The sequence below is a fragment of the Nitrospirota bacterium genome, from assembly GCA_016214845.1.
Classification (GTDB): domain Bacteria; phylum Nitrospirota; class Thermodesulfovibrionia; order UBA6902; family UBA6902; genus SURF-23.
Window position 1 is genome coordinate 1 of sequence record JACRMS010000035.1, and the last position, 57,671, is coordinate 57,671.

At 46.2% G+C, this 57,671-nt stretch carries 58 protein-coding genes (1 of these 58 running past the window's edge); 20 read left to right on the plus strand and 38 right to left on the minus strand.

Annotated elements, in window-relative coordinates; translation table 11 throughout:
- The 4 genes from HZB61_12740 to HZB61_12755 form a co-directional block, all read left to right on the plus strand.
- The coding region (locus HZB61_12740; protein ID MBI5057472.1) for a hypothetical protein at positions 1-259 on the plus strand (259 nt) is incomplete at its 5' end.
- A 21-nt stretch (positions 260-280) separates the two neighbouring features.
- Positions 281-1,783 (plus strand): carboxypeptidase regulatory-like domain-containing protein, encoded by a 1,503-nt coding sequence (locus tag HZB61_12745; protein ID MBI5057473.1) that lies wholly within the window; start codon positions 281-283, stop codon positions 1,781-1,783.
- 295 nt (positions 1,784-2,078) lie between these two features.
- The gene (locus tag HZB61_12750) at positions 2,079-3,005 is read left to right on the plus strand and encodes an ankyrin repeat domain-containing protein (protein ID MBI5057474.1); all 927 of its coding nucleotides are present in this window, start codon (positions 2,079-2,081) and stop codon (positions 3,003-3,005) included.
- A gap of 81 nt (positions 3,006-3,086) precedes the next feature.
- Positions 3,087-3,869 carry a hypothetical protein gene (locus tag HZB61_12755; GenBank protein MBI5057475.1) on the plus strand — a complete coding sequence of 261 codons (783 nt, stop codon included), beginning with the start codon at positions 3,087-3,089 and terminating at the stop codon, positions 3,867-3,869.
- A gap of 27 nt (positions 3,870-3,896) precedes the next feature.
- Here the strand turns inward: HZB61_12755 and HZB61_12760 are convergent, their stop codons facing one another.
- The 18 genes from HZB61_12760 to HZB61_12845 all read right to left on the minus strand — a co-directional run bounded on the left by HZB61_12760 (position 3,897) and on the right by HZB61_12845 (position 23,801).
- Positions 3,897-5,276, minus strand: a complete 1,380-nt coding sequence (locus HZB61_12760) for a NapC/NirT family cytochrome c (GenBank protein ID MBI5057476.1) — start codon at positions 5,274-5,276, stop codon at positions 3,897-3,899.
- 43 nt (positions 5,277-5,319) lie between these two features.
- The gene (locus tag HZB61_12765) at positions 5,320-5,970 is read right to left on the minus strand and encodes a molecular chaperone TorD family protein (protein MBI5057477.1); all 651 of its coding nucleotides are present in this window, start codon (positions 5,968-5,970) and stop codon (positions 5,320-5,322) included.
- A gap of 122 nt (positions 5,971-6,092) precedes the next feature.
- Complete coding sequence (locus HZB61_12770) at positions 6,093-8,576, minus strand: molybdopterin-dependent oxidoreductase (protein ID MBI5057478.1); 2,484 nt, start codon at positions 8,574-8,576, stop codon at positions 6,093-6,095.
- Between the two features lie 99 nt (positions 8,577-8,675).
- Positions 8,676-9,536 carry a 4Fe-4S dicluster domain-containing protein gene (locus HZB61_12775; GenBank protein ID MBI5057479.1) on the minus strand — a complete coding sequence of 287 codons (861 nt, stop codon included), beginning with the start codon at positions 9,534-9,536 and terminating at the stop codon, positions 8,676-8,678.
- A 122-nt stretch (positions 9,537-9,658) separates the two neighbouring features.
- Positions 9,659-11,209: a hypothetical protein gene (locus HZB61_12780; protein ID MBI5057480.1), complete on the minus strand. Its 1,551-nt coding sequence runs from the start codon at positions 11,207-11,209 to the stop codon at positions 9,659-9,661.
- Positions 11,210-11,251: 42 nt separating this feature from the next.
- Positions 11,252-12,667 carry a hypothetical protein gene (locus tag HZB61_12785; protein ID MBI5057481.1) on the minus strand — a complete coding sequence of 472 codons (1,416 nt, stop codon included), beginning with the start codon at positions 12,665-12,667 and terminating at the stop codon, positions 11,252-11,254.
- 23 nt (positions 12,668-12,690) lie between these two features.
- Positions 12,691-13,890 (minus strand): polysulfide reductase NrfD, encoded by a 1,200-nt coding sequence (gene nrfD / locus HZB61_12790; protein MBI5057482.1) that lies wholly within the window; start codon positions 13,888-13,890, stop codon positions 12,691-12,693.
- A complete protein-coding gene (locus HZB61_12795) occupies positions 13,887-14,780 on the minus strand; it encodes a 4Fe-4S dicluster domain-containing protein (protein ID MBI5057483.1) in 894 nt (297 codons plus the stop codon). Before HZB61_12795 ends, nrfD begins: the two co-directional genes overlap by 4 nt.
- Before the next feature lie 44 nt (positions 14,781-14,824).
- The gene (locus tag HZB61_12800; GenBank protein ID MBI5057484.1) at positions 14,825-15,592 is read right to left on the minus strand and encodes a slipin family protein; all 768 of its coding nucleotides are present in this window, start codon (positions 15,590-15,592) and stop codon (positions 14,825-14,827) included.
- A 377-nt stretch (positions 15,593-15,969) separates the two neighbouring features.
- A complete protein-coding gene (locus tag HZB61_12805; GenBank protein ID MBI5057485.1) occupies positions 15,970-17,391 on the minus strand; it encodes a sigma-54-dependent Fis family transcriptional regulator in 1,422 nt (473 codons plus the stop codon).
- Positions 17,388-18,812 carry a HAMP domain-containing protein gene (locus HZB61_12810; protein ID MBI5057486.1) on the minus strand — a complete coding sequence of 475 codons (1,425 nt, stop codon included), beginning with the start codon at positions 18,810-18,812 and terminating at the stop codon, positions 17,388-17,390. Before HZB61_12810 ends, HZB61_12805 begins: the two co-directional genes overlap by 4 nt.
- Positions 18,809-19,687, minus strand: a complete 879-nt coding sequence (gene phnD / locus HZB61_12815) for a phosphate/phosphite/phosphonate ABC transporter substrate-binding protein (protein ID MBI5057487.1) — start codon at positions 19,685-19,687, stop codon at positions 18,809-18,811. Before phnD ends, HZB61_12810 begins: the two co-directional genes overlap by 4 nt.
- Before the next feature lie 263 nt (positions 19,688-19,950).
- Complete coding sequence (locus HZB61_12820) at positions 19,951-20,304, minus strand: hypothetical protein (protein ID MBI5057488.1); 354 nt, start codon at positions 20,302-20,304, stop codon at positions 19,951-19,953.
- 55 nt (positions 20,305-20,359) lie between these two features.
- Entirely contained in the window at positions 20,360-20,560 is a 201-nt protein-coding gene (locus HZB61_12825; GenBank protein ID MBI5057489.1) for a cold shock domain-containing protein, read from the minus strand.
- Positions 20,561-20,785: 225 nt separating this feature from the next.
- Entirely contained in the window at positions 20,786-21,745 is a 960-nt protein-coding gene (locus tag HZB61_12830; protein ID MBI5057490.1) for a pyruvate ferredoxin oxidoreductase, read from the minus strand.
- A 10-nt stretch (positions 21,746-21,755) separates the two neighbouring features.
- The gene (gene porA, locus HZB61_12835; GenBank protein ID MBI5057491.1) at positions 21,756-22,934 is read right to left on the minus strand and encodes a pyruvate ferredoxin oxidoreductase; all 1,179 of its coding nucleotides are present in this window, start codon (positions 22,932-22,934) and stop codon (positions 21,756-21,758) included.
- Between the two features lies 1 nt (position 22,935).
- Positions 22,936-23,229, minus strand: a complete 294-nt coding sequence (locus tag HZB61_12840; GenBank protein MBI5057492.1) for a 4Fe-4S binding protein — start codon at positions 23,227-23,229, stop codon at positions 22,936-22,938.
- Positions 23,226-23,801: a 2-oxoacid:acceptor oxidoreductase family protein gene (locus HZB61_12845; protein MBI5057493.1), complete on the minus strand. Its 576-nt coding sequence runs from the start codon at positions 23,799-23,801 to the stop codon at positions 23,226-23,228. The genes HZB61_12840 and HZB61_12845 overlap by 4 nt, the downstream gene beginning before the upstream one ends.
- Before the next feature lie 171 nt (positions 23,802-23,972).
- Here HZB61_12845 and bamA point away from each other — a divergent pair, with 171 nt between their 5' ends.
- The 8 genes from bamA (at position 23,973) to HZB61_12885 (ending at position 32,227) form a co-directional block, all read left to right on the plus strand.
- Positions 23,973-26,276, plus strand: a complete 2,304-nt coding sequence (bamA, locus tag HZB61_12850) for an outer membrane protein assembly factor BamA (GenBank protein ID MBI5057494.1) — start codon at positions 23,973-23,975, stop codon at positions 26,274-26,276.
- A gap of 103 nt (positions 26,277-26,379) precedes the next feature.
- A complete protein-coding gene (locus tag HZB61_12855; protein ID MBI5057495.1) occupies positions 26,380-26,913 on the plus strand; it encodes an OmpH family outer membrane protein in 534 nt (177 codons plus the stop codon).
- Positions 26,914-27,006: 93 nt separating this feature from the next.
- Positions 27,007-28,014, plus strand: a complete 1,008-nt coding sequence (gene lpxD / locus HZB61_12860; GenBank protein ID MBI5057496.1) for a UDP-3-O-(3-hydroxymyristoyl)glucosamine N-acyltransferase — start codon at positions 27,007-27,009, stop codon at positions 28,012-28,014.
- 98 nt (positions 28,015-28,112) lie between these two features.
- Positions 28,113-28,553 carry a 3-hydroxyacyl-ACP dehydratase FabZ gene (fabZ, locus tag HZB61_12865; protein ID MBI5057497.1) on the plus strand — a complete coding sequence of 147 codons (441 nt, stop codon included), beginning with the start codon at positions 28,113-28,115 and terminating at the stop codon, positions 28,551-28,553.
- A complete protein-coding gene (lpxA, locus tag HZB61_12870; protein MBI5057498.1) occupies positions 28,546-29,325 on the plus strand; it encodes an acyl-ACP--UDP-N-acetylglucosamine O-acyltransferase in 780 nt (259 codons plus the stop codon). The genes fabZ and lpxA overlap by 8 nt, the downstream gene beginning before the upstream one ends.
- Positions 29,316-30,182 (plus strand): UDP-2,3-diacylglucosamine diphosphatase LpxI, encoded by an 867-nt coding sequence (gene lpxI / locus HZB61_12875; protein MBI5057499.1) that lies wholly within the window; start codon positions 29,316-29,318, stop codon positions 30,180-30,182. The genes lpxA and lpxI overlap by 10 nt, the downstream gene beginning before the upstream one ends.
- Positions 30,175-31,095, plus strand: coding sequence for a Gfo/Idh/MocA family oxidoreductase (locus HZB61_12880; GenBank protein MBI5057500.1), 921 nt, complete (start codon positions 30,175-30,177; stop codon positions 31,093-31,095). Before lpxI ends, HZB61_12880 begins: the two co-directional genes overlap by 8 nt.
- A 7-nt stretch (positions 31,096-31,102) precedes the next feature.
- The gene (locus HZB61_12885) at positions 31,103-32,227 is read left to right on the plus strand and encodes a DegT/DnrJ/EryC1/StrS family aminotransferase (GenBank protein MBI5057501.1); all 1,125 of its coding nucleotides are present in this window, start codon (positions 31,103-31,105) and stop codon (positions 32,225-32,227) included.
- Positions 32,228-32,257: 30 nt separating this feature from the next.
- Here the strand turns inward: HZB61_12885 and HZB61_12890 are convergent, their stop codons facing one another.
- Positions 32,258-33,361: a hypothetical protein gene (locus HZB61_12890; GenBank protein ID MBI5057502.1), complete on the minus strand. Its 1,104-nt coding sequence runs from the start codon at positions 33,359-33,361 to the stop codon at positions 32,258-32,260.
- A 130-nt stretch (positions 33,362-33,491) separates the two neighbouring features.
- On the opposite strand from HZB61_12890, the gene HZB61_12895 reads away from it, so the two are divergent.
- The gene (locus HZB61_12895; protein MBI5057503.1) at positions 33,492-34,619 is read left to right on the plus strand and encodes a hypothetical protein; all 1,128 of its coding nucleotides are present in this window, start codon (positions 33,492-33,494) and stop codon (positions 34,617-34,619) included.
- 137 nt (positions 34,620-34,756) lie between these two features.
- On the opposite strand, the gene HZB61_12900 is transcribed toward HZB61_12895, so the two are convergent.
- The 5 genes from HZB61_12900 to HZB61_12920 all read right to left on the minus strand — a co-directional run bounded on the left by HZB61_12900 (position 34,757) and on the right by HZB61_12920 (position 36,935).
- Complete coding sequence (locus HZB61_12900; protein ID MBI5057504.1) at positions 34,757-34,960, minus strand: type II toxin-antitoxin system Phd/YefM family antitoxin; 204 nt, start codon at positions 34,958-34,960, stop codon at positions 34,757-34,759.
- Positions 34,961-34,968: 8 nt separating this feature from the next.
- A complete protein-coding gene (locus HZB61_12905) occupies positions 34,969-35,175 on the minus strand; it encodes a hypothetical protein (GenBank protein MBI5057505.1) in 207 nt (68 codons plus the stop codon).
- Positions 35,176-35,363: 188 nt separating this feature from the next.
- On the minus strand, positions 35,364-35,555 hold the full coding sequence (locus HZB61_12910) for a hypothetical protein (protein MBI5057506.1): 192 nt from the start codon (positions 35,553-35,555) through the stop codon (positions 35,364-35,366).
- Positions 35,556-35,733: 178 nt separating this feature from the next.
- On the minus strand, positions 35,734-36,147 hold the full coding sequence (locus tag HZB61_12915) for a SurA N-terminal domain-containing protein (GenBank protein MBI5057507.1): 414 nt from the start codon (positions 36,145-36,147) through the stop codon (positions 35,734-35,736).
- A 44-nt stretch (positions 36,148-36,191) separates the two neighbouring features.
- Positions 36,192-36,935, minus strand: coding sequence for a peptidylprolyl isomerase (locus HZB61_12920; GenBank protein MBI5057508.1), 744 nt, complete (start codon positions 36,933-36,935; stop codon positions 36,192-36,194).
- A gap of 213 nt (positions 36,936-37,148) precedes the next feature.
- On the opposite strand from HZB61_12920, the gene HZB61_12925 reads away from it, so the two are divergent.
- The 4 genes from HZB61_12925 to HZB61_12940 all read left to right on the plus strand — a co-directional run bounded on the left by HZB61_12925 (position 37,149) and on the right by HZB61_12940 (position 41,553).
- On the plus strand, positions 37,149-39,230 hold the full coding sequence (locus HZB61_12925; GenBank protein MBI5057509.1) for a RiPP maturation radical SAM protein 1: 2,082 nt from the start codon (positions 37,149-37,151) through the stop codon (positions 39,228-39,230).
- 484 nt (positions 39,231-39,714) lie between these two features.
- A complete protein-coding gene (locus HZB61_12930; protein MBI5057510.1) occupies positions 39,715-40,317 on the plus strand; it encodes a type IV toxin-antitoxin system AbiEi family antitoxin domain-containing protein in 603 nt (200 codons plus the stop codon).
- A complete protein-coding gene (locus HZB61_12935) occupies positions 40,314-41,228 on the plus strand; it encodes a nucleotidyl transferase AbiEii/AbiGii toxin family protein (GenBank protein MBI5057511.1) in 915 nt (304 codons plus the stop codon). The genes HZB61_12930 and HZB61_12935 overlap by 4 nt, the downstream gene beginning before the upstream one ends.
- Positions 41,229-41,349: 121 nt before the next feature.
- The gene (locus tag HZB61_12940) at positions 41,350-41,553 is read left to right on the plus strand and encodes a DUF433 domain-containing protein (protein MBI5057512.1); all 204 of its coding nucleotides are present in this window, start codon (positions 41,350-41,352) and stop codon (positions 41,551-41,553) included.
- 124 nt (positions 41,554-41,677) lie between these two features.
- Here HZB61_12940 and HZB61_12945 read toward each other — a convergent pair whose 3' ends face one another.
- From HZB61_12945 to HZB61_12995, 11 genes are all read right to left on the minus strand, one after another.
- Positions 41,678-41,836, minus strand: coding sequence for a hypothetical protein (locus HZB61_12945; GenBank protein MBI5057513.1), 159 nt, complete (start codon positions 41,834-41,836; stop codon positions 41,678-41,680).
- A gap of 54 nt (positions 41,837-41,890) precedes the next feature.
- Entirely contained in the window at positions 41,891-42,157 is a 267-nt protein-coding gene (locus tag HZB61_12950) for a hypothetical protein (protein MBI5057514.1), read from the minus strand.
- Positions 42,154-42,348 carry a hypothetical protein gene (locus HZB61_12955; protein MBI5057515.1) on the minus strand — a complete coding sequence of 65 codons (195 nt, stop codon included), beginning with the start codon at positions 42,346-42,348 and terminating at the stop codon, positions 42,154-42,156. Before HZB61_12955 ends, HZB61_12950 begins: the two co-directional genes overlap by 4 nt.
- 136 nt (positions 42,349-42,484) lie before the next feature.
- Positions 42,485-42,661 (minus strand): hypothetical protein, encoded by a 177-nt coding sequence (locus HZB61_12960; protein ID MBI5057516.1) that lies wholly within the window; start codon positions 42,659-42,661, stop codon positions 42,485-42,487.
- Between the two features lie 85 nt (positions 42,662-42,746).
- Positions 42,747-44,099: an HlyD family efflux transporter periplasmic adaptor subunit gene (locus tag HZB61_12965; GenBank protein ID MBI5057517.1), complete on the minus strand. Its 1,353-nt coding sequence runs from the start codon at positions 44,097-44,099 to the stop codon at positions 42,747-42,749.
- Positions 44,096-47,203, minus strand: a complete 3,108-nt coding sequence (locus tag HZB61_12970; GenBank protein ID MBI5057518.1) for a peptidase domain-containing ABC transporter — start codon at positions 47,201-47,203, stop codon at positions 44,096-44,098. Before HZB61_12970 ends, HZB61_12965 begins: the two co-directional genes overlap by 4 nt.
- An 18-nt stretch (positions 47,204-47,221) precedes the next feature.
- Positions 47,222-48,706, minus strand: a complete 1,485-nt coding sequence (locus HZB61_12975) for a TolC family protein (protein MBI5057519.1) — start codon at positions 48,704-48,706, stop codon at positions 47,222-47,224.
- A gap of 149 nt (positions 48,707-48,855) precedes the next feature.
- Positions 48,856-50,355 (minus strand): radical SAM protein, encoded by a 1,500-nt coding sequence (locus HZB61_12980; protein ID MBI5057520.1) that lies wholly within the window; start codon positions 50,353-50,355, stop codon positions 48,856-48,858.
- A gap of 51 nt (positions 50,356-50,406) precedes the next feature.
- Positions 50,407-50,577: a hypothetical protein gene (locus HZB61_12985; protein MBI5057521.1), complete on the minus strand. Its 171-nt coding sequence runs from the start codon at positions 50,575-50,577 to the stop codon at positions 50,407-50,409.
- A gap of 72 nt (positions 50,578-50,649) precedes the next feature.
- Positions 50,650-50,832 (minus strand): hypothetical protein, encoded by a 183-nt coding sequence (locus HZB61_12990; protein ID MBI5057522.1) that lies wholly within the window; start codon positions 50,830-50,832, stop codon positions 50,650-50,652.
- Between the two features lie 288 nt (positions 50,833-51,120).
- Positions 51,121-52,851 carry a LysM peptidoglycan-binding domain-containing protein gene (locus tag HZB61_12995; GenBank protein ID MBI5057523.1) on the minus strand — a complete coding sequence of 577 codons (1,731 nt, stop codon included), beginning with the start codon at positions 52,849-52,851 and terminating at the stop codon, positions 51,121-51,123.
- 362 nt (positions 52,852-53,213) lie between these two features.
- Here HZB61_12995 and HZB61_13000 point away from each other — a divergent pair, with 362 nt between their 5' ends.
- Positions 53,214-53,933, plus strand: coding sequence for a YwiC-like family protein (locus HZB61_13000; GenBank protein MBI5057524.1), 720 nt, complete (start codon positions 53,214-53,216; stop codon positions 53,931-53,933).
- Between the two features lie 54 nt (positions 53,934-53,987).
- On the opposite strand, the gene HZB61_13005 is transcribed toward HZB61_13000, so the two are convergent.
- Positions 53,988-54,188: a cold-shock protein gene (locus HZB61_13005; protein ID MBI5057525.1), complete on the minus strand. Its 201-nt coding sequence runs from the start codon at positions 54,186-54,188 to the stop codon at positions 53,988-53,990.
- Positions 54,189-54,565: 377 nt separating this feature from the next.
- Here HZB61_13005 and HZB61_13010 point away from each other — a divergent pair, with 377 nt between their 5' ends.
- Both HZB61_13010 and HZB61_13015 read left to right on the plus strand, forming a co-directional pair.
- Entirely contained in the window at positions 54,566-55,519 is a 954-nt protein-coding gene (locus HZB61_13010) for a hypothetical protein (protein ID MBI5057526.1), read from the plus strand.
- 157 nt (positions 55,520-55,676) lie between these two features.
- Positions 55,677-56,216: a DUF4337 domain-containing protein gene (locus HZB61_13015; GenBank protein ID MBI5057527.1), complete on the plus strand. Its 540-nt coding sequence runs from the start codon at positions 55,677-55,679 to the stop codon at positions 56,214-56,216.
- Here HZB61_13015 and HZB61_13020 read toward each other — a convergent pair.
- Both HZB61_13020 and HZB61_13025 read right to left on the minus strand, forming a co-directional pair.
- Positions 56,199-56,675 carry a hypothetical protein gene (locus HZB61_13020; GenBank protein MBI5057528.1) on the minus strand — a complete coding sequence of 159 codons (477 nt, stop codon included), beginning with the start codon at positions 56,673-56,675 and terminating at the stop codon, positions 56,199-56,201. The two genes, HZB61_13015 and HZB61_13020, sit on opposite strands and share 18 nt — an antisense overlap.
- Positions 56,676-56,970: 295 nt before the next feature.
- On the minus strand, positions 56,971-57,671 hold the 3' end of the coding sequence (locus HZB61_13025) for a hypothetical protein (GenBank protein ID MBI5057529.1). 1,585 nt of this gene lie beyond the right edge of the window; the window shows 701 of its 2,286 coding nt (coding positions 1,586-2,286); its start codon lies beyond the right edge, outside the window — the gene reads right to left on this strand; its stop codon occupies positions 56,971-56,973.

Below are 57,671 nucleotides of genomic sequence, written 5' to 3' on the forward strand. Positions count from 1 at the left end.
ATGGTATGGCGGCACAGAATACTTTTCAACAATGCAGGGGGCCTATGACTGGGCAGAGGATGGGGATGAGGTGCAGTGTCAGTATGAGATAATATACGGCGATGTGTACATAGATGACCTGTCGAACAAGACAGTAACTTTCAAAGGTGGATATGATTGCACCTATTCCACAACGACAGGGGTGACGACAATATACGGAAATATGCATATCAGCAAGGGTAAACTGATAATCAACGGCGGGAAGCTGAAGGTGCAGTAGGATTAAGGAAAAGAGGACCAAATGAAAAAGTTAATGCCGTTATTATTAATAGCATTTACTGCAATTTTATTTGCCGGCTGCGGGGGTTATGCAACAGGAGGCGGCATTGATTACGATATAGATAATGATAAGATCACTAATACAAGCGATAACTGCCCTCATGTTGCCAATCCTAATCAGACAGATATTGATGTCGACGGCATTGGAGACGCATGTGATGATGAGATCGTACCTGTTGTCACGGAGACCGTAAGGGTTTCAGGAACGGTCCTTGATATTAACGGCGCTCCCATTGAAGGGGCCGAGGTAACAATTACGAGTGACCCCGTAACAGTAATAACCGATGCAAACGGCAACTTTACAGCAACTGTGGATGTCGGAAGTCATAAAATAGTAATCAGGAATAATTCAGTAGAAATCTATAGTGGAGAATTTACTGCTTATGACAATGACCCTCTAACTCTAAATGATATAACAACCTCGTACCATCCGTTTATTAATACTGGGCCTGTAGCCAATGCCGGACCTGACCGGATTGATGTTGCAACTGGGTCTGTTGTAACACTTGATGGAAGCGGCAGTAGTGATGCAGATGGCGACAGTCTTACTTATAATTGGTCATTCACATCATTCCCCGACGGAGACACCCCGGTCCTATCTAACCATACACAAGTAACCGCTTCCTTTACGGCAAATCAGGTCGGCTCTTATGTTCTAAGTCTTGTGGTAAATGATGGACAAGCTGACAGTCTCGCTGATACAGTCACAATTACAACTAAGGAGCCAGTAATTGCACTCTCAGCCCCTGACAATGTAACGGCAACTGCCGGAGCAGGAACTATTGAGATATCATGGGATGCGGTGGCCGGGGCCACATTTTATAGAATTTACTGGTCAAATACTTCCGGCGATGGAACAAATGGACAGGCAATCTCTGTTGCAGATGAAACATATATTCACGAGAAGCTCATATATGGCGAAGATTATTATTATGTTGTGAAAGCTCAAAATGAAACGGAAGCGAGTAATATCTCTGAGGAGGCGACAAGTACGCCTGCACGGAAAGAAATATCAGGCATTGTATTTCCGGATGCAAACCTGGCGGCATGTGTTTCGCAGCAAGCTGCAGGACTGACCTATGTTGACGAACTGACATCACTTATCTGCAGCAGAAAGGGAATAACCGATCTGACAGGTATTAGTTGGTTAACAAGTCTCGATTTGATCAATTTAAATAAAAATAATATAGTTGATGTAAGTGAACTGGCAGGTCTGTCCAAGCTTCAAACTCTTTTGATTAATTTTAACAAGGTAACAGATGTAAGTAAGTTGGCGCGTCTTGCCAATCTTCAGAAGCTGGATTTAAGTTACAACACTATAACCACAGGTGTCGCAGACCTGGTAACATTAGTTAACGCAACTACCATTGATCTCGGAAATAATCCGACTATACCTTGCAGCGATATCATAACACTCGAAACAGAACTGGGACCTTTAGTTGTAATACATGATAATACGTGTTGAAGCGGGGTCTTAGAGGGTTGAACAGTGACATATCATGTGCACCAGCAAGGCAGCGTAATACTAATTACCTTCTGTACACAATATATACAAACTGGATATATACTATACACTAATTGGGCTGTACGCTATACGTAACTATTTTAATAATTAAGCATTTTTATTTTGTCCAACCAGGTATTGTTTTTGCATCTATAGTAACAGCTCATCAGAACGCTGATAAATCTTAAGAAAATCTTTTTTCTAAACTGCTAAGGAGTCTCAGCAAAACGTTATGTAGAAAGGAGGCTGTTATAGCATGAAAAATCCAGGCAACCCTTTTGTATGCGGTATTTCTATCATTTTTTTAGCTATGTTTTTTACTCCCGCTGCTTCATTCGCGGGCCTTATCGAAGACCTTAAGTTCGCAGCATTTGAAGGTCAGACCGAAGTGGTAAAGACTTTAATTGCCAAAGGGGCTGATGTAAACGCAAAAGATGCTGATGGAGAACTCGCGTTGATGGCGGCTGCGCTCATTGGACACACTGAGGTGGTTAATATATTGATTGCCGGCGGCGCTGATGTTAATGCTAAGGACAAGAACGGGGAAACAGCGCTCATGGCCGCGGCCTTTTCAGGGAAGACCGATGTAGTAAATATCCTGCTCGCTAACGGCGCTGATGTCAATGCGGCGGACTTTAAAAAAGAAACAGCGTTGATGGAGGCCTCCCTTGGGGGTCATTCCAAAATCGTCAATATCTTCCTTGCCAAAGGCGCTGACGTTAATGCAAGAGACATTAAGAACGAAACAGCGTTGATGGCTGCGGCATTTGCGGGGCACTCAGGGGTTGTGAATGCCCTGGTTTCAAGAAGAGCTGACGTAAATGCAAAAAACTGTATGGGAAAAACAGCGATATTTTATGCATCATTTAAAGGCCACCACGATGTGTTGAAAACCTTGCTTGCCCACGGCGCTGATGTAAACGCCGCCGATAAGTTCGGAGAAACAGCTCTTATGATCTCAGCATTTTCGGGGCGGTCCGAGATTGTAAAGACCTTGCTGGCTAACGGCGCTAATGTAAATGCTATGGATACAGAGGGAAGAACGGCTTTAAACTATGTTTCAAGAAAAAATGAGGACATAGAAATATATAATTTATTGGCCGATAAATCCAACGCCAATAAAAATAATGCTCACGTAGAAAAAATTCTAATGTATGCTTTACAGGCTTGCGAACATATATAACTATGGATGCAAGAAATTGTCATTAAGCATTTTACCGGTCAGGCGGTCCGGTTACAAACGGAAAGGATTTGACTATTGACCGTGAAGCAATTAGCGCTGACAATCCTGCTGTTATCAACAGCAACTTTTATAAGTAATAAATTATTTGCACAAGTCAGAGTTGAATTTACGCCGGCCATTGAGGCAATAAAAGAAAACATTGATCCCCCCTATACCGGCAGGGGATGGCATAAAATACATAAGAGACCCGTAGAGAAGTTATTAGCAACCGAGCCATATCGAAAAACCAATGCCTGTCCTAAATGCCACCAAAAGAATAACTATAGAATTAATGACCCGCATACCCAGTTGACTGAAAATGGAGATATTATCAGAGAAAAATGTCTTTATTGTCATTTGGAAAAGCCCGACGAAAAAAGCGCGACCTTTACAGTCCTCCGGCCGGAGATTAAATTCAACAGGAACCTTGAAGTATTATGCCTCGGATGTCATGGCATACTATACAAGCTTGCGCACCCTGTTAATGCAAATCATTTAAGGACCCCCTCCCCTGTGATGTTATCAATGATGAAAACGTCAGAAGCACAGTTTGACATAATACTTCCGCTTGATTTTGACGGGAAGATCATGTGTGCCACATGTCATAACCCGCATGAAAAAGGCGTGCTCCCAATCGAAAAAGCTTCGGCGAAGGGGGCCAGTGAGTCATTCAGGGTCCGGCTGATCGGACAATCCGGCAGAGTTGATGTGGCAGGGGCCAACACAAAATCACATGTCCAAAAGCCCACCGATAAAATATGTTTGACCTGCCATAAAGATAAATCGGTCGTAGAAGGGGAAATTACCGGGAGCTTGAACAATTAAATAAGGTCCTTCATTCCGGGAATATCCTCATTTTAGCAAGTCAACAATATCTTCAAAATTATCCATTGCGGAATCAAGCAGCCGCACAGAAAATCTCCTGTTGTGAAATCCTCCCCCGTATTCAACAATATTAATGCCCTCATGCCCTTCCTTTAACATCGCTGCGGCCTTTCCAATTGTTTCTTCAGATACTTTCCCTTTTGCCTTCCTTATGGCATCCTGCGCCTTTTTTTCCAATGTCTTTGCATGCCCTAATTCTTGTTTAGTCCCATTCTTCCATTCTTCAACCATGGCCTCCTGTTTTTTTGTATGGCAAGCGCCGCATGCCCTGGCAGAACCATAAATAACTTTTTCCCCTTTTTGTGTTTTCTCATCTATATGGCAGCCGATACAATTGGTCTTTACGTCATACATAAGGCCCGGCATTTTGATCATGTCCCTTTGTGTAGACTCAAGCAAAAGTATTTTTTGGTACTTATGATGGTCCGGATGACAGACAAAACAGCTTTCAATAACAGGGTCAGTGAATTCGATCTCCTCATGCCGGACAGGCTCATGGCAGTCAAAACATTTGGCATACTGCCCTGCTGCATGCGTTCCTGTCGCATGGCCCCCGGACACCAATTTCTTCTCTCCTGCCGCTGTCTCCAGCTTAAATGAATTGTTGTGGCAGGCAAGACATTTTTGTTTACGCACCTCGCCATTCCCCCTGACAATTTCGTAGTGACAACTCTGACATGGGACTTTTGCTTTTTCAAGGCTCTCGTGAGTAATGCTGTTCTCGTCAAGTCTTGCCGCCGGCCATGTGACTTCCGTATGACCGCTGCTGCTTCTTTGAATTGGTCCTGAAGGGATGACGTGGCAGAGTGAGCACCTGGCCAGGCCTTTATTGAAATTCTTATTTATAAAATGACAGAGAAAACATATTTCCCCGGAGACTTCAAAATGTTTTTCTGCTGTAACATTCCGGTGGCATATGTCACAATGCAGGGGCTGCCCTTCAATTGTCTTATCTATGTGTGTTATATGAACGAAAGAAATCTTTTCTTTAAACTTGGCCTTCTTAAAAACAAGATGGCATCCGGAGGCCGAGCAGCTAAGATCGTTGATCTTAGCAGGCGATCTCACCTCCGGCCCCGCTAAAGAAAGGTATGAAAGGATTTGCCCTAAACCTCTAAAATTACCATTAGCAGTGTGCTTCCCGTCCGGTATGTAGTGACACTCAACACATGCAACTTTTTTTTCACCATGTATTGAGTTCTTCCATGAATCATAGTACTTCTTCATCATATGACAGGAACCGCAAAACGCAGGATTGTTAGTGTAATGTACTGCGCTGAATATTCCGGAAACAGAGAGGATTATGATCACAGCAAAAATCAGGAGGGGTATCTTATATTTTTTCATTACAAACACACCGAAGCAGTTTGCGGTTCTACTTATGAATTTCTCAGCAAGCCGTTTTTGTCTTTCCTGCTTCAGAAATATATTTTTTTATCTCCTCCTCTTCAAATTTCATAAACTGCTTTGTGACATGCGCCATTTCCCTGTAAAAAGACAACTCTGCTTGTGAAACAACCTTGTCGCAAAAAGCCGGGACCCATTTTAACAGATGAGCATCCATGAATTTATTTTCGATCTGAAGACAATAATCCACTTTATCAATATCATTCTCTTTCCGGGCCTGCGCTTCCCCGGCTGTAACGCGCTGCATGAGCTCCAATTCCACGCTGATATGGTCGGGCATCCCTGTGAAATCCGGAGCGTATTCAAGCCCGGTCGCCTCAATGAATTTTTTTACCTCAACAGTTGCTTTGCCCCAGAGACTGCCCCAGTCTCCGTCCCCTCTTTCGTGATGGACAGACTCATGCGGGGAGATATGTTTGCCGGGACCGATGAACAGTCTCGTATACTCCACGGCATGCTCCTCAAGCAACTCATCTTCAGGCCTGTGTAAAAAATCACTTTCCAGATTTACCCCCAAGAGAGAAAGCAGGGCGGGGTCTTTGATTTTTATCAGGAGGGTCTTTGTAATTTCGGAACGGTAAATAAGCGCAAGGAACCCGTAAATGCTGCTCCGCTGTTTTGCTGTTTCGATCATTTCATCCTGCACTTGAGCTTACTCCTTATTGACGTCAAATTTACTGCTATCGAGACATTCATAAAACCTTCCCCGTCCCCTTCATCCCCTCCCGTCAAGGGAGGGGAAACGGTCGCAGGTGTCTAAGCCTTCACAACTGTCACAACGGTATCCATGCAGCGCAGTTGGCCGCTTATCGGATCTGAAGAGTTCGGGATTATCCTGTTCGGATTCACGCCGTATTTATCCCAGTGCTTTCTCGTGAGATCCGGATCGTCATCCACTGCCTCAGGCGACTTTTTGCCTGATCCGTATCTCCCGCTTTCCTCGCGTCCTACGTGGAAGGAGACGGCTATGACGCCGGGAATTATCTTTTCATTAACACTCGCTGTGGTTATGATCTCACCTACACTTGATTTGATCTTGATCTTGTCTCCGTCTTTAATCCCGCGGGCGGATGCGGTCTGAGAATTGATCCATCCGGGGTTGTCATAGTAAAGCTCGCTCAGCCACTTGCGGTGAGAGCTTCTCGAAAGGATCTGGACAGCGACTTTATATGTCGTAAGGATAAGCTCATCGGACTTCATCTTCTCATGCTCTGGTATCGGTATCCATGTCGGAAGAGGACCGAAACCCTTCTCCTTCATGATAGCTGAGTATAGCTCAAAGTAACCTGTCTTATTGAGTTTGTCGGGTTCAAATCCTCTGTAGACCTTGTCTCCTATCTTTTGTCCGGCGTATTTTTTATAGGCGCCCTCAGTGCTTGCATATTTTTCACCTGTCTTGCCTTTCCAGTATACACCCGTCGACTCATCAAGAACAGCGCCGTCTGTTTTGACTTCTTCCTTATAACTGTAATAATGAGGCTTCTCATTCGGGTCATGCCAAACGCCGTGCTTCTTCATGTATTCAAAGCCGCCGGCCGCTTTTACAACGGGGGTCATCTCGCATGACTTGCTCACGAACTCCTCTTTGGAAGCACCTACGCCCAGGGGCATGCCCATCTTCTCAGCAAGCTGAATGACGACATCTCCAAAATCCTTGGCCTCGCCAAGTGGTTTGATCAGGGCCTGGCGGATATAATACTCCGGCACCTGAGTGGGGCAGACCTGGTCTTCCCAGTCCCACCTTTCAAGATACGTAGCGTCAGGAAGAATTATGTCAGCGAGTTTGCTCGATTCGTCATAGACGATGGTTGATACAACTGAAAACGGGATCAGCTTTTCATCTTTCAGTATCTCCGCGTTTTCATTTGACTCGCCGTTGATATAAACCGGGTTGTAGCAGTACCACATGTAAACGTCAGGTCTTCCTCCGCTTCCGTCCTTTATCATCTTTAAAGACTGGTGAGATACGTGGTGAGTGGGCAGGGCCGTACCCTTGCCGTCAACTATCTCAAGTCTCTTTGCCTTTGGTTTGTCTTTGGGCCCTTCGGGATATTCCCATTCTGGTTCAACACCTCTGCACCTTCCGCCGGGGTTGTCGATGTTCCCGGTTATGGCAGCCAGCATCTGTATGGCGCGCTCGTTTTCGCAGCCGTTGAAATGGGCGTGCGCCCCTCTGCTGCTGATGACTACAGCAGGTTTGGCCTTTGCGAATTCAACCGCCAGAGACTCGATCTTCGCGGCGCTTACACCGCTTAACTTCTCCGCCCAGGCCGGAGTATATTGCGAGAGGTGAGCTTTCAATGCTGAAATTTTTTCATCTGCAGAAGCGTTAACATTCTCCGTGGCCCTGATGAATTTAAAGAAATCCTTGTCATAAAGGTCCTTCTGCATTATCACACTGCACATTGCAAGGGCCACTGCTCCGTCGGTACCCGGTTTGATCGGGACCCATTCGGACGACTTTGCAGCCGTGTTTGAATACCGCACATCAAAGGTCACGCTCTTGAGGCCTTTTTCGACCCTTGCCCGTATCAATCTGTTTGAAAGAGGGACATGGTTTGAATGCGCCTCTTGCACATTGCTCCCGAAGTTAAGGACGAATTTGGTGTTGTCAAAGTCCCAGTTGTCATAGTGCCTCCCCCAGGTAAGCTCCTGCGCCGCCCATTTGGCGCTATTGCTGGTGGATTCGTGGTTCCCTATGGTTTCCGTGCCGTATGTTTCCAGAAATACGTCCCTGATCAGCGCGGCGGAGCTGGCCTTCATTAAGCCATAGCTGAACATGAATTTTTCAGGATGTCCGTCATCGCGGAGCTTCTTCAATTTCCCGGATATCTCCGTTAGGGCCTCGTCCCATGTTATCCTCTTCCACTTGCCTTCACCGCGCTGCCCCGCGCGTTTCAGTGGATACAGGATCCTGTCAGGAAAATAGACGTCATTCGGCCCTGACTGTCCTTTAGCGCACATCTTGCCCTCGGTCCTGATGGAGTCCTGGTTTGATTCCATTTTTACCACCCTGTCATCCTCCACATAGCCCATGGCCGCGCACCTGGTCTCGCAGGACCAGCAGGCGGTGGGGATGGCTTTCCTCTCAGCACCTGTCTTGAAGTCGAAATCCTTGCCTCCTTTTTGCAACTCTATACTTCCGGCCAGAGCAGGTGACATAATACCTTCTCCAGCAGTCAGGAGTGCGCTGCTGGCAAGACCAAACTTTATAAAGTTACGGCGTGTTAAATTTGCCATCTAATTTCTCCTTTTTTTAATAATATTAACTATCAATTGAGAATTTCATAGTTGCTGTTTTCTGCCTTTCCTTCCTACTTCTTGCTTGTTTTTTTATTACTATTCAAACTCATTCTTGAATTCCGCGAATTTTGTCTCTTTCGTAATCTTGTAATGGGCCAGCACCCCGTCGGGATCAATATAAAATATGTGAGGCATTGTTTTATCACCCGGCAGGAGGGTTGACTTGTCCCTGTGTTCCAGCAAGTTGAATTCCTTTGCAAGTTTTGATACCTCGCTTTCAGGGTCGTTCAGATCGCCGAATATCCTGGCCCTGCCCTGGCACGTGTTGACACATGACGGCGCAAGTCCCTGGTCCACGCGATGTTTGCAGAAAGTACATTTACCGACACCGAAATCTTTTTCCCTGTCAGGCCTGGTCAGCTTTACATTGGGGTCGGGGGAGCGCACTCCATAAGGGCATGCATCCACACACTTGTAGCAGCCTATGCAAAGTGATGGATCAATCAATATCATCCCGTCCGGCCGTTTATATGTGGCCCCGGTCCTGTATTTTTCTTTCCCCATCTTGAGCCTTTCACCGCTCTTTGATTCAGGACAGGCCTCAACGCAAGGCGGCACCTGCCACTCCTTTGACGGGTCCCCGGCGCAATGGTTGCACAAACGCGACATGAAATATTTTTTGGGTTCAGGATATTTGCCGAACTCTATGTTTTTGACAACGGTGTTAAACCTTCCCAGCGCAACTCCATATTCCGACTTGTCTGCAATAGAGCAGCCTCTGCAGCCGATGCATCTCCTGAGGTCCACGACCATGGCCCAGCGGGGGACTGCGGATTTTTCACCCTCTGCGGCCTTTGCCTTTTCTCCGGACAAAATACTTGTCGCGGCAGCGGCGGCAGCCATGACGCCGCCGGTCTTGATCAGATCACGACGGGATATTGGATCTTTTTTATTCATAATTACCTCCTCTTTATTGATTGCATTTTCATATGTAAGCGAGTAATGTCTGTTTCATCCGTTTGTCATTCCCGTGCCTAAAGCACCTGCTGTTGGCAGTCTGTTGAGCGGGAATCCAGAGTCTATTTTTCTTTCTCCTCTTTCTCATCATCTTCGCTCAGTGAATCTACGGCATCCTCAAAGTTGCCGATCGCCACATCAAGAAGCATGACGGAGTACTTTTTGTTATGCACACCGCCTCCATACTCAACAATGCTTAAATACTCCTGCCCCTGTTTTACCAGTGCGACCGCTTTGTCTATTTTTCCCTTCGGCGCCTTGTCCTTTGCAGCTTCAATGGCCTTTAAAGCTTCCTTTTCGGTGTCCTTCACGTCCTTTAATGTTTCGTTGGTCTTGTCCTTCCATTCCTTGGCCATGGCCTCATGCTTTTCAGTATGGCAGGCCACGCACGCCTTGCCTGAGCCTTGCTCGATTTTTTCTCCTTTGATGGTTATATCTTCTATGTGACATGCGAGGCAGTTTGTATTGACCGCAGACATGAGCCCGGGGATATTCGACACCCCCTCTCTTTTTTCTCCGAGCAGCAGCAGTTTCTGATATTTATGATGGTCGGGATGACAGGCCTGACATTCATTCCTTGCGATATCCAGCGGGTCTCCATTCTTATTATGCTCAATAGCTTCGTGGCAGTTAAAACAACCGGCATTTTGTCCCGCGACATGCTTTTCATGCATAAGTTTTTTATTGGCCGCTTCGTTGATGACCGGCGCTTCATTGTCGTGACACTCACGGCACTTTTCCTGTTTTACAGCTCCTTTGCCTCTTATAAAATGCAGATGGCAGCTCTCGCATTGCACCCTGGCCTCCTGAATGGACTGGTGCGTAATCGGCTTTTCACTTGCGTCTGCTCCTTCCTTCTTTTGCCTCTGAAGGGGCTTTGTGGGGACCTCGTGACAGAGAGAGCATTTGCTCCTTCCTTCGTTGAGTTTCGCATTTTTAAAATGGCACAGGAAACACTTCTGCCTGTTGACCTCAAAATGTTTCTGCCCGGTCTCCTGCTGATGGCATGTGGTGCAGTGTATCTCCTGTCCTTCCACCCATTTGGTTTTGTCGAAGTGCGTTTTATGGACGTATGGGATGGTCCTTTTTGATTTGTCCTCCCTTTCAGATTCGGAAAAAATTATTTTTTTGGTCCAGAACTCGCCTTCTTTTCCCTTGCCGTCCGGGACATGGCACTTTATCGTACAGCTCCGGTCGTCAATTCTCGGCCTGGTCCTTACCACTGTATCCTCCATGTTAAGGATGGTCACCAGCCTGGACAGAACTTCCAGTTCGGTCTTCATGAATTCCAGGTCCGTCCTCTTCCCGGAGGCGGCCGCTTCATCCTTTGGAATTTTTCCATGCTCAGGGATATCGACATCAATCTTATCAGGGGGGTAATGACACGTTACGCAGGTGACGTCTTTATGTTTGCTCTCCTGCCAGGATTTATGCGCTTTCTTTATTACATTGGGATAGGTAAGGATATGGCAGTAGCCGCAGAAAAACTGGGATTTTAAATTAGGGGTCTTTACTGTTAGATCATTTGCCCGGGCCGTCTCTTCAGCATGAATGGGCCGGTTGGCCGATAGTAATATCAAAGCTGCAACTGTAGACAAAATTATTTTCTTCATATCGTACAGCCCTTCCTTATCATGACTTGATTATTCATTTCATCATCTCCCATGTACCGTAAAAGGCTTCGGCATGTCCTCTTTCTTTGCGGCATCCAGAAATCCAACGAGATTTTCCAGCGGCGTGTCCTTGTGATGATGACAGCCGCTGCAGGAATTAGGCTGCTTGTCAACTCCGCCGGCCCGTATGCTCAACTCAGGCGAAATAAAATTGAATGTATGGCTGTGTTCATGCTCAATGGTATTTGGCATATGACAGGCCACACAACTGCCGAAGGTGTGGATCCTGTGCGCCGCCCTTCGCTGCAGGGTCTTATGGCAATCTATGCATAGGCTGTCTGCGGTCATCTTTGTCATGGCCACCTTCAGATCTTCTTTTTGATGGACATTATGGCAGTTCGTGCACATGACGCCCGTCTTTGCGTGTTCGCTGTCCTGCCACTCATTGTATTGCTGGTGGTGCCTTCTCCCGCCGTCTTTTTCATTGTCATAATAGAGGTACAGGGCTTCTCCTGCCTTATACCCGTAAGGGTAACTGTAACGCGCCGGGAAACCTTCCTTGGATGGAGAAATAGAAGCAATGCTTGTGCCGGAGTTATGACATTGGCCGCAGACCATTGCGCGCAGCCGCCAGGGCAGCTTTGCGGGGTTAATGATGGTGTCCTTCTCGCCTTCGAAGTAAACGCTGGCAGCCAGGACGTGGTTGCTGCCAGGGCCGTGGCAGGCCTCGCACGCAATGCCAAGATCAGCCCACTTTGTATCAAAAGAATCTTTGACCTTGTCATACTCTATTTTTATCCCTGTGACGTGGCAGCCCGCGCACTTGAATTGCCAGATCTTGCCTTTATCGCTCCAGTAATTACCGTCTCCCGGGTAGTTATTTGTCAATCCGCCGTTAATGACCCAGGTCTCGTTTTTGATGTCCCACTCCACAGGCAGCACGTGCATTTCACCGTTAGGGAATTTAGTGATATAATTCTGCCTCCTCCCCATTCCGATGACATTAATGATCTCGTAATCATGGGGGTCCCAGTCGGGGCCGACGGTCCTTACAAAAAATTTGCCGTCTTTTTTATGCATGACAGTAGTGACCTCTCTGCCGGCGTCTTTGGGAGACTTCTTCGTGACGGCCACGGTAAGTTTGTTATTTCTCTGGAAATCGCCAAGGATTATGTTCTCGCTGGAGGGCTGAATAAATTTGGAATGTAATGTGTTCTTCCACGTGTCGTATTTCTCCCAGTGGCAATCCTTGCACCTCATCGAGCCGACATATTCAGCTTTACCAAACCTGGCAGATTTGCCTGCTTCTGAAAACTCCCCCTCTTTGGCTTCAAGCTGCGTATGGGAAAAGATCCTGATTGTCATATAAATGATGAGTACTGCTAATACGGCCCATATGCCCCAATAGTATGAAAGGTCATTCTTTATAAATTTTCCTTTATTAGAAGGTCTGTTCAATTTTCCTCCACTGTTTATCATGATTAAGATCTCCTTGTATGCTTTGTTTGAATGCCGAACCCGGAATCTTTTAAAGCCTGGTGCTGTTCCGGCTCTGTCGCTTCCACCGGTAATATTTTTGTCAGCACCGTATAGAGAAGTATCACCAGCGCAATTATTCCGAGCGCAACCGATATCTCCGAGGGCGTCGGGTGGTAATACAACTCGCCCATGCCGGGAAACAACGGGGATAGCTGTCCGACCGATACCAGGTCAATACGATATGCGATTATGGCTAATTGAATGATGGCGGTAGCGACCAACAGTCCATTTGCGGTCCTTCCCTTTCTGAACATCAGGATTATAAATGCTGTTAACAAGCCCAGGATGTTAATCATAAACACAGGTATATATCTGTGCATAAGTATCTCCCATGTCTCCATGGCCTCTTTTTTTCCGCTGTACCTGAGGATAAAATAATCAAAGAAGTCGAGGAAGAGTGTGACCACCACAAAGAAGGCAAGCAGTTTCCCCATGTGATTGTAAGTTTCGCTGCTAAGGATCTCCCTCTTTTCAACTTTTGAGGTCACCACTGATATAAGGATGACCATCGCAAATCCGCTGGCCAGGGCTGATATAACGAAATGCACCGGCAGCATAGGTCCGTTCCACATTTCCCTGGCTTTTACCACGCCGAAGATGGAGCCCGTGAAGGCATGCACTACCCAGAGGGCATAAGGGACCGCGAGTATCCCAAGCCATTTTGCTATACTTTTATCCCGTTCAGTAGCTTTGCCGCGCGTTATCTTTACCGTAAAATAAAGTTCACCGGACAATATCGTCATAAATCCGTAATAGCTTGTGGATGAAACAAGAAAGAGCGATGTAAGGTTATGAAGTATCACGGGCACCTTCAAACCTCTGAAAGGAATGCCGAGGTCCACCAATACAAATTGTGTAGCCCCGAAGACACAGAGCAGTCCAAGAATAATGGCCCGCGTCCCCATCGGCTCGTAGTCGTGACGCCCGAAGGCGTGTATAAGCAATCCGCAGAGTGTTGCGCCCGCGCTGACGCCTATAAAATACGCCAGGCCTGATATGTATATTCCCCATGGCACAACATCGCTGGAGCCGGTAAGCCCCGGGCCGTGCGTTAAAAAGCGCATCCAGTTGAACTGACCCAGGGCTATTACGGCCAGCAGTATGGTTATAAAGATGTAAAACGGTCTGCCCGCGTTCTTCATGACTTTACCCCTCTGATATCTTTGGGAGGGGGCAGCGGGCTGTACCACGTCATCCGCTTTTCTTTAGGTTTTGTCAGATACCATATCCGGGGCTCTGTATTAAGTCCTTCCTTGATCCGGAAGTTCCTTTCCGATTCAATTAATTTGGAGACCGCGCTGTTGGGATCATTGAAATTCCCGAAGGTCCTCGCTTTATTGGGGCATACTTCCACGCAGCGCGTGAACTTGCCCCTTCGTGTGCGGTGCACGCAGAAGGTGCATTTCTCAACAACGCCGTGCCTGCGCTCCGGCACCAGCGGGTTAATGTTTTCGCGGGACACCTTAGGCTCCCACCAGTTGAATCTCCGCGCCCCGTAAGGACAGGCTGTCATACAATATCTGCACCCGATGCATTTCTCATAATCTATCAGCACAAGCCCGTCCGGGGATTTGTATGACGCGCCGGTCGGACAGACTTCAACGCATGGCGCGTTATCGCAGTGGTTGCACTGCACCGGCATGTACCATTTGTCTTTCCTCAGCTTGGTGTAAAACATGGTTGTGCCCTTACCCAGCTTTTCAGGAGAAGGGAAGTGGCCGGTCACGCCTGTGGCCGCTTCGGTCTCAAACACCATAATATAGGGAGGAGAGATAGTGTCGGGAACGTTATTCTCCCTCTTACAGGCATACATGCACCGCCTGCAGCCGATACATAATCCAAGGTCTATCACCATCCCGTACTTTGCTCCTACTACAGGCTTAGGCACATATTCAACCTGTGGGCCCTCATGTTTAGTCCCGGTTATCTGGCCAACAGCATCAGCAAGAACCTTGAAAGGGTCCGGCATAAGAAAACCTGACCCGGCCATGGCAGCAAGCTTTACAAATTCTCTTCTATTCAGTTTGTCCATTTTTTATTGCCTAAGCAGTGTCTGTTTGCAAATTTGATTGTCTGTCATTCAATCTCTTTTTGGGCCTTCTTTAAAAATGGTGTTAAAAGATCTATGGGCACAGGGAATATTGTCGTTGAATTTTTTTCCGTCGCTACCTCTGTCAGGGTCTGAAGGAACCTGAGCTGTATGGCCGTGGGCTCTTTCCCGAGTATGGCCGCTGCGTCTGCGAGTTTTTGAGAGGCCTGGTATTCACCTTCCGCATGAATGACCTTGGCCCTTCTTTCTCTTTCAGCCTCTGCCTGTCTTGCGATCGCCCTCTGCATCTCGATGGGCAGGTCAACGTTCTTTACTTCTACGGTTGTGACCTTAATGCCCCAGGGCTCTGTCTGGTCGTCTATTATCTTCTGGAGCTTCGAGTTTAAGTCGTCCCTGTGGGCCAGGAGCTCGTCAAGCGTGCTTTGTCCTAATACGCTCCTGAGGGTTGTCTGGGATATCTGCGACGCAGCATAATTATAGTCTTCAACTACCGTTATGGCTTTTGCGGGATCTATGACCCGGTAATACACAACTGCATTCACTTTGACCGACACATTATCTTTTGTAATTACATCCTGGGCAGGTATGTCCATGGTGACTAACCGGGTGTCTACCCTTACGATCCTGTCGATGATCGGCCAGATTATTACAACCCCGGGTCCCTTAAGAGGGGACAGCCTGCCGAGCCTGAAGACAACGCCCCTTACGTATTCACGAAGAATATTCACCGCCGTTGCGAAAAAATAAACTACCAGAATAACAGCTACCAAGTACCCTAAACTTGTTGTAGGCATTTTTACCCCCGTTTATATTTATTTTTTATTTTGAAAATATGATCGAAATAATTTGTCTCTTTTGTATACTGCCCCTTTGCAAGTCGTGTGCCACGTTTTAATACTCAGGATAATTTAAGGAGCCACAGAGAACACAGCGCTGGGAAATGAACTGTGAAAGTACACGCTGGATTTCCAGCGAGAAATGATAAGCCTGTACAGCAGGAGTCTGTACAATGAATATACAGGCTGTATACAACCTATACCAGGAATTTAAAACAATCGGTGCTTCGTAATAAAAGTTGAGTGATATCCAAGTAAACACAGAGACACGGGGACACAAAGGAAAGTAGAAAGTGAGGAATAAGTTAACGGGCTTATGCGGCAGTGTATATCTTTTATGCAGAGTGGTTATTATTATTTTGAATATTATATTCCTGGATCTTTTTTCTCAGGGTCACCCTGGTGATGCCAAGCATTGCAGAGGCCTGCACCTGGTTCCCTTTTGTTATTTTGAGCGCTTTTTCGATGAGGCATTTTTCCACAGTTGAAATAATAGCGTTATAACGGTTTGAAGGGTTCTTCGAGAAGGCCGTAGTTTCAAAAATATTTCCTATTACATCAGTAAGCTCCTTGAATTCTTTTCTATCGGGCTCAGTGTATAAAAGCAGGTCGTTAACTCCAAGTATCTCTCCGCTTGATATTACCACAGCCCGTCTGACAACATTTTCAAGCTCTCTGACATTGCCGGGCCAGATATATGACATAAGCAGTTTCATCGCATCCGGAGAAAAACCCTTGATCTGTTTGCCAGTCTCTTTCATGGCCTTTGAAAGGAAATACCCGGACAGCACAGGCACGTCCTCTCTCCTCTCCCTTAGAGGCGGTATGTGCAGGGAAAAGACATTAAGCCTGTGAAAAAGGTCTTCCCTGAATTTGCATTTATGTACTTCATCATGCAGGTTCTTGTTGCTTGCGGCAATGATCCGCACGTCTGTTCTGATTGTCTCATTGCTTCCAACCCGCTGAAAACTGCCGTCCTGAAGCACCCTGAGCAGTTTTGACTGGGTTGAAATACTCATGTCCCCGATCTCATCAAGAAAGATAGTCCCCCTGTCACACTGCTCAAACCTGCCGACCCTCTTTTTTTCAGCGCCTGTAAAGGCGCCTTTCTCGCAGCCGAAGAGCTCGCTTTCAACTACGCCCTCGGGAAGTGCGGCGCAATTAACAGCCATGAACGGCTGCCCTTTTCTATTACTGTGGTTGTATATGGCCCGCGCCACCAACTCTTTTCCCACACCGCTTTCTCCCGAGATAAGGACAGGCAGTTCCGTGCTGGCCACCTGGCCGGTCATCTTACACACGTCAACTATGGCCTGGCTTTTCCCAACGATTGTGTCCTGATTACCTGAAAGTTCTTCCGCATTGCCGTAGCATAAAACTTCCTGCTGAAGCCTTATTGATGTAAGCGCCTTTTCAATGACCTCTTTCAACTGGTTGCTGTCTAAAGGTTTTGTCAGGTAATCAAAGGCCCCTTCTTTCATAGCTTCAATTGCAGTCTCGGAATCACCAAAAGCGGTCATTACAATAACGGGAATGTTCTTTGTCATCTGCCTGATCTTCTGAAGCAGCTCGATTCCACCCATGTTGGGCATTTTGACATCTATGAAGATAATATCTATTCCTATAAAACTTGTCTCGAGAATATTCAGGGCCGATAAACCGTCCTCAGCGGTCAAAACCCTGAAGTCATCTTCGAACATCCTTTTAAAGGAGTACCTCACGGATTTTTCATCATCTACGATAAGAAGCGTATTCATAATAATGGTAATTCCACAGTTACAGTTGTCCCAACCCAGGGTTTTGACTTTATATCTATTTTGCCGGAATGCTCATTTACAATTGCGTAAGTTAAAGCAAGCCCCATGCCAGTGCCTTCATCTTTTGTCGTAAAAAAAGGATCAAATATTTTCTTCAAGTTCTCCTGCAAAATTCCGATGCCGGTGTCATTTATCACAACCAGCACTTTGTTATCATCAACCGACGTCTCTACAATCAGGGTGCCGCCTTCTTCCATGGCCTGTAAGGCATTAAGTACGATATTGAGAAAGACCTGTTTAAGCGCGTCGTTATTTCCATTAATGACCGGTAAATCAGATGAAAATGTCTGCTCAAGAAATATCCTGGATTGTTTCATCTTCGGCTTTGTAATCAGAATAACATCTTCAAGGACATCATTGATATTAAGATGCGACTTTTCAAGCTTCTTGGGCCTTGCAAACGCAATGAACTCTTTAATGATCCGGTCTATCCTGTTTATTTCTCCCTCAACGACTTCGAAGTCCTTGTCGGACAAGGCCTGTTTTTTGTGCGCTACAGTCTGCATAAGCATTTTAATGGACGTCAGCGGGTTCTGTATCTCATGTGCAACACCGGCAGAGAATTCTCCGATAGCGTAGAGTTTCTCTGTCCGGATAAGGTTCTCCTGCGCGGCCTTTGTGGCATCGAAAAGCTCCTTAAGTTTCCTCGACATATTGTTAAAGGACTGCGCGAGTTCTTTTATTTCACCTTCCCCAACCAGTGGGATCTCGACACCCACATCTCCTTCCCCGATCATATGTACGCCTTTATTGAGAACAAGAATAGGCCTTAAAATTTTTCTCGCCATCCAGAGTCCAAAAATTATTCCGATAAATATAACTGCTGCACAGAAAAGATAGATATTGTGTTTTGCTTTTTTAAGTGTAGAGTGAAGAAATTCATTTGTTATGCCCAGCCTGATATATCCTATAGTCCCGAGTGTTTCTGTATCAATGGGGATACTCACATGATGAAGTTGAAGGTCACTGTCATCCTGGATGTCCAGGCCATTTACAAAAGCTTCAAAATTAAGCGGCTGCAGTTTCTTTTTTTGAACCTTTTTACTATTAAATGCTGATACTGTCAGTTTCCCGTTTTTATCATAAACCTCTGCGTAAACAACAAGGCTTTCCTTGTCTATCATGGATGCATTAAGGACCGAATAGATTATATGCCGTTCTTCATATAGAAGCGGCTCGGTCACATGATGCGCGATTATATGGATCAGATTAATCCCTTTGTCATGCAGCTCAAGTTCCAGCATGTTCCTTTGCTCTATCAATATCAGGTAGCCGATACCTATGGTTGTAGCGGCAACGACTGCGGCTATGGAGACAGAAATACGAAACGCTATGCTGCTGATTGCTTTTTTCAGTATCATGGCAGCAGCAATACCTGCCTCAACTTTACCGCGGTATGGTAAATAGCGGGGTCCGGCAGGATAAACCTGTCGACCTGAATTCCATCAAGGACCTCTCTGCCGGCAGGGTCTTTTATCATGTTGATCAGGGCCTTTAACATAAGCCATTTATCCGATTTATCCGAGAGCGGAGACACAACAACAGGAGGTATCCCATAGGACGGCGATATCTTTATTATTTTGATATTGTCGATTGACGGCGACTTTCTTTTCTTCATATCTTCAAAAATAAAACTGTCCACCGCGGCCCCGTCAGCAAAACCTTTTGCCACTGATTCAATTGCTTTTTCAGGACTTGATGTAAAAAATATTTTTCCGAAGAATTCCGCCGGTTTTATTCCAAGCGTATTAAGGAGGTACAGGGGATAAAGTCTCCCTGACAGGGAAAGCGGGTCCGTAAAGGCAAAGACCTTTCCCTGAAGCTGAAGGAAATCATTTATTTTACTTTCTTTGTTCACAACAATATAGGAGTTGTAACTCGTTTTTCCATTTATGACCGGCACAACAAGGACCTGAAGCCCGAAATCATGCCTGCCGCTTAAATAGGCCCCTGTACATGTCATGGCGAAATGGGCTTCGCCCTTCTGTAAAAGGGAATTAAGTTCAGAGTATTTTCTTCGTTGTTTCATGATTACCTTTTTACCGGTCTTTTCCGCAAGATAACCGATGAAATCTTTGTACTTCGCAAGGTTGGATGTTGGAGAGGCCGTCGGCGAAACAGCAAAGACGATCTCTTCTTCTTTAGCTGTATGTCCGAGTGCAGGAGTTAACAGGATCAGGAATATCAAAAGCGTCCTGGTGCAGGACATCATTAATCTACTTTTGCCGAGTTTCAATTTTATTCCCCTTCTTTGCAGAGTAAAATCTTAAAACTCATTACCTGATTTTGTATGACTTGTAGCTGAATTGGCTATTATGTGGTCAACAAACGGTCCGCTTCAGTCCACTTAAATATAACAGTTTGGAGTAAAAATGTTTATCTAAAAGTTGCTGTACCGTTGTCGTGATAAAAATGATTGGAATTGATTGAACAAGCAGGAACCGATAGTGCCTATCCCGGGTTTACATCCCTTTCGATATAGGACTCATGGCGCTTTTCCTATGTGTATTGTATGGCAACTTCATAGGCAATATTTGAGTGGCCTGGGCGGGGACCACTGTCATCACAGCCGAGATCTCCTTTTTCTGTCACGCTGTGGTTTCTTACCATCGCGTTTATGACCCGGGTGAGATCAAATCCGCCGTCAACGCAGTCCTCGCTCAAACAGGCCACCTTGAAAAAAGCATAGCTGTCAGGGGAGAAATTCAGGGTCCGGAGTAAATATCTTGCACCCTTCTGTTTGTACATCATGCTGATGACGATGTTTGCAACCTCCGGAAAATGTTTGGACACAAAGCCTGAGTCCAGCCTCTCCTGCTTTCTTTCCTTTGTCTGATTATTTCTGTTGAACATATTCCTCCCTTTAATAAAAGCCCCCTCCATTGGGAAGGGGGTCTTCCCGGTCTATTTACAGTTTGACAACATTGATAGCCTTGGGGCCTTTAGGGCCGCTCTCAGTATCAAAGCTTACGGAGTCACCTTCGGCAAGGGATTTATATCCATTGCCCTGGATGGCCGTATGATGAACAAATGCTTCACTTCCGTCTTCACATGCAATAAAGCCAAAACCTTTTTGGTCGTTAAACCATTTCACAGTTCCCTGGTTCATTTCTTTTACCTCCTTTTCTATGAATTAAAATCTCAGAAGGTCTCAACAATTAAAAAAGGCCACAAAGTTCAAAATCTTTGTGGCCTCATAAACGACAAAAACTTCTAAAATTCTGGCTTGAGCTTAACACGTCCCCGCACGGTTGTCAATGAAAGACGTATAAGTTGTGTCAGGCCAAAACTGAAAAGTACAGTTTTGGCCGATGACGGGTTTCAATAAATAAATTTATTTCTTTTCTTCTCCGCCCCAAAAGGCCTCGGTCTTCTGAAGCAGTTCCCATTCGCTGTCAATATCTTCCTGTATCTTTTTCAGCATCCATTCGTTTTCAGGGGCAAACAGATGTTTGAACCTGCCCTGCGGCTTCAGGAAATCCGTGATCGGCTTTTTCTCTTTAGGCTTAACGTTTATTTTCAGGACGCCGTTTTCGATCTCATACAAAGGCCAGTAGCAGGTATCAACAGCGATCTTGCACAGGGTCATCTGATCATCGGTGCGTGTGCGCCAGCCGCGGTTGCAGGGTGAAATTACGTTCATGAATTTCGGCCCTTTTATTTCAAGCGCCTTTCTTACCTTCTTAATCAAATCCTGCCAGTGAGCAGGCGATGCCTGGGCCGCATATGGGATACCGTGCGCTGCAATTATCTTTGTCAGGTCTTTTCTCTTCTGTAATTTACCGGGGACCTTGCTTCCAGCCGGGTTTGTCGTTGTGTCCGCGCCAAAGGGTGTCGCGCTTGAACGCTGTATGCCGGTGTTCATGTACGCGCCGTTGTCATAGCAGACGTACAGCATGTCGTGCCCGCGCTCCATCGCGCCTGAGAGACTCTGGAAGCCTATGTCGTATGTGCCGCCGTCACCGCCGAATGCGATGAATTTTACCTCTTTGTCAATAAGTCCTTTTTTCTTCCACGCGCGGTACATGGTCTCTATGCCTGAGAGAGTTGCCGCGGCGTTCTCAAATGCGCTGTGCATCCACGGGATCTTCCATGCGGTGTATTCTGATATGCAGGTAGAGACCTCAAGGCATCCGGTGGCATTTGAAGCAACGATCGGATAGTCTGTTGCCATGAGCACCTGTTTGACAATGATCGGCGCCCCGCACCCCGCGCACATCCTGTGGCCGTGGGTCAATCTCTCTTCCTGTTTTGAAAGCTCTTTCAAAGTTAACGGCTTTGTTGCAGTTGTCATATTTATCTCCTTATTCCCTCACTCCGATGTATTCTTTTACCGTCTTGACCTTGCCCGATTTTAAAATCTCAACAAGTTCATTAAGCACAAGCTCAGCCTGGTCGGGCATGAAGTCCCTTCCGCCGAGTCCGTAGATCTTGTTTGTCATCAGCGGTTTTTTATCCAGATGAAGCATAGACGACCAGATTTCCACAAACAGCGGGCCGTACGCGCCGAAGGAATCCGCCCTGTCCATAACACAGATCGCCTTTACGCTCTTAAGCGCGTTTGCCACTTCCTCGTAAGGGAAGGGCCTGAACAGCCTCGGTTTTAAAAGTCCCGCCTTGATCCCCTTGTTCCTGAAATCGTCTACCACGTCTTTTGCTGTGCCTGCCGCTGAGTTCAGTATGACAATCGCGATGTCCGCGTCGTCAAGCCTGTATGACTCAAAGAGGCCGTACTTCCTGCCGCTCATTTTTTCAAAGTCAGCGGCAACCTCAAGTACGACATTCTTCACTTTTGACATGACCTCATGCTGCGCCCTTTTGTATTCATGATAAAGGTCAGGGAGGATCAGCGGCCCGTAGCTTTTCGGATGCTCCAGGTCAAGCAGCGGGTTTACCTGCTTGTACGCGCCGACAAAGTTTTTTACCTTGTCGTCTTCCAGATACTCAACCCTCTCGATCGAGTGGCTGATAATAAAACCGTCAAGGCATACCATCACGGGGAGCCTTATGTCCAGATGCTCAGCAACCCTGAAGGCCTGAATTATATTGTCGTATGCCTCCTGCGCATTTTCAGACCATAATTGTATCCATCCTGAGTCACGCGCGCCCATAGCGTCGGAGTGGTCGCCGTGTATGTTGAGCGGAGCGGACAACGCCCGGTTAACGACCGGCATGACTATCGGCAGCCTGTCGCCAGAAGCTATGAAAAGCATCTCCCACATGAGGGCCAGTCCCTGCGACGATGTGGCTGTTATGACCCTGCCGCCCGCCGCTGACGCGCCGATACAAGCGCTCATGGAGCTGTGTTCGCTTTCAACGAGTATCACTTCGGTGTCTACTTTACCGTTTGCTGCGAAGCTCGAAAACCTCTGCATCATGTCCGTCTGAGGAGTGATCGGGTACGCGCCGCACACGTCAGGGTTTACCTGTCTTAGCGCCTCTGCCCCTGCTTCGTTTCCTGTTACCGCGACAATCTTTCCCATATTATTTTCCCTCCTCTTCCATCACGATTGCCTTCTTGCCTTTTTTACCGGGGCATTCATAAGCGCAGATGCCGCAGCCTTTGCAGTAATCGTAATCAAATCCCGTCATCTTTCCGTCTTTGACTTTGACCGACATGTCGGGACAATATATCCAGCAGAAAAGGCACTGTATGCAATTCTCTTCTATCCATCTCGGCCTGAAGGCCCTCCAAGAGCCGGTCTTGAATTTTACCGCGCTGCCTGCTTCAAGGACAACGGAACCGGGGGGGAGTTTTTCCCATAATTTCTTACTCATCCTTCCTGTACCTCCTCGTATCCCCGCTTTGTCGCTTCGAGATTTCCGTCTATGATCTTTTGCGCGAATTTCTTGCCGAAACTTTTCCTAACCGCGTCGACAAGCTCATTCTGCGGGACAATATTAATGGCCTTATTGATTGCTCCAAGCATCGGGGCGTTTGGAAGCGCCCTTCCAATGCAGTCAAGAGCTATCTTTGTCGCGTCAATGGTGAATACCTTTTGAGACGGTTTTACTTTCAATTTCTCCCGGATCTCTTTCGGGGCCTTTGCAGTGTTTATGACAAAAACCGCGTCATCCAGCGCGCCGTCGGCAACGTTGATGCTGTCTAACAAAGTCGCATCAGCGACGCTCACGACCTTGGGATGCAGAACGGGACAGTGCATCCGTATCTCGTGATCGCTTACTCTATTGTAGGCCCTCAGGGGAGCGCCCGCCCTTTCAGGGCCGTACTCCGGGAATGCCTGCACATGTCTTCCGCCGCCCAGACACGCGTCTGCAAGCACTTTTGCGGCAGTAACGGTCCCCTGGCCGCCGCGTCCGTGCCAGCGGATCTCAATCATCTTTTCCATTTTATATTCCTCCGAAATTTTTTCAAAAGATAGAAGGCATAATTTTGAGTGATTAATATAGCCTATATTTAGCTGTATTTGCAAGGGCATATATGACTGAAGAACAGCTCTTGGATTTAAATCGGTTTTAGTGATATACTAACCTTTATTTTTTTATCTCAAGGAGATTTTTTGGTCAAGGGCATCTCATCAGTAAATCCATTTTTAAGCTTTAAAAATAAATTACACATCCTGGCGGCGGTCACCTTTTTATTTTTCATTTTTCTCCTGAATGTCCCGGCCGTCTCCGCTGAGTCCGGCCCCTTTGTCAAGTCAATCGAGCTTAAGGGCAATAAGAAAATCGGCGAGGAAACAATCTTTGCGAAAATGAAGAGCAAAGTGGGAGGGCCTTTCTCAAAAAACGCGGTCCAGGAGGACATAAAAAAATTGTACGGCATCGGATATTTTGACGATGTCAGGGTGGATATAGAACCCTTTGAAGGCGGCATCAAGCTCATCTTCAATTTTACTGAAAAACCCACTATCGCCAGTATAGACTTTCAGGGGAATGAAAAGATTGAAGCAAAGGACCTGAAAGACAAAATAACAATAACCGCAGGGGCGATAGCGAGCATACCCCTGATAACGGACAATACGGAAAAGCTCATCTCCCACTATCATTCGGAAGGATACTGGCTTGTCAAAGTCATTCCCATAACCAGGGAGGTCTCAAAGGACACGGTAGCGCTGACCTTCCAGATCAGCGAGGGGCGGAAGGTCCTGATCAAGGACATAGTGCTGGATGGCAATAAGGCCTTGTCCAAAAAAGAGATAAAGAAAGTCATGAAGACAAAAGAGGGCGGGCTCTTTTCATTTATAACAGGTTCTGGCGTTTATCAAAGCGAACAGATCAGGGTGGACCTCGAAAGGATAAGGGACCTGTACCTTAATCACGGATTTATTTATGCGGCGGTCTCCGAGCCTGCAATTTCCCTGGACCGTGATAAAAATAAGCTTACATTGAAAATTTCCATATCGGAAGGCGAGCAATACAGGATCGGAGAGATAAAGGTTTCGGGCAATACTGTATTCACAAATGAAGAAATATTTAAAAATGTAAAAAGCGCTATGGGACAGGTCTTTGACCGCGGCCGGCTGAAGAACGATATAGACAGCATCCTTGACCTCTACACTGAAAAAGGTTACGCGATGGCGGACATTAATCCGCTGGTCGATGTCAATGCGAAAGATAAGGAGGCAAATATCACGCTGTCCGTCACGGAGGGAAGCATCTTCAGGATCGGCAGGATAGATATCACCGGCAACACGAAAACTTATGACAAGGTGGTGCGCAGAGAGATAAGGCTTGACGAGGGCGATGTCTTTAACAAGAAACTCCTGAAGAGAAGTTACCAGAGAATAAACAACCTCAACTTTTTTGAATCCGTCGACATCTCGCCCCAGCCCCGCGCAGAGGAAAAGCTCATTGACCTCGATGTGAAAGTAAAGGAAAAGCTGACAGGCATGCTGAGCATCGGGGGCGGATACAGTTCCGTGGACAAATTTATGGTAATGGGGGAGATCACGCAGGCAAATCTGTTCGGCAAGGGCCTGTACCTGAGGTTCAAGGCCGACCTGAGCGCAAGGAGAAAAAACTACAACCTCTCACTGAGAGACCCGTGGTTTATGGACAAGCCCATATCCGCGTCTTTCAGTATTTATAATGAATTCTTTGAATACCCCGACTACGATAAAAAGGCAACCGGAGGCTCTGTAGGTTTTGGGAAGGAATTCTCCGAATATGTGGGGGGAGACATCACATACAATATTGAGAACGTGGATATTGAAAATGTGTCCGATTATGCCTCTTCAATAATTAAGGACCAGGAGGGACGGAAGCTCACAAGCGGCATAAGCCCCTCGATATGGAGAGATACGCGCGATAATTATATTGACACCACAAGCGGCTCAAGGAACGCCATTTACTCGCAGTTTGCAGGCCTTGGCGGAAGCAATTATTTTTATAAGGGACTGGTTGATTCAATATGGTATTTCCCTGTAATATGGGATACGACTTTCAGCGTGCGCGGGCGGTTTGGATACGCCAACGGATACAACGGCAAAGAGCTGCCGCTTTACGAGAGATTTTATGTAGGCGGCATTAACACGGTAAGAGGCCTCGGATTCGGCGAAGGCGGGCCAATAGACAGCGCGGGAGAGAAGATCGGCGGCAACAAGGAGCTGCTGTTTAACGCCGAATATATCTTCCCGATTGAAAAAGAGATCAGGCTCAAAGGCGTGCTTTTCTTTGACTATGGCAGGGCGTTTAACAACGGTGAGGACATTGCTATGAGCAAGATGAGGTATACTGCCGGAGCGGGGTTCAGGTGGATGTCCCCGCTTGGACCGTTGAGACTGGAATGGGGCTTTAACCTGAAGCCGGAAGGAAATGAAAGCAGGCAGAAACTGGAATTCTCGATCGGGGGAGTTTTTTAAAAGGTAGCAAGCAGATAGTAGCTGGGAGTTAAGGTAAAAAAGCCCCTTCCCCTTAGCTACTGACTACTTACTGCTAACTACTATTATTTAAAAAGGAGGACTTATGAAGAAAATATTTTTAATGATTTTTGCATTACTGTTTGCGGTTGTCTGCAGCGCACAGGCTGCGGAAACGAAGGTCGGCTACGTTGATCTAAATAAGGCATTGAACGAGTCGGAGGAAGGGAAAAAAGCGGTAAAATTGCTTGAGGAATTTTTCAAGTCAAAGCAGTCCGTGATCGAAGACAAGCGCAAAGAGATTGCAAGGCTCGATGAAGAGATGGCCAAGCAGTCATCCATCCTCAACCCCGACGCCATCAAGTCAAAGAGGGAAGAGCGCGACAGGATCGCGAGGGATTTTCAGCGGACGGTAAAAGACTCAGAGGATGAGCTTGAAAAAAAGCGCGCTGATTTCATGGAGCGCATAGTGAAAGATCTAAGTGAAGTTGTCAATAAAATAGGGGAAGAAGAAGGTTATACCGTGATCTTTGATAAGGTCCAGAGCGGTATAATGTTCATCCCCGCGAAACTGGACTTGACCGATAAGCTAATAAAGAGATTCAATGAAGTCTCAAAATCCAAACCGGCGCAGAAGTAAAAACAAAAGTTGATAGGTTTGTCACCCTGAAACCGTTTCAGGGTCTCTGGATGCTGAAACAAGTTCAGCATGACAGATTGAAGGTGTTTACATATGAAGCTCAAAGAACTGGCGGACATCACAGGCGGTAAGATTTCTGGAAATCCCGATGTGGAGATTACCGGGGCCTCCGGCATAAATGAAGCAGGGCATGGCGATATTACTTTTTTGGCCGACAAAAAACATTTAAATGACCTTTTCAGTTCGAAAGCCTCTGCCGTAATTGTGAAAGAGGAGATAAAGGGACTGGCTGCAAGCATGGTAATTGCCGGCAACCCGTATTTCACATTTGCAAAGGCATTGGAGGCGTTGTACAAAAAACCGTTCAAACCTTCGGGCGTCAGCGATAAGGCCGTTGTTTGCGCTGATGTCAGTTTAGGCGAAGATGTCTCTGTATACCCGGATGTTTATATCAGCAGCAATGTTGTAATAGGCTCAAGGGTCACAATATATCCAGGGGTATTCATTGGAGAAGGCTCATCAATCGGCGACGGTTCTTTTATCTACCCGAACGTGACAATAAGAGAGAACGTAAGGATCGGCAAAAAAGTGATAGTGCATTCCGGCGCTGTTATAGGCTCCGACGGTTTCGGATACGTCTTTGAAAACGGCATCCATTATAAAATTCCGCAAGTCGGCGGAGTGATAATCGAAGATGAAGTGGAGGTTGGCGCGAATGTCACAATTGACAGGGCGACAACCGGTAATACGGTCATAGGGCGCGGGACCAAAATTGATAATCTTGTGCAGATAGGGCATAACGTCAAGCTCGGTAAAAATTGTATTATAATCTCCCAGGTCGGCATAAGCGGAAGCGTGGAGATAGGAGACGGTGTCATACTTGCAGGCCAGGTCGGAGTGAGAGACCATATAACAATCGGCAGCGGCGCGATGATAGGCGCTCAATCAGGCATAGCAGAGAACATACCTGACGGGCAGGTATATTCCGGAAGTCCCGCCATTCCGCACAGGACATGGCTTCGCGCCCAGAGCATTTACGCTAAATTGCCGGAGTACATAAAACGATTACAGGAACTTGAGAGGAAAATAGATAAAAAATAAATAAGGCTCAGAGGAGCAGAGGCACAGAGTCAAAAGACAACTTTGCGCCTTTGTCCCTTTGAACCTTTGTGCCTTTTCAAAGGAGGGACATTAACATGATGATGGATTGCCGGGAAATTCAGAAGGTCCTGCCGCACCGCTTTCCTTTTCTTTTGGTTGACAGGATCCTTGAACTGCAGCCGAAGGCAAAGGCTGTGGGACTAAAAAATGTAACTATCAACGAACCGTTCTTTCAGGGGCATTTCCCGAATTATCCGATAATGCCCGGGGTCCTTGTTGTGGAAGCCATGGCACAGGTTGCGGGCATACTCGCTTTTCATTCAGGCGCCAAGGGAGACGCGGTTTATTTTATGAGCATTGAAAAGGCAAAATTCAGAAAGCCGGTGATACCGGGAGACCAACTGCGTTTTGAAGTCAATATCGTCCAGCAAAGAAACAACGTCTGGAAATTCGCCGCTGAGACCTTTGTCGAAGGCAAGCTTGTTGCAGAGGCGGAATTCACGGCAATGGTGTCAGGTGAGGAGTTCAGAAATGGCTAAACCGAAAATTCATTCCACGGCAGTTATAGCCTCAAACGCAAAACTCTCAGAAGGTGTGGAGATCGGACCTTTTTGTATTGTCGGTGAGAATGTCAAACTCGGCAAGAATACAAAACTCGCCTCGCACGTGGTTATCGAAGAGACCGAGATCGGCGAAAACTGCAGCGTGTATCCATTCTCCACGATCGGGATGCCCCCGCAGGACCTTAAGTACAAGGGAGAAAAAACAAAGGTAAAGATCGGCGATAACAATATCCTGAGGGAATATATAAATATTCACCGGGCCTCTGTCAGCGGAGACGGCGTGACAAGGATAGGAGACGATAATTTCCTGATGGCATATGTTCATGTAGCGCATGACTGCGTTATAGGCAACAACGTCATCATGGCAAATGCGACGACCCTCGCGGGCCACGTCGTTGTTGAGGACTTTGTGTTCATCGGCGGGCTCGTTGCCGTCCACCAGTTCGCAAGAATAGGGGCCTATTCCATGATAGGAGGGTTCAGCGCCATTCCCCAGGACATTCCCCCGTATACAACCGCCGCAGGCGAAAGGGCCAAACTTTACGGGCTTAACACGATCGGGCTGAAACGGCGCAATTTTCCGGATTCAACGATCAGCGATCTTAAAAAGGCATACAAAATATTGTTTCGCAGCAAGCTCACCCTCAAAGATGCAATAGACAAGGTCAAACATGATCTGGGCAAATCAGAGGAGATCAGGAACCTGCTCGAATTCATCGAGAAAAACAAAAGGGGGATATGCCGGTAAAAACAGGGACCAGGGACCAATCCCTAACCCCTAACACCCGTCTTTTGGGTCTTATCGCTGGAATGGGGGACCTTCCGAAGGCTGTTGCAGCGGAAGCGAAAAACATGGGATACAGGGTTGTGGGGATCGCCCTTCAACCGCCTGCCGATGAATCACTTAAACCGTTCGTAGATGACTTCCATAAAATAAATATCGGCCGCTTCGGCGGCCTGATATCCCTGCTGAAAAAACTCTCCATCACAAACGCGGTAATGGCAGGCAAAGTCCCAAAGGGACTTTTGTATAAACATAAGACCAGCATTATTCCTGACATGAAAGCCGTCAAGCTGCTCTTCTCGTTAATGAACCGCGCGGATGACACAATCATGAAGGCGGTTGTCAGCGAGCTTGAGAAAAGCGGGATCAAACTTCACAACACTACCGACTTTACAAGGAACCTCCTTGCGCCGGAGGGGGCCTTAACAAAAAAGAAGCCGTCAAAAGATGAGTTGAAGGACATCGAATTCGGCTGGGACATTGCAAAGAAAATGGGGGGGCTGGACATAGGTCAGACAGTGGTTGTGAAAGAACTGGCGGTCATGGCGATTGAGGCAATTGAAGGCACTGACGAGGCAATTAAGCGCGGCGGAAGCCTCACAAAAAAAGACGCTGTTGTTGTAAAGGTCAGCAAGCCAAAGCAGGACATGAGGTTTGATGTCCCTGTTGTCGGCATCAATACGCTTCATTCAATGAAAAGCGCCGGGGCAAAAGTATTGGCCATAGAGGCGGGAAAGTGCATAATTGTTGATAAAGAGAGGTTCATAAAAGAGGCTGATAAAGAGGGGATGATCGTAGTTGGAGTGAGTAAACATGATTAATGTCGGGGTCATAGGCGTCGGGTCAATAGGACAGCATCACGCGAGGATATACTCAGGTCTTGAAGGCGTGAGGCTTGCAGGCGTTGTCGATAACGATCCAGTGCGGGCCGGGGAGATCGCGCAAAAATATAACTGCAAGGCATTCGGCAGTTATGAGGAGATCATCGATCTTGTCGACGCTGTTAGCATTGCCGTGCCGACCACACTGCATTTTCAGACGGCAATGGATCTTCTGGCCCATAATAAAAATATACTTATCGAAAAACCTATCACTACCACCATTGAAGAAGCCGACATGCTTATTGCCGAGGCGGACAAAAGAGGCCTCATTTTGCAGGTCGGGCATCTTGAGAGGTTCAACGCAGGCGTCGCGTTGATAAGCAGCATGGTTGACAAGCCCAGGTTCATCGAGTCCCAGCGCACGTCCCCCTTTCTCGGCAGATGCATTGATGTGGACGTTACACTTGACTTAATGATACACGACATAGATATAATACTCAGTTTGGTTGATTCCAATATCGCGGACATCCGTGCCACAGGCGCAAGGGTCCTGACGGAAAATATAGACGTGGCCCACGCGTGGATCGAGTTCGAGAACGGATGCATTGCCGAGGCCGTAACAAGCAGGATAGCAAATGAAAGGGTCAGGCAGTTGAAGGTATTCCAGCACAATTCATTTCTGAGCCTCGATTACCAGAAACAGGAGCTGACCTGTTACACAAAACATGACGGAAGTGTTGGAAAGGAGCTTAGAAAGCCTGAAGAAAAAGAACCGTTAAAAGAAGAGCTCATCTCTTTTATAGATTGCATAAAAAACGGGACCCGGCCTCTGGTCTCAGGACAGGAAGGCAGGGAAGCCCTGAAAGTGGCTTTAAAGATATCAGGGCTGGTAATTCAGGGCATTGAAACATAAAACCGATATGGCAAATATAACACAGAACAAAACCGCCGTCCCCATGCTGGATGTCAAGGCGCAGCATGAACCTCTCAAAGAGGAAATAAAACAGGCGCTCAAAGATATCCTGGACAGCGGACAATTTATCCTCGGCCCGAACGTAAGGTCCTTTGAGCAGGAGATCGCGTCATACTTTAATGTTAACCACGCGCTCGGCCTTGCCTCGGGCACTGACGCATTGTTCCTTTCCCTGAAGGCCCTCAATATAAAGCAGGGCGACGAGGTGATCACAACTCCTTTTACATTCATTGCGACCGCCGAGGCAATAGCGTACGTCGGCGCAACGCCTGTTTTTGTAGACATAGACAAGTATACGTTAAACATTGACGTATCAAAGATAGAGGAAAAGATCACCCCGAAGACCAGGGCCGTGATCGTTGTGCACTTGTTCGGACAGCCCGCAGACATGGATGAAATAATGGCGCTCGCTAAAAAATATGATTTAAAGGTCGTCGAAGACTGCGCCCAGTCATTTGGCGCGAGATACAAAGGGAAGCCCGCCGGCGGTCTCGGGGACGCTGGCTGTTTCAGTTTTTACCCGAGCAAAAACCTGGGCGCTTACGGAGACGGAGGCATGATGATAACCGACCGCCATGAAGTTTATGAGAAGGTCAGGCTCCTGAGAAACCACGGCACCGTCGCTCCCTACCGTCATGGGTTCATCGGTTACAACAGCAGGCTTGATGAAATTCAGGCGGCAATTCTTAGAATAAAGCTAAAGCATATTGACGAATACAACCGGAAGCGCCGCGAACTTGCAAAGATATACACTTCAATCCTCGGCGATGCCGTACAATGTCCTGTTGAATTTGAGGACAGGACACATGTTTACCATCAATATACATTCAGGACCCAAATAAGAGAGAAGATCGCAGGCATTCTAAAAGATAATAACGTCTCATCAGTGGTGTATTATCCCATGCCGCTTCATTTGCAGGAGGCCTTTAACTATCTCGGTTACAAGAAGGGCGATCTTCCAGAAAGCGAAGCAGCGGCAGACGAGGTCATGTCAATTCCCATCTACCCGGAGCTTGAGCCGGAGAAGGCCGAGCAGATCGCTGGGATCATCTTAGGGGCGCTTAAAGGTTAAGAACAAGCGTCCCTCCCTTTGCAAAGACCGCTACTGTCTGTCAATCAGTATCCGGAACTGATAAAGATACTGCAATAGATCATCGTCAATATCTGTTTGCAAATTTCTCTTTACAGTCTTACATACCTCTTTGTTAGAAAGTCTCCCATCAAAGAAGTCGAGCATATCGTATGTCTTCCTTGTTACCAGCAGTGGGTCAAGAGGTGAATATCCGGTTATTGCATATGAGTCATCATCAGTCCTGTGAACAATGAGCTGCGGATTTCTGATGAGCCTCTCAGGTAATACGGGGGCCATTAACATGTTGTGCTTTTTCTCAAGGTCCCTGAGCAATATCTTCTGATAGACGCCTTCAATCCGTCCGAACTCTTTTGGCGTCAACTTACTTATTGTCCTGTATGTCTCTATGTAGAAGGCCTCTTCTGAACCTGTTCTTTTTCCCCACATTGCCGTATAGGCCTCTCTGTCCGGCGGATGCTCATCTGCTTCATATACCGTAAGAAGGCCGGGGCCCTCTGAACGGCCATTAACAGCCTCTGCATCCATATCCATTTTATAAAGTGCGTACTGGCCCAGTATCTTCTCAGCATTTTCCATATACTTTCTGAGAGAGAGCCAGAACGCTTTGCCCTCCTGCCCGCGTTCATACTTGCAGAACCACGTGCCGCAGACAGCGTCCCAAAAAGGATAGACGGTGCACACTCCCTTCCCGCTTTCGAAAAAAGGACATACGAGCGAACTGCTTCTGCCAAAGAACTCCTGAACGGTATTTTTGAGAATGAGTGTATATTTGCCGGGCCGCATTATTCCGAGCGGGGTAATGCCGATGCGTTTCCTGATCTTCTGCCGGATGCGGTATCGCCCTTCCTCATGGGCCTGATCAGTGCTGCTGAGCAGCGCTCCGGCCAGATAGTTCGGCAGGACGGGATAGTGGGTGCAGCATTTGGACCGCTCCGCAAAAAAAGTCTCTCCCTGTCCAGCAGACTTCCTGTTTCTCAGCATCGCGCAATCACTGCATGTCGCGGCGGTTTCTTCAGGAATTCCCTTTTTGAAAAAAGGAGGAAGGACCCTCCGGTACAATTCAGGGAGAGCTTCCGTAATTCTTCTTAAGTGTTTATCCCGCGCTATCTTCATTACTCCGGCCCCATTGATCGTTTTGTATGACTTTATAATTTTACACTATTGCAGTTATTCTCAGTAAAGAGAGCTCTGTCAGCGGAAATAATTTATTCACATATTCACAAATAGTTTATTACAATAGTGCATGCCGAACATCAGGATAAAACCCGTTGACCGCAGTCTCACTATAGGCAAAGAAGAACTGAACGGCTCGATCTCAAAATCCTGCGGTGCAAAGACCGGCATGACTCCCTTTCCGGCTGAAAATCAATATCTGCTCGGGATGCCTGTCTTTGACAGTCTGCCGTTTAAAAGCGCAGACCCCGTAATAATCCCCGTTGAGCAGCTGCCTCTGGCCCTGAATATACTGAAGCACACACAAAGCAGGAGTGAAATGGTCAGACAGTTGAAGTCCGAATACAAGGCCGTTGCAGAGGCCCTTCTTGAAATGCACATTGACTTTCAGGTGCTCAATCTTCAGACCTGCGACGCGGAACTGAGGAAATGGCTGATGAACAAGGGATGCGGGGGCGAGATATTCCCGCTCGATGAACCGGACCACTGGCAGATATACCCGCGCGACATGTTCGTTTATCTTAAACAGGCGGGTATTCTACTCGTGCATTCCCGGCTTTTCAGATTAAAGAAGGACCGCTCCCCCGGATGTAAAATTATTCATACGGACCTTGCAGAAGGCGGGCGTGTGCTTTTTTCAGGCAGGCATCTGATCACCGGATGCCACCCGGACAGTCCGGGCAGAGGCAGCGATGACAGGGCGCTGCGGGAGCTGCGGGAAAAAGGTATACGGACCACGGTCCTTCCGCACGCGCTTTTCTACGGTATTTCGCGCCGGAGAAAAGGCAAGAGTTTTTCACTGCATTACGATTTTCACATTGACCGGAGCGCCAGCCTGCTGAAAGGTAAGGACAATGAATATTATCTCCTGCTGGATCCGGGCTACAGGACAGGCCCTCTTATGTCCCCGCTGTCAGCGCAGAGGTCCATTGATATCATCCGGGGTATTTGTGACAGGTCGGAAGTCCACGTGCGCGTGCCGGAGAAGGTCTCCGTGCCTTACGGGACCGCGGTGGTGCAGTTTCATGACGGGAAGGTGTTGATGAGCAGCGGGGATGATGCCGTGCTTTCCACTGTTGAAGACATCGTCGGAAGCGGGAACCTCCATGTAACCGGCATTCCTGTGGCGGCATATCCCGTTTTCACTGCCGCCGGACTACACTGCCTGATAACGGAAAAGCCCTCCCCGCTTTTCTAAATCCAGAGATGCGTGCTACGGCTTTTCTTTGTTCTTATTCCATTAAGTGTTTAAGTTGTCATTCCCGCAAGTGAAGCGCGTCGGGAATCCTTCTGAAAACAAAGAAAGATTCCGGACAAGCCGGAATGATAAAGGTGTCATCTTGACTGCAACTTGGAATTATTAGCTTCTATCAATTCGCAATACTCTCTGTAGCTCAATATTACAGCGACCGGCTTGCCCTGCCTGTTGACAACAAACCGCTTCCCCTCTACAGAAGTCTGGTGCAGAATGTCCCCGAACAATGTCTTGGCCTTTGTGGCCGGAATAGATTCGAGGTCTTTTATTTTTATCTTAGTCATTAAATTCTTTAGGGCATTATAATCCCGTAACTGCGAAGGATATTACTGCGCAGACCTGTCTCGACCTTGTAAGCCCCTGTGCTGATCTTGAAGGTGTTCAATTGTGTGGCGCTCCTGAGAAGGCCGCCTCTGACCCTTTTGATCTCTTCCTTGCTGAGTTTCTGCCCTGTGGGAAGGTCTTTAATAACAATCCTTGATTTCCTCGTCTTTGACATACTCGTTCCTCCCTAAATAATAATTATTAACCGTATTCGGTAATTCCTACAGGCTGCTGAAAAAGTCTATACTTGTCATTGTGAGAAAAAGCGAGATTGCTTCGCTCGCAAAGACAGCAAAAAAACTTTTTCAGCAGCCTGCTAAAGTGAATCTTTTTAAACCTCCGCATTGCAAGTAGTATGATTCACTATTTTGTAAGTGCTGTCGTAACTGTTTTTATCTGCTCATCTGACATAGACTTTACGACACTACTCGCCACACTTTGGCAAATCTGTTGAATGTTAGGTGTTTTTATAATAACTCCTCCTTTTACGCCTTTCAGTTCTTCCTTGCTGAGTTTCATGTCTTTCGGTAAATCTTTGATCTTGATCCTTGCCATGATGCTTTCCTCCTTTTAATTGTTTACGGTTGAACATCATTAATCATGTTGATTAAATTAATCATATCATCGTCCTACCGGACGGTCAAGTGAAAATTACCCAGGCAGGTCAACCCGGATAAAAAAAGGGCGGTGATGTAAGCACCGCCCTTTTATTCTATTCATAAAATTACTCCGTCTATTTCAAGGCGTTTGTGACCCAATCCTGAAAGGCCATTTCCCTGATGGAAGACTGTATTGCAGGAGATGCGGCATACTTCCTCCTGTCGGCCTTTTTCTCAATCCTGTCTTTAAGCTTGTTCACGAGTATGTTTGTTTCGATAAAATCTTCAAACGTCTCGACAGTGACGCCGTTGGCCTTCAGCCAGTTCTCTGTGTCTCTTGCGGAGACAAGCCCGTTAAGCAGGCGGAATGAGTCCGCTGCCTTCTGGAGTTCAGCGGATGAAACCCTCACACCCATCTGCTTTGCCGCATTTGAGGCAACCTTTCTCTTGACCACTTCGTTAAGGGCCGGCTGAAAACCCCCCATTATTCTCATGTAATCGACTACCTCGGCAACTGCGATTTCGATCTCAGCATTCTTCTTTTTCACGATAAGTCCCTCCTTTTTGTTTTATCGAAAGATTAATACGACTGTCAAAGTCCTGTCTTTATACCGTCCTTTGTGAACTGTGATACCCATTGGTAGAAAAGCCTGTTCTTTATTCTCTCAATTACGACGTCATTTAATTCCGCCTTTACAATTTTCTCAACAAGGACCAACTGCTGGAAATCTTCACCCCTGAAGGGGCCAAGAACATCTCCGGCAGAGGCGTTAAACACCTTTGCCGAGATCTCCGGCACAAGCGCGGCGCGTGTCACTTCTCCAACGTATCCGCCATAATTTTTTGTTTCTTCATCTATTGAATACGTTCTGGCAAGTTTGTGAAAATCGGCCCCGTCCTCAGTTATCTGCATCAGGATCTCATTTGCAAGGCTTTCATCACTGACAACAATAACAGAGATCACGGCCGTGTCAAAATCAGGGCGGTTATTGATAAAAAATTCCCGGACCTTTTTTTCATCAGCCAGCGTTTCCCTGACAGGACCGACCAGCACCGCGGACTCGCAGAAACTTTCAAAATCCTCTTCGGAAAGACCGGCATCCTGCAGAAACCTGTATGTTTCTTCGGCGGTGTCCAGTCCGCGCATTTCCCTGAAGCTGTCGGAGAAATCCTGCAGGGCCTCATCGGAGGGAGTGATCCCTGAGAGTTCAGCTTTTTTAATGACCTCTTTTGCGATTATGATTTGAGTAAAAATGTTCTGTGCCTGTCCGGACAGGGCGAGGTATTTTACGACTTCTTCCGGAGTGACGTCGCCGTCAGAATAATTTATTTTCAAGATATTTCCCCTTTGAAAAAATATGTATAATTTAAGCACCCTATCTTTTTTTGTCAACATAACGCACTGGTGTTACGGAAAAAACTTGCAATAGGACATTCTATTGATGATAATACCACAGTCATGCCGGAGGTCCTGCGGGGGCGTCTATGTGTTTGTTCTTCTCAACGCGTTACTCGTGTTGTAAATTTTAAGAGTGAGGAAAATCGTGCTATGAAATCATCAAACTCACAGATAGATGTTGCTTTGGTCAGCATGCCTTTTTTTGCGCTCGATGTTCCGGCTATGGGACTCAGTTTGTTAAAGGCCAGGCTCACCGAGTCGAATATTTCATCGAGGGTCTTTTATTTCGGCTTTCTCTTTGCTGAGATGGTCGGCCAGGAGCGATATCTCAATGTGCTTATGGACCATTTTAGACTCTCTGATTGGGTCTTTACGAAGGCGCTGTTTGATGACAGGAGCCGCTCTCTTGAGGAAGTGATCCGGGAAATAAAAAAATATCTCGAAAAATATTCAATGAATGTTGATGTGACGAAATCAGAGATAAAGGACTTCGTTTCGTCCCGATACTTTAAGACCCAGCTTACCTCTGCAAAAATGGTTGAAAAAAAGGCGGACCTGTTTCTGAATAAATGTCTTAAGGAGGTTTTACGACATAAGCCGCGAATCGTAGGGTTTTCTTCAACGTTTCAGCAGCATATCTCATCTCTCGACCTTGCCAGGCGCATAAAAGAGAGGGCGCCGGAGACTTACATCATTTTCGGAGGCGCAAACTGCCGGGGCAGCCAGGGGATCGAGCTGCTTAAGCAGTTCCCATTTATCGACGCTGTTTTTTTAGGTGAAGCGGATGACGTGTTCCCTGAAATGATAGGGAGGGTCTTGAAAAAGGATTCGGTGGCCGGCCTGCCCGGGGTATACACTCGTGAGAATACTATCGCCGTTTCTGAAAACGGATGCTATCCCAGCGCATGGGTGCGCGATCTGGACAAACTGCCCTATCCGGATTTTGACGATTACTTCGAGCGAATCAAATCGAGTCCGCTTAAGCTTAAGAACAATCCGAAACTGGCATGTGAGACCGCGAGGGGATGCTGGTGGGGCAAATGCCTGTTTTGCGGCATGGACCACGCAAATACTGTCTACAGGGGCAAGTCTAACAAGCGTGCTCTTGATGAGCTTGAATGCCTGTGCAAAAAGTATCCCACGCGCCTTGTCCTCATGACCGACGATGTCATTGACATGAAACTCTTTAAGAATTTCATCCCCGGTCTTGCCTCGCGCAGGCTCGATATCGACCTATTATATGAAGTGCGGGCCAATCTAAAAAAAGATCATGTCCGGGACTTGAGCCGGGCAAGAGTTAACCTTGTCGGGTGCGGCATCGAAAGCCTAAGTACTCCTACCCTTAAGCTCATGCAGAAAGGGGTAACCGCTGTACAGAATATCCAGCTTCTCAAATGGTGCAGGGAAATGGGGATCACGGTGTCGTGGAATATACTTTGCGGCTTCCCCGGCGAAGCACCCGAAGAATATGATCTCATGGCAAAGCTCATGCCTTTGCTATATCATTTGGTGCCGCCAAAGATATTAAAGTTCCATCTCATTCGCTTCAGCGTCTATTTTGACAACCCGAAGCAATTCAGCCTCACAAATATCCGGCCTTCCCCTTTGTACAAATACATCTATCCCTTTGATGAAAAAGCTATCTCAAATCTGGCACTTGATTTCACCTACGATTATTCCCCTCCCTTGAGGGGAGGGGATGAAGGGGAGGGTGGAAATTATGAAGAATACACCATGCCCATGCGTAAGATGGTCGACGAGTGGAACGCAGTTTTCAGCAGGAGCTATCTATGCTCCTTCGATGACGGCGAAAGGCTTTTCATATGGGACGAAAGGCCGGTTGCCGCGAACCCACTCACAGTCTTTACAGGCGTTGAGCGCCTTGTGTATGCGGGGTGCGATGCCGCGACGGACATAAAAGGATTGCGTCGCGAAATAGAGGACTACACAGGCGATAAGTGGAAGAAAAAAGACATCGAGAAAATTATGGAGCCCATGGTAGAAGCGGGTTTGATGTTCAGTGAAGACAACAAATACCTCAGCTTGGTTGTTTCCAGCAGCGCTCACTATCCCCCATCTGAGGTGAAACAGCGATTTGAAAAGTATCGCCTTGAATTAAAGGAAAAGAATAAACAAAAAGAGCTGTTAGGCAAAGTTACGCTCACCGAACTGCCTAAAGGGAAGAAAATCAGTGTAGACGAGATAAAGAACGTGAAGCGGTTACGAAGGTAATGAATGCCCAGCCTCACCATCCTTGCCCTCGAAGCAGGGATGGTGAGGTTGGGCTACTGCGTGGTTAGTACGATTACTATTTCCAATACGGCGATTTCATGTGCTGATTAAATGCAATAGGATTCACTGTAGGCGACCTCCACTCCGGCGATATCTCGCTTCCGTATTAAACGCAATGGGATTTATACCTTGGAGTAATAATGCTGTCCACCCCGCCATAAACCTTCCTCAACTCCTCCTTGCTTACCTTCTGATCCTTCGGTAAATCTTTAATCTTGATCCTCGGCATGATGATTCCTCCTTTTGTTGAGTATTGTTAATCATATTAATCGATTTAAGCCGAGTTATCAAGCAGAAAAATCAAAAAATGGCCGTGAGTTTACAATAAATTATTCAGGAAATCAAAATTTATCATTATTGACATGGCCGTATAATGTGTATACACTTAATTGCAAGTGGTGTCATATTATACGGGGGCAGTATAATGAAAAATAATACGCAGCGCATGATTAATTATTTTAAAAACCAGGGTGGGGTTGTGCGCTTTTCTTCTGTCCTGAAAGCAGGTTTCCATCCCGATTCAGTTACTGCACTTGTTAAAGAGGGGAAGGTGGAAAAAATTGCCAGGGGACTTTATTGCCTGACTGACTTTGAATTTGCTTCCCATCCCGACCTCGTGACTGCTTCTCTTCAGGCGCCCAAGGGTGTCATTTGTCTCATCTCTGCTCTTGCATTTCATGAAGCGACAAATGAGATACCTCGCGTTGTTGACCTTGCTATTCCGCGTATATCACGTTCTTATAAAATTACATATCCCCCGGTAACGTTCTATCGCTTCGCACAAGAAGCCTGGAAAGCGGGAATTGAAAAGCATGAAATAGAGGGATATTCAATAAGGGTGTATAGTCTTGCCAAAACAATAGCTGATTGTTTTAAATTTCGTAATAAGATAGGTGTGAATGTTGCCAGAGACGCGCTTAAAATCGCTATAACGGAGAAGGGAGTAAAACCAAAAGAGATTATGCAATATGCTAAAATTTGCCGGGTCAATAATGTCATGAAGCCGATACTCGAAGCCATGCTATGAAAAAAGATATTAAAAATATAGAGGCCTCTGTTCGAGGGCAGCTCCAGAATAAGGCGAAAGAAACACATCGACCTTTTGCGGAAATATTGCAATATTTCGGGATGGAAAGATTCCTTTATCGGCTGAGCCGTTCTGAATATGCCAATAGATTTATTCTCAAAGGCGCATTGATGTTTACAGTCTGGCATATCCCTCAGAGGAGGACCACTCTTGATATTGATTTCCTGGCGCGATTTGATAATCAGACAACAAGTATTGAGAAAATGGTAAAAGATGTTTGTAAAACTGATGTGATTCCTGACGGTCTTATATTTGATTACAATTCAGTGAAAGGACAGAGGATAAAGGAAGACGCGGATTATGAAAGAGTACGGGTGAAGTTTGCAGGATTTCTCCAGCGTTCCCGTATACCGATGCAGATTGATATCAGCTTCGGTGACAGCATTTTATCGGGGGCTAAAACAATCGAATACCCTGTTATTTTAGATTTTCCAATGCCCCGGCTAAAGGGATATCCGGCAGAGAGCGTTGTAAGCGAGAAGTTTGAGGCTATGGTTAAGCTTGGCGCTATTAACAGCAGAATGAAAGATTTCTATGATATATGGCTTATGATGCGCCAGTTTGATTTCGATAGTTCAAAACTTGCCGAGGCATTAAAGAGAACTTTCACACATCGCAAGACGGCATTCCCCGATGGCAGGAATTTTTTCGCAGAAGATATCTATAACGAAAAATCCGATCGTCAGACACTTTGGAAAGCATTCTTGAACAAAGGAGATATAAAGCACACTCCTCAGGAGTTATCAGCAGTTGCAAAAGAGATAGAACAATTTCTCTTAAAACCGCTTGATGCTATCAAGAAAGAACAAAGATTTAACGAGCAATGGACGGCTCCGGGGGCATGGAGATGATACCAATAAAGCCTAACACTTCTTCCTCTGTGTCTCGTGTCTCTGTGGTGAAAAGGCTTCTTGAAATCACAGTGAAATGTTATTATGAGTATATACAAGATGCTATCCGGGAGGACAAAACATGAATGACCAAGAGCTTCTTAATCGCATAACGTTTAATCCGGCGATATTTGGCGGCAAACCGATTATTCGGGGGATGCGAATAGCGGTAGAACATATTCTCGGAATGCTGGCTGCCGGTTCTACAACTGAGGAAATATTAGAAGGGTATCCTTATCTGGAAAAAGAAGATATACAGGCCTGCCTGGGCCTTAATTACCGTTGAGAGATTTCGAATAAGAGTTCGTACTGATCCTTCGGTAAATCTTTAATCTTGATCCTCGGCATAATGTTTGTCTCCTTTAAGTTGAAAATATTTCAGGTTGCGGTCAGGATTGAATTGAACCCGGCTACAACCAATTCTCAGGGTAGAGCAATACTTTCCGGTTTGCCTCCCATACGCTATAAGTTTGCATGATGCTCCAGGTCGCCCCCCCAAAAACCTTTTTTAATTCTTCTTTGCTGACTTTCTTGTCTTTCGGAAGGTCCTTAATTTTTATTTTTGCCATGATAATTCCTCCGTGCTCAGTATGGATTTGGAGGGCAAACTTCAATCCGATAAGCTATTTGTATGCGCCCCCTCTGAAATCGACTATATCAACAAAAATAGTTCTCGCTTCGGTATTAGGTTTCAAAATAATCCTTATCTTTCCTTTACGGATGCGATAATAACCTGCCCATTCACCTTTCAATTTTTTTACGTCTATATTTATGTTTAAGCCGGTTATTCTCAGGATAAAGTCCTTGATCGAAGCCCTGACTTTATCTCTTATCCCCTGCTCTTCAATAAAATCATTTGCCCTTTTTGAATATTCTATGTCCCAATTCATATGGCGATTTTGTCGGCATATACGGCTTTCTTCTCAGGTTTTTTATAGCGCCGGGCAATATCGCTCATTTCCTTTACCGAGACATCAGGAAAGAACATAAGCCGCATCGTCATTAGCTCCTCTTCCAATGCCTCTTTCACGGACTCCTTGATGATCGTCTTTAATTCCTCATGTCTGCTCGTGGTCGGCATATTTTAATCCTCCTCATGCTTGTTCTTGTGACTTTAAGACTCATTTAATATAGGATACAATAAGGCCACAGAAAATTCCGGCTCCGGCATTGCCGCAATTACCGAACCGATCCGAGTTGCCGCTGCAACGGTCCTCTCAATATATCTTCCAACTTGGCGGTACTGCAAGCGTATTGAACGCAACGGGATTCAATGGAGACAAGGTGCTGCTCTGAGTGCTGTAAGATAACGTCAGCCCGCCAAAAATCTTCTTCAACTCCTCCTTGCTCACCTTCTGATTCTTCGGTAAATCTTTAATCTTAATCCTTGCCATGATGATTGCCCTCCTTTATATTTTTAATCATATTAATCAACTTGAACTGGTTTATCAAGTGAAAAGTCACGGGTTGCCCTTGCAATTATCTCTTAAGCTTCGCAACGAGGATTGAGAAAATGCTTTTCTCCTCCGTTACCAGTTCAGCCGTTGCTGTCATGCCTGCCTTAATAAAATATTTCGCCCCCCTGATCTCGTAGTACGGCTCCTTCAGCGAGCCGCGAACAGTGTAGACAAACCCGAGTGCGCCGCTTTCAACAGCGGACGGGGAAACAGAAACAACTTCGCCCCTCCGTGTTCCATAATCGGTATACGGGAAGGCGTCAAACTTATACTTGACGGGCATACCTTTTTTTATGAACCCGATGCCTTTGTTTGCCACAGTGATGTCCATGTACAGAGGGCTGTCAGCGGGGACAAGGGTGCAAAGCAGGTCAGCGTCTCTTACATATTCCCCTGTGTTCTTGAAGTAAAGCTCGGACACTGTGCCGGCCTGTCCGGCGCGGATGATATTCCCGTACCCTTTTTCTCCGGATGAAGATGACCCCGCGCCATCCTTGATTGACAGCATATCAGTGTTTCTCTCCTGCTCATTCTGAAGGGACCGGAGTGTCGTCTCCCGCTCGATACGGAGGTTCTTCAGCTCCTTTTCAAGCATCCTCTTTTTGTTCAGATGGTCCGTACGTGATTTTTCGATGTCCTTCTCAAGGAGCTGTTTCTCCGTTATTGCGATCTCATGCTGGGCAGTGAGTTTTTCAACCTCCCCGCGTGAACGCTCAAGCCTGCTCTTTATGCTGTTATAATCTCCGATGGATGTAAGGGACTTGTCAAAAAGTCTTTTTGTGTTTTCAAATTCCTTCGCAAAGCTTGCAATTTCATTTTTCATAAATGCAAGGTCTGTTGCATTGGCCTTTAATGCCGCGCTGTTCTGGTCGAGTTTGAGTTTCTTCATGTTCAGCTCACCGGTAAAATCGCTGTCCGCCTGCTCCAGCGCATCATGCAGGGAGGATATCTTTGTGTCGTAATACTCTTTTTTCAGGGGGATTATCTGGTCCAGCTCTTCCACTTTTGACGTGTACGCCAAAGTCTCCTTGGAACGGATGACAAAGAGGGGGGCGTTTTTTTCAACGGTCTGCCCCTCAACGATCAATATCCTGTCAATGTACCCGTTGCGGTCTGAAAGCAGCTTGATCTTGTTTGATCCGGGCTGCGCAACCGCCTTGCTTTCAACAACTACATCGATCTTCGCCACTAAAGAATAGATGAGCGCGACAACCAGCAGGGCTATAAGCAGATAGAGCAGCCCTCTCGCAAAAATGGCGGGCATCCTCTGCAGGTGCTCTGTCACGAGGACATTTTCCGACGGGGAACCCTCAGGGGCCATTTCAATAATTTCAGTAATGTTTTTTTCTTCGGGACCTTTTTCTTCCATCTTCATATGTTTAACTGCTGGTAATTCAGGTAATGATACAGACCCTGTTTTTCCATCAGCTCCTCATGCGTTCCGCTCTCGACGACCTCCCCGTTATCAAGCACCACGATCCTGTCGGCGTGCCTGACGGTGCTGAGCCTGTGCGCGATAATAAGCGCTGTCCTGTCCTTCAATATTGCGTCCAGATTTTGTTGTATCGCCTTCTCGGACTCCGTATCGAGCGAACTTGTGGCCTCGTCAAAAACAAGGATTTTCGGTTTGCTGTAAAGCACGCGCGCTATAGCGATCCGCTGCTTTTGCCCGCCGGAGAGCTGCAGGCCGCTCTCTCCCACCTTGGTTTCATAGCCCATTGCAAGGTTTGAAATAAAATCATGCGCGTTTGCCAGCTTTGCGCCCTCTATGACCTTGTCCATGGTCTCGCCCTGGTCGTGCATGGAGATATTCTCACGGATCGTGCCGTTGAATATGAAATTTTCCTGCAGGACAAACCCGACCATCTTGCGCAGGTTCGACAGGTTGATATTTTTAATATCGAATCCGTCCACCAGTATCTTGCCTTCCGAGGCATCATAAAAACGCGCAAGCAGTTTTACGAGCGTCGTCTTTCCTGAGCCGCTCCTGCCGACGATCGCCACTGTCTGGCCCGGTTCAATTTTTAAACTGATATTTGAAAGAATATACGCGTCGTCATCGCCGCCGTAGCGGAAAAAGACATTCTCAAACGCTATGCCCCCGCGCGGCTCATGGATGACAACACCAGAAGCGTCATCCATGGACTCAGGGAATTCCGGTTTTGCGGTCAATACATCATTGAGCCTGTCGATGGAGACGAGCGTCTGCTGGATCTCGTCCCATGAGGTTATCATTCTGTTGACGGGAGTAATTACGCTCCCCGTAAGCGCCATAAAGGCCATAAGCTCGCCGACGGTTATGGAGCCGTCCATGACCTTGTGGGCGCCGTACCAGAGGATGACCGTCGAACTGAGCGTCCCTAAAAAATCCCCGATGGAGTTGAAATAAAGCGCTGTATTATAGAGTTTGAAATCAATATTGAGGGCCTTGATAAACTTGTCCTCCCATTTCCAGCGCACGGGATATTCAATATTCATTGCCTTTACGGTGTCAATCGCATTGATCGATTCTATCAGGTGTGACTCCGACTCGCTCCGCGCCGCGAAGGAGTCGATGTTCAGCCGTTTCAGCACAGGGGTAAAGACAAGCGTCATCACGATAAAGACCGGGATGAACAAAAGCACCAGCCCTGTCATCTGCATGTTGTAGTAGAACATGAGCGAGAGGTATACGATTATCAGTATAGAGTCGAGCACCAGCGTCAGGGCGGTATCGGTGAGAAATTTCCGTATCTTCATGTTCTCGCCAAAGCGGGTGATAAAGTCCCCGATCTTGCGGACCTTATAATATCCGAGAGGGAGCGCCAGCATATGCTTATAGAAGTACACCAGCATCCTCAGGTCGATCTTCATGCTCGTGTGCACAATCAGATACTGGCGGACGATCATGGTCAGGATGCGGAACACCAGAACAATAAGCATCCCGGTGAGCATGATGTTCAGCATGGACACATTCTGGTGCATCAGTACCTTGTCAATCACATTCTGGGTGAATATCGGGGTGGCAAGGCCGAAGATATTGAGGAGAAGCGAGGCCAGGAATATTTCGATAAGGATAGCTTTGTACGGGGTGACGAACTGAATAAAATTCCGGTAAGACGTCTTTTCTTCCTTCTGTTTTTCAAATTCCGGGGTCAGGTCGAGCGTGAGCGTTATGCCGTTCCAGCTCTTTTCAAAATATTCCCGTGAATATTTCCTCAGTCCCAATGCAGGGTCGGCAACCCATACGGACTTTTCATTCGCCTTATAAACGACAACATAATGAAATCCCTGCCAGTGCACAATGCACGGCAGGCGCACGGAGCTCAGCCCGGCATAATCAAGCTTCAGCCCCCTTGCAAGAAACCCGACCTGTTCCGCTGCTGCGGCAAGGCCCGCAAGCGAAGACCCGCTCAGGTCCACATGCGCAAGCTCCCTGAGCTTCGCGGAAGAAAAGTTCTTCCCGTAATATTTTGCTATCATCATGATGCAGGTGGTCCCGCAGGTCATTTCATCATACTGGTAGATGAAGGGAAACCGTATGTTGCGGCGATAAAAAGAGGTCAGCTTTTTCGCGTGTTTCTTTTTCTCATCAGCGGCAGCGGGTCCTTCCTGAGGCGCCCCGGGGCCGACCTTCGTCTTCCTGAAAGACGCCAGTTCCTGCTTTATGATCTCCTCATACGGCACAGGAGGTTTATCGGTAAGGTAAGACTGTATGCGGTCCTCAATGATCTTTTTCAGTTTGGGAGAATTGCGCATTATGGATTGAAAGGCATCTTTTGAAAGCGAAAACAGGTGACAGTCGGTGAGACAGACAACATCCGCAAAACGTTTTGAGGTCTCAATAAGGGCCTTTTCGCCGAAGAAATCACCTTCCCTCAGGAAGTTTATTACCTCCTGCCTGTTGTCCTCCCAGCGCAGCACTTTTACCTTGCCGCTCTCGATGAGATAAAATTTGTCGCCCTCGGAGCCCTGCCTGAATACCACATCTCCCTCTCTGAAGTGTTCGGCAGTGAAGCTCCGTACCAGCTCCTGCAGTTCTTTGGGAGATACGGACGAGAGCTCTGTGCATGATTTAAGGAAACGGTGGATGGAGGCCGCCCTGATAAATTTATCGAAATATTCCCTCAGCTCCGGCCTTGAAAAAAGATAGGCATTGAAATCCTTCTTGCTGATCACAAGCAGCACACTGTCTTCAGAAGCGCGGGCCGATGCGTTCCTGCGGCTGTCGGTGATCAGGGCTGTTTCACCGAAGTGGTCTCCCCTGGTCCTTACTCCAAGATTTACCTCCTGCCCGTCGGCCGCCTTCTGGACTATCCTTACCTTGCCGCTGTAAACAATATAATAATTGTCTCCGGGGTCGTCCTGGCTGAAAACCACCTCGCCGGTCTGCACCTGCTTCAGGTGGACAACAGCCACCAGTCCCGACAGGTCCTCGTCGCTGTAGACCGAAAAGAGGGGCAGCTTCCTTATGAAATTCTGGATCTCTTTACTTTCCATTTTCTCTGTTCCGGGTTCCTATTGTAACTTATTTACAAGCTGTTCTATTTCTCTTGTATAAAGATGATATGTCCCGATAAGAAGCATATAGTCCACCAGCGTCCTCACCATATCGATCTGCGCTGAGATGTATGTTGTCTGATAATCGAGCGTGTTCAGGGCGGTGCTCTTTTCCCCAATGAGCCTTTCGATCTCGTTGTCAAGATTGTTTTTGGAAATCCCGACAATTTCCCGGTCCAGTCCCATTTTCATCTTCACTGTCTGAAAATCATCGAAGAGCTCATCAACGGTATTTTCAATGACGCCCTTACGGTTCATTATCTGGATCCTCGCCTGCTCCATCCTGCTCTCAGTCGTTAAGACATCGCTTCTTGCCGCCCTGTTGATGACAGGGAACAGCAGGGTCCCGGTTATCAGCGCCCTGTAGTTTGAGGACGATATGTTGCCAATCGAATCCCGTCTGTTATTAAGATCATTGCCGTCGTAGCCTGCTTCCAGAGAAACACTAAGGTCAGGCTTCAGGCCGCTCACCGCCTTCAAGCGGTCCTTTTCCAGTTTTTTCAGGTCATTATTAAACTGGATCAGGTCGATATCAGCATCCTCTATCTTCGTTCTTGACTCAACAATGGAAGGCTCTGTAAACCCGCTTATTACGGTTTCCGGCATGGTTGCGGGCACGACCTCCGAAACAGCTGCCCGTTTAGGTTCCTCATATATGGCGAGCATGAGCCTGTCCTGCTGTTTTGTCTTCGCGCTTGCCAGATCGAGCAACTGCTTGTCCTGGCTGAGGAGAGCCGCCTTCAAAGTGTTGAGCTCTGTTATCGGCAGCTTCTGGGCCTTCACTTTTTCATCAACCATTTTATAGATCTCTTCAGTGTTTTTTCTTATTTCAACGGAAAGCCTTAGTTCTTCAGAAACGCTGTAGAGAAGAAAATATTCCCTGAATACATTAAAAAGTATATTCGCCTTAGTGTCCTCATAAGCCTCATTCGCAGTGTCTCTGTCTATGACGGCTTTATTGATCTCCAGATTTGTGATCTCGCGACCGAAGCCTTTCAGCACAGGCTGACTGTAGTTTAAGAAGACACTTGATGTGTATTCGCTTACGTCAGGCCCGTTAATAAATGAATTTGCGTCTCTTGCCGTGGAAAAATTGACCGAGGCCGTGCCCCCGATCATATTGGCTTGGGAGAGTGAAACAAGGAGCTCATCGGTTTTAGCGCCGCTGTGGCCGTTGAGGTTGTTGTCAGTGTTGTTTTGGCTGTACGAATAGGAGGACTGGACCTCCGGGATAAAAATAGACCTCTTTAAAGCAACGGTATAATCGGATATGTCTTTGTTCAGTCTGGAATATTGCAGCGATTTGTTTTCTTTCAATGCAGCGGAGAGAGCGTCTTCTAATGACAAGTGGAGAACCCCCGGGGTGTCGGCTGAAAAAGCTGTGGTTACGGTCGCTGTGCAAAGCATGAAAGTCAAGGCAAGACATTCCAATAACTTTATCATTCGTAATGTTTAACCTGCATCGGGCTTTTTACTTTCCTCATCGGCCGGCATAACTCAACGTTTAAATACTATAAATTCTGCCTCTGACAAAAGTCAAAAAGCCAGTGGATTTATGGAGGCAAAAAGTCACTCCTGCTGAACGATATGGTTTAACGCGCCTGGGAAGACCCTATTGTTCTTACGGTTGAAAGAAGGCTGAAAGGGTTGTCGTACGCCGCTTCAGGTTCGTTTTCCCATATATAAACAAACCGTCTCAACGCCGAGGCAATTAATTTCTTTTCAACAGCGCACTTCTCTCTCTTTCTTTCAATGCTGATATCTCCTTTAGAGAGAACGCTTATGAAACATTGCGAACATAACCGGTAGGCCCAGCAGTTCCGGCACATATCTTCACATTGACCGACATATATTTCAAGAAGCCTTTCAGCCTTTTTAATGTCAAAGCCCTTTTTATAATTACCGATGTCATAAGCAGGCGCATGAAATTTCTCGCACGGATAGAACATGCCCGAAGAGGAAACAAACAGCCTTGCGATGCCGGGTACGCAGGTCCTGTTCGGATGACATTCAACAGCCGCGGGACTGATATCTCTTTTTGCAAACAGATAGGTTTTGAGGAATATGTTACTGAAAAATGCATGGTTGAACTGATTTTTATTATGATACGACTCTATATACATTTCCACGAGTCTGTCTAATCTGTCTGAATGCTTTTTTGCCGCTGCATCTGAGACCTTATAAAAGTCGGTGTCAAGATCATAAATGCCGTTAATTGTCACTGAAACATTGGCGAATAATTTACTGCTGAAATATCTGAATATCGTCAGGATATTATCATTCAGGTTTAATGTGCAATTCACTGAGACTTTCTTGTTGAAGTAATCAGGGTCAATCCTTTTTATCTTTTTCAGATTATTTATGACCTTGAAATGCGTGCCATTGCCATTGCCGAATATCCTCGCGGAATCATGAATGGCCCTGGGGCCGTCAATACTTGTTTGAATCTCAACGTCGTTTGCGATCACAAACCTGATCATCTCATCATTAAGCATCGTCAGGTTGGAAATAATTCTTATGGTCGGTTTTGTTTCACTCTTTTTGTTTATATAATCTATGGCCTTTCTGACCAGCCCCCATTTCAGTAAAGGCTCTCCTCCATAAAATGAGAGGTGCCCCCCCCTCTTCCGGTCAACGTTGTCAAGGTAACAGTCGATGCTCCTTTTTGCAACCGGCCAAGTCATGGATCTGTTATTATGGAGACGCTGCCCTTCATACTTGCCGGAAAAAGAACAGTAGGCGCACCGCTGGTTACATTGCTCCGTAACGTTAAGCATGAGCTGTCTCATGCCGTTTGAGAAGTTTTTACGGATATTTTTTTTCTTGAGGACTGCGGAATAATCTACCTTGAGAAATGGCTGCAACAAACCATTTTTTTGCGCTTTCCTGATAAAACCGACAGCCGCACGGAATTCATCAATGGACATCTGCGGGCTGTATTTTTTTTTCAACTCACTGACATTTTCGCAAGTAACATAATCATCGAGTATCCGGTAAACAGGTTCTTCAACGCTTACAACGGCATTTGAGAAAGTGTCGTAGAGGTAATAGTTCCCGGAAGATCGTATCTTAAAATAACCGATGTTTTTCATATGGAATAAAAACAGGCAGGGACAACGAGTGTCCCTGCCTATATGAGATAATTATAATTCTATCTGTTTGCCAGTTTCAGTTTTTACTGTACCCATACAGTTCCCCCCGCAATCGTCTGCTCTCCTGCTCCTTAATCCGCCCTTAATTTTTTTCATATCATCTTTAGATACCTTTTTCCCTGTAATGTCCCCGATCCTTACTTTTGATTTTTTCTTTTCCATTATACATCCCTCCTTTATTTTGATTGTATAGTCAAGGCACGGACTGCGAGTGTCCCTGTCTGTATGTGATAATTATAATTCTATCTGTTTGCCGGTTGCAGTTGATACCGACCCCATACAGTTCCCTCCGCAATCGTCTGCTCCCCTCATCGTTGGTCTGCGCGCAAGTCCGCCCTTGATCTTCTTCATGTCATCTTTAGATACCTTTTTCCCCGTAATGTCCCCGATCTTTACCTTTGAGCTTTTCTTTTTCATGGATACATTCCTCCTATATTGGATGGTTATATTCAGCGCAAGGCGCTGATCTCTTTTTTGTGATTTCTGACAGATGGCCAATGTTCCTTCAAACCGGTAAATATATTGTCTGTGTTAATCGATTTAATTAGCATGAATTATTTTTACAATTTTGTACTTATTAAGTAAAGTGAAAATTACCATTCTTTGAAAAAAATATACACAATTAAATAAAAGCTTCTATGACGTCCTAAAAAAAAGGACAGCCGAAACGGCTGTCCTTTTTTTTATTGTCAACTGAATGAATGCCTAATCTGTAACTTTCAAAACCTGTCCTTCGCTCAGAAGGGGCGAAGTCAGCCTGTTAAGCTTTTTGAGACGGGTTGAATCCGTATTGAATTTTCTGGCGATCATTGTCAGGGTCTCGCCTCTTTTCGCGCGATATTTACCGTTAGGCAGGAGGTCTTCTTCAAATGAAAGCATGTCGCTGCCCTTGCCGCCTCTGAGAGGCACTTTTAATTTTTGCCCGACCTGAAGCCTGCTTCTCCTGCTTATCTTGTTTGCCTTTACTATTGTGTTGACATTCGTGCGGTATTTAGCGGCGATACGCGCCAGGGTGTCTCCTCTTCTTACTACGTGATATATGTACTCATTATATTCATTCTTTGGCAGTGACGACGTCGGTATAGTATCAAGCTTTGCCAGTAATGTATTGCCGATACCGACCGGGACATTAAGCGGATATTTAGTTGGCGGCGTCATCTGCCTGCGGAGTTCGGGATTCAAAGCTATCAGTTCCTCGGAAGGAATGCCCATTGACTCCGCCATTGTCTTTAACTGGACCGGTTTTTCAACGGTAACACTTTCATAAGCAGGCGGGCTGTCCGGCGCTTCAAATGTAAAACCGTACCTTACAGGGTCCTTCATGATATGCAGCGTTGCCAGGAACCTCGGCACATACCGCGCTGTTTCGCGGGGAAGCCTCGCGTAGAGGTCCCAGAAGTTGTCGAGATAGTTGATCTTCTGGTTCCTGATAACCCTTAAAACATTTCCTTCCCCGCAGTTGTATGCTGCAAGTACTGTTGTCCAGTCGCCGAACATCTGGTGCAGTTCTTTCAGATAAGCGATTGCGGCAGAGGTAGATTTTACAGGATTCAGCCTTTCGTCAATCCATGTGTCCCTTTTCAGGCCGAACTTGTAGCCTGTGGAAGGTATGAACTGCCAGAGACCGAGCGCGCGCGCCGGGGACAATGCATTTACCTTAAACCAGCTTTCGATATGGGGCAGCCACGACAGCTCTTCAGGCAAACCGGCCTCTTTCAGAGACCTTACCATTGCCTCCCTGTACCTGCCTGAACGTTTCACGGACTCTGTAAAAAAGTCACGTTCGGGGCCTTGAAAGGACTTGATCTCCCTTTCCACATACTCATTCATTGTCAGAGGGATTTCCTTGTGGTTGCCGTTGACCGTCCTGAACCTTGATGTATAAATCTCGAGGACCCTTTTGGAGATCATAAACCGCAGGTCTTCTTTTTGCCGGATAAACTCGGGATGGCTTTCTGTGTCCACCTTCAGAACAAGATTGTAGGCTTCATCAAGGGCGTCAATGGCCCTTTCGAGGTTGCCTTCAGCCCAGAGGTCCTGAGAAGTATTGCAGTAATCCAGCGCAGTTTCAAGAATGTCCTCATTGTCAATATTACTGCCGTTTTCAGCCTCCGCGGGATTATCGATGTCCGGATCGTCTTGAGAATCAACAGGCTTGTCCTTATCATTTTCAACTGATGAGACCAGGGCCGCTTCCTGAACACTCATACTTATCTCTTTAACTTTCTCTGCTTTAGTCTCCGGGCTATTGTCCTTGTTAATGAGGTCTGAAAATTCAGCCTCGCTTTTTTTCTCATGAGTGACCTTTGATTCACGATGTGATACTTCCGGCAGATTGATCTTTTGCTTTTTTACAACCGGTGTAGTAGATATAGTACAACCTAAGGTCAAACACACGATCAGGAAAACGAAATTTCTATAAAATGTAATATGCATCAACAACCTCCTCTCCGTAAAACCATTAAATGCCCCAAATGAAAACACTACCCCTTTTAAAATTAGAATACTATATCAGATTTCTTCCTCATTCCACAAACAAAAAATAATATATATTAAAGCAAGATTAATACCAGTAAAGTTAACACCCTCAGCTTTTTAAAATGGTTATACTTAACATAGTTACGAAGTTCAATGTCTTCTTGTCAGTTACTACTTGATTCAATTTTTTGACTATTGTATGTATAAGTATACAGTTCACCGGCATAGCTAACGAAGGTGATGAGGTGAAAAATTGCGGCCGGGGAATGATATGACTTATCTCATTGTTTGAGGCCGTTTATATTTTTTATCATTAAAACATGAAAGTTCCAATTGTCAAAGAATGGGGTTCATGGGCGGTGTTTTTCTCATCCGTTCTCGCCGGACTTATCTCAGGCCTGCTGACAAGGCCATGGTTGACAGGGAGGGAATCCGGCAGCAAAACCGCACTTACTGTTCTGGGACTGACACTTCTGATAAACTCAAAAAATCCTCTTACCTCGGCATTGAGGGCAAAAGAAAAAAGAGAGCACATTATGTGGTTTTCATTTTTCGCACTTACGGGGTTTGCATCACTGGTCCCCTTTTTGATCGAAGGGCTAAGGACATTCTTGATCTTCTCATTGCTGATAGCAAGCTACGCGGTCCTTCTGTCTCGCGGGAAGGAACATCACATAGTTACCGAATTGAACGGATTTGCACTGCTGACCATTGCCGCGCCGGTCGTTTATTTTGCAATGACCGGGGAGATGTCATGGAAACTGTATCTCGCTGTCACAATGTTCTTTGCGGCAGGTGTTTTCAAGGTGCGGGTAAGGACCAGGAAGACGCTTTTTTTCAGGCGGCTGATGATACTTTATTGCGCTGCCGCAGTTAGCGTATTTTATCTTTTGGATTTCTCTACTCTTCTGCTTTTGCCTCTCATTGAAAATATAGCGACCGCTGTCTGGCTGAGGGAGGAAAAACTCAGGACCACAGGCAATATAGAATTGACCAAGGCAATTATTTTTATCGTTCTTATGGGGTTTTTCTGGCGTTGATCAGATGGTAAAAAAAGACCCTCCCTGCATGACAGGAAGGGCCCTTTCAGTGAATTACAGTTTAACTACATTGACTGCCTTTTGGCCCTTAGGTCCGTTTTCAGTATTAAAGCTGACTGAGTCACCTTCGGCAAGGGACTTGAAGCCATCGCCGTCGATCGAAGAATAATGGACAAATACATCCGCGCCATCTTCACTTGAGATAAAGCCATAGCCTTTTGCTTCATTGAACCACTTTACTGTTCCTTTTGCCATTTTTTCCCTCCTTACTTTTGGACTAAAGCTTCAGAGCACATCTCCATTAACAAAAAAGACCACAAAGCAAAAGTCTTTGTGGTCCTTACTTCGTTACTTACAAAAACTTCTGAAACTCCGGGAGAAATTATGGCATCTCCCAAAAAAATTGTCAATGAATTTTTAGGTTGTTGTGATAGCAAAGGGATAATGACCCCCAATAATTGCAAAGGTAAAATGTCCCCATCAAGGAGGAGAAGCTTATGGAGGGTCTGGGTCAAACCTCTATTAGATATTTAAAAGCCGATAATTGTCACTTCTTTATATCACAACTATCCGGTTCTAACATTAAACTTGCAGCTATTTAAATTCTTCCATGGAAAGTACGATAATAGGATATGCTTTCCAAAAGATTCATATTGTCTATTCTGCTGATAATTTCTATTTGTCTCTCCCCTGTCGCCAGCAAGACAACTGCAGAAAAAAACCAGTTGGACGTATCCGGGTTTGTTAATAAGGATGTTACATTCAAAACCAACCTTCACTTTACCGGCAAATACTGTGACGAATGCCATGAGAAGATACCCGGAAAAGATAAAGCTGCTCATTTAAAGTTCGGCGGAGATTTCACTCAGTTGTGCAGATGCCATGGTTATACACCGGCCACCTACATACATCCTGTGGAAATAGAGCCGTCCAAAGAAAAAAAGGCAAGGATTCCGAAGGACTTCCCTCTTAAAAACGGGAAGATTACCTGTACCACCTGTCACGATATTTACAAACAGTGTCAGGAAAACCCGGAGTTTGTTCAGACCGGTGAGTGGGAGCGGAGATATTACAGGCTGCAGATGCTGTTTCTCCGGGGAGATGTAAAAAAGAGGACGGATATATGTTTTAAGTGTCACGAAGAACAAAAATACCAGAAACTCAATCCTCATATGCAAAGGGATGAAAAAGGCAAGATCATTCCCGAGATATGCCTTTACTGCCATGTGGAAAAACCGGATGAAAAAACCGCCGACTACAAGGACGTCAAGCTTATCGGCGATTTAAAGATGATCTGCCAGAGATGCCACGGCGATATGATCAGGCATCCAGGAGGGATCGACCACTACCGGGTACCCTCGACCAAAATGTACATAAGAATGCAGATGCTGGAAGACAAGTTCGAAACAGTGCTTCCGCTTGACGAAGAAGGAAAGCTTACCTGCATTACCTGCCATAACCCGCACGAGAAGGGGGTCATCCCTAAAGGGCGGCGCGGCGCAAAGGGAGCAAGCGAAAACTACAGGCATCGTCTGCCTAAAATTCTCTGCCAGGCGTGTCACGGAAAGCTGGAAGATTTGTATTAATATCTCCGCTGAATTTGAAGCCGGAACCAAACAGCAATATGTTAAAATAATCCCCGTTCAGGAAACTTTCTTCAGCAAATGGATCAAAAGCTGGATATTGTGTCCCGCCTGTTATTGATTTTGCACAAATTAAAACAAAATATATTTGGAGGATTAAATGGCCGAAGAGAAAAAAGAACCCTGGCTGAATTACCTTGCCTTGACAACTATTATATTTGCGGTGTGCGCAACTTTGTCCACTTTCAAAGGCGCGGGATATTCCACCCGCTCGGTGCTGGCCCAGTCCCAAGCATCAAACCAGTGGGCCTACTACCAGTCCAAAAGCATTAAAAGCTATATTTATGAGATACAAAAAGAAAAGCTCGAACTTGAACTCATTGAAAAAAGATCTCAGCTCCCTTCACCAATAATCGAAGATTATGAGAAAAAGATTGATGCCTATTCCAAAAAAATAAAAAAATATGAAGAGGAGAAGGCGACAATTGAAAAAGAAGCGAGAGATGACGAATTTATTAGGGATGGTGCGCAAATACATTCCCAGATGTTCGGGATGGCGGTGATATTCCTGCAGATAGCAATACTGCTTTCATCAGTCGCCGCGCTGTTAAAGAAGAAGCCGGTCTGGCTGCTCGGTCTTTTATGCGGGGTGGCAGGCGTGTTTTATTTCGCCAATGGCTTTTTACTCTTTATGAAATGACGTGGACAAGCTGTTATCTTTCACTTTTTGCTGCTGTGCAAATCCGGGGAAACACACCTGGTGATCAAAATCATTTCGCCATCTCCAAAAAAGAAAATAGCTCCAGGTATGGGCGCCGTTGCTGAAACTATCAAGGACTATGTGATGCCCGAATCCGATAAGCACTCCTGTAATCCACAGGTCCCAGCCGGTCAGCCATGAAAATATAAATAAAAAGAATACCCATTCCCATCCGTGCAATATTAACCTTGCTTTCTGTAATTTACCAGCATAACAAACTCTGAAAAATTTCTTTACTTTAAAAGGCCGGCCATATTCAATTAAGTAGTCAATGATATGGTCTAAATCGATGAATATACCAGACATCAGGCAGGCAAAAGCCAGTTCCCAGGACCTGGTAACTGAATAAAGCCCCCCTGAAATAACTGCTGAGAATGCCGTATGCTCTTCAAGCTTCATGGTTAGTTATGCAAGATAAAAATAAACTTCCGCAGTACCGTTACTATACCACACATGCACTGATAAATCAGCCATGTAAGCTCCGATAGTTTTATCGGCTTAATAAGTTTTAACTTTAATTGAATTTAATATTATATTGAGGAAGCAGAGTGGTTGGAAAAATTATAAGCAATCATAGGGTTGTGACTGTTTAAAAAGATATACTTTCAATCTGCGGTCCTGTCGAACTCACATAATAAAAAAAGGGAAGCATGCAACATGCTCCCCTTTTTAAAATTTAAGTGTTATTTACTTTTCAATCATCTCTATCATCGTTGCAATCTTTTTTGTCATGCCTGTCGTCTCTATCACGCTCTTCCTTATCCTCTCTCTTTCTATCTTCATTGTCCTTATCGTGAGGAACACGGATTTTCACCTTAGCTGTACTGATGTTGCCTGAACAATCTGTTGCTGTTATGGTTACGGTATAAATCCTGCCTTTACCGCGGCCTGAACGCTCAGCACGCAGTTGCAAGGAAATCATTCCTGTAGCCTGGTCTATTACCGGCTGAGTCCAGTCAGGTCCCATGTCTCCGCTGCCTAAACCATATTCAGGTTCATTGCTCTTAACGTTTGCGTTTAGTGTAACAGGACACCCGCTGTTGTCGGATGCGTTTGCTGCAATAGCAATATTAACCATTTGATGGTTTGGCGGCCAGAGGATATATTTATTTGCAACAGGTTTAATTGTCGGAGCCGTGGAATCAATTATCTGAACTGTAACGCTTTTTGTCTCCGGTAAATTATATACATCAGACACCTGAAGGCTGATTGTATGAATACCGAGGCTCAGGTTTGATACCACACAATCAGGAAGCATGGCAGTTCCTCCCACCGGCTGAATATCTCCGGAACATAATACAGTTGTTCCATCTGTCCATTCATAATGCAAAGGGTCGTTATCTAAATCAGATACATCAGCCGTCAATACTACAGGTGTGTTAATTTGATAAACAC

Bases quoted from the DNA above. Each gene is read 5' to 3' on its own strand.
- HZB61_12745 (MBI5057473.1), top strand. From the start codon at position 281: ATGAAAAAGTTAATGCCGTTATTATTAATAGCATTTACTGCAATTTTA.
- HZB61_12750 (MBI5057474.1), top strand. From the start codon at position 2,079: ATGAAAAATCCAGGCAACCCTTTTGTATGCGGTATTTCTATCATTTTT.
- HZB61_12760 (MBI5057476.1), bottom strand. From the start codon at position 5,276: ATGAAAAAATATAAGATACCCCTCCTGATTTTTGCTGTGATCATAATC.
- HZB61_12765 (MBI5057477.1), bottom strand. From the start codon at position 5,970: ATGATCGAAACAGCAAAACAGCGGAGCAGCATTTACGGGTTCCTTGCG.
- HZB61_12770 (MBI5057478.1), bottom strand. From the start codon at position 8,576: ATGGCAAATTTAACACGCCGTAACTTTATAAAGTTTGGTCTTGCCAGC.
- HZB61_12775 (MBI5057479.1), bottom strand. From the start codon at position 9,536: ATGAATAAAAAAGATCCAATATCCCGTCGTGATCTGATCAAGACCGGC.
- HZB61_12780 (MBI5057480.1), bottom strand. From the start codon at position 11,209: ATGAAGAAAATAATTTTGTCTACAGTTGCAGCTTTGATATTACTATCG.
- nrfD (MBI5057482.1), bottom strand. From the start codon at position 13,890: ATGAAGAACGCGGGCAGACCGTTTTACATCTTTATAACCATACTGCTG.
- HZB61_12795 (MBI5057483.1), bottom strand. From the start codon at position 14,780: ATGGACAAACTGAATAGAAGAGAATTTGTAAAGCTTGCTGCCATGGCC.
- HZB61_12800 (MBI5057484.1), bottom strand. From the start codon at position 15,592: ATGCCTACAACAAGTTTAGGGTACTTGGTAGCTGTTATTCTGGTAGTT.
- HZB61_12805 (MBI5057485.1), bottom strand. From the start codon at position 17,391: ATGAATACGCTTCTTATCGTAGATGATGAAAAATCCGTGAGGTACTCC.
- HZB61_12810 (MBI5057486.1), bottom strand. From the start codon at position 18,812: ATGATACTGAAAAAAGCAATCAGCAGCATAGCGTTTCGTATTTCTGTC.
- HZB61_12820 (MBI5057488.1), bottom strand. From the start codon at position 20,304: ATGTTCAACAGAAATAATCAGACAAAGGAAAGAAAGCAGGAGAGGCTG.
- HZB61_12825 (MBI5057489.1), bottom strand. From the start codon at position 20,560: ATGAACCAGGGAACTGTGAAATGGTTTAACGACCAAAAAGGTTTTGGC.
- HZB61_12830 (MBI5057490.1), bottom strand. From the start codon at position 21,745: ATGACAACTGCAACAAAGCCGTTAACTTTGAAAGAGCTTTCAAAACAG.
- porA (MBI5057491.1), bottom strand. From the start codon at position 22,934: ATGGGAAAGATTGTCGCGGTAACAGGAAACGAAGCAGGGGCAGAGGCG.
- HZB61_12840 (MBI5057492.1), bottom strand. From the start codon at position 23,229: ATGAGTAAGAAATTATGGGAAAAACTCCCCCCCGGTTCCGTTGTCCTT.
- HZB61_12845 (MBI5057493.1), bottom strand. From the start codon at position 23,801: ATGGAAAAGATGATTGAGATCCGCTGGCACGGACGCGGCGGCCAGGGG.
- HZB61_12855 (MBI5057495.1), top strand. From the start codon at position 26,380: ATGAAGAAAATATTTTTAATGATTTTTGCATTACTGTTTGCGGTTGTC.
- lpxD (MBI5057496.1), top strand. From the start codon at position 27,007: ATGAAGCTCAAAGAACTGGCGGACATCACAGGCGGTAAGATTTCTGGA.
- fabZ (MBI5057497.1), top strand. From the start codon at position 28,113: ATGATGGATTGCCGGGAAATTCAGAAGGTCCTGCCGCACCGCTTTCCT.
- lpxA (MBI5057498.1), top strand. From the start codon at position 28,546: ATGGCTAAACCGAAAATTCATTCCACGGCAGTTATAGCCTCAAACGCA.
- lpxI (MBI5057499.1), top strand. From the start codon at position 29,316: ATGCCGGTAAAAACAGGGACCAGGGACCAATCCCTAACCCCTAACACC.
- HZB61_12880 (MBI5057500.1), top strand. From the start codon at position 30,175: ATGATTAATGTCGGGGTCATAGGCGTCGGGTCAATAGGACAGCATCAC.
- HZB61_12885 (MBI5057501.1), top strand. From the start codon at position 31,103: ATGGCAAATATAACACAGAACAAAACCGCCGTCCCCATGCTGGATGTC.
- HZB61_12890 (MBI5057502.1), bottom strand. From the start codon at position 33,361: ATGAAGATAGCGCGGGATAAACACTTAAGAAGAATTACGGAAGCTCTC.
- HZB61_12895 (MBI5057503.1), top strand. From the start codon at position 33,492: ATGCCGAACATCAGGATAAAACCCGTTGACCGCAGTCTCACTATAGGC.
- HZB61_12900 (MBI5057504.1), bottom strand. From the start codon at position 34,960: ATGACTAAGATAAAAATAAAAGACCTCGAATCTATTCCGGCCACAAAG.
- HZB61_12905 (MBI5057505.1), bottom strand. From the start codon at position 35,175: ATGTCAAAGACGAGGAAATCAAGGATTGTTATTAAAGACCTTCCCACA.
- HZB61_12910 (MBI5057506.1), bottom strand. From the start codon at position 35,555: ATGGCAAGGATCAAGATCAAAGATTTACCGAAAGACATGAAACTCAGC.
- HZB61_12925 (MBI5057509.1), top strand. From the start codon at position 37,149: ATGAAATCATCAAACTCACAGATAGATGTTGCTTTGGTCAGCATGCCT.
- HZB61_12930 (MBI5057510.1), top strand. From the start codon at position 39,715: ATGAAAAATAATACGCAGCGCATGATTAATTATTTTAAAAACCAGGGT.
- HZB61_12935 (MBI5057511.1), top strand. From the start codon at position 40,314: ATGAAAAAAGATATTAAAAATATAGAGGCCTCTGTTCGAGGGCAGCTC.
- HZB61_12940 (MBI5057512.1), top strand. From the start codon at position 41,350: ATGAATGACCAAGAGCTTCTTAATCGCATAACGTTTAATCCGGCGATA.
- HZB61_12945 (MBI5057513.1), bottom strand. From the start codon at position 41,836: ATGGCAAAAATAAAAATTAAGGACCTTCCGAAAGACAAGAAAGTCAGC.
- HZB61_12950 (MBI5057514.1), bottom strand. From the start codon at position 42,157: ATGAATTGGGACATAGAATATTCAAAAAGGGCAAATGATTTTATTGAA.
- HZB61_12955 (MBI5057515.1), bottom strand. From the start codon at position 42,348: ATGCCGACCACGAGCAGACATGAGGAATTAAAGACGATCATCAAGGAG.
- HZB61_12960 (MBI5057516.1), bottom strand. From the start codon at position 42,661: ATGGCAAGGATTAAGATTAAAGATTTACCGAAGAATCAGAAGGTGAGC.
- HZB61_12965 (MBI5057517.1), bottom strand. From the start codon at position 44,099: ATGAAGATGGAAGAAAAAGGTCCCGAAGAAAAAAACATTACTGAAATT.
- HZB61_12970 (MBI5057518.1), bottom strand. From the start codon at position 47,203: ATGGAAAGTAAAGAGATCCAGAATTTCATAAGGAAGCTGCCCCTCTTT.
- HZB61_12975 (MBI5057519.1), bottom strand. From the start codon at position 48,706: ATGATAAAGTTATTGGAATGTCTTGCCTTGACTTTCATGCTTTGCACA.
- HZB61_12980 (MBI5057520.1), bottom strand. From the start codon at position 50,355: ATGAAAAACATCGGTTATTTTAAGATACGATCTTCCGGGAACTATTAC.
- HZB61_12985 (MBI5057521.1), bottom strand. From the start codon at position 50,577: ATGGAAAAGAAAAAATCAAAAGTAAGGATCGGGGACATTACAGGGAAA.
- HZB61_12990 (MBI5057522.1), bottom strand. From the start codon at position 50,832: ATGAAAAAGAAAAGCTCAAAGGTAAAGATCGGGGACATTACGGGGAAA.
- HZB61_12995 (MBI5057523.1), bottom strand. From the start codon at position 52,851: ATGCATATTACATTTTATAGAAATTTCGTTTTCCTGATCGTGTGTTTG.
- HZB61_13000 (MBI5057524.1), top strand. From the start codon at position 53,214: ATGAAAGTTCCAATTGTCAAAGAATGGGGTTCATGGGCGGTGTTTTTC.
- HZB61_13005 (MBI5057525.1), bottom strand. From the start codon at position 54,188: ATGGCAAAAGGAACAGTAAAGTGGTTCAATGAAGCAAAAGGCTATGGC.
- HZB61_13010 (MBI5057526.1), top strand. From the start codon at position 54,566: ATGCTTTCCAAAAGATTCATATTGTCTATTCTGCTGATAATTTCTATT.
- HZB61_13015 (MBI5057527.1), top strand. From the start codon at position 55,677: ATGGCCGAAGAGAAAAAAGAACCCTGGCTGAATTACCTTGCCTTGACA.
- HZB61_13020 (MBI5057528.1), bottom strand. From the start codon at position 56,675: ATGAAGCTTGAAGAGCATACGGCATTCTCAGCAGTTATTTCAGGGGGG.